Here is a 57,671-nt window from a genome sequence, read left to right as displayed (position 1 = left end):
GTCGCGGTGGATCACGCCATGTTGGTGCAAACGCCCCAGCGCCCGCACCACAACGGACACTGCATCGACCACTTCTCGCACCGTGAACTGCCGCTGATCTTCGAGCATGTCTCGGAGCGTGGCACCGTCGTGCCAGTCAAACAGTGCATAAAACCGGCTGGCAGCCCCTCGCTCGTGCACGCGTACCAGCCCCCGGGGGTCCCGCTCCGTGACGCGCGCGCCCAACCAGGCCTCATGCGCCAGCATGGCCAGCTCCTCCGGGTCACTGGCCCGCGCTTCGTGCAAGGTCTTCAAGGCCAGCCATTGCCCGGTTTGCACATCTTGCACCTTATAGAGTCGATGGATGCCATTGGCAAAGACGCATCGCTCGACACGGAGTCCGTCCAGCACATCCCCCGCATTCAGCCTGGGTGGAACCGGCAGCGTTCGGCCCCGTCTCTCGGCATCTTGAAGTCGGCTGCCCGCCAGGCCCTGTATGCGGAGCACGACAGCGGTGGCATTGTCTTTCCCTCCGGCCTGCAAGGCTTTTGCAACCAGCGCCTCCGCGACATCTTGCGCCGCCCCCCCAGCCACCAGCTCCAGCATGACCTTGGGCTTCACAACGCCATGCACGCCATCGCTGGTGAGCACAAAGACGTCGCCAATCTGCAGGTCACCTGTCTGGTATTCGACGCGGATGCCGTCGTCCAGCCCAATGGCGCGTGTCAATCCATTCTGAAACGGCAGTGAGCCCAGTGTGTGATCTTGGGTGAGTTGTACGCACTCGCCACCCCTCACCAAAAACGCACGACTATCGCCGACGTGAGCCAGCGTGTAGCCGTGCCCCTGCAAAACCAGCGCGGTCAGGGTCGTCATCCCGGTGATGCGATCTGACTCATCGCTGATGTTCTGACGCCGCCGGTTGTGATCGACGAGCCAGGTGTTTTGTGCAGAAATGAGGCGCTCAAGCGCCACCGTGGTGTCCCAGGTGGCTGGCGTGCAGTAGTAATCGGACAGCAACGCATGCACGGTACTCCGCGCAGCTTCGCGCCCTCCTCCGCCGGTTGACACGCCATCGGCCAGCGCAGCCAACACCCCAAGGTGCTCGTCTGCGGACACTGGCGAGGCAACTTGGGCGTAGTCCTCTAACTCGGGACGCGGGCCAATTCGGCTGCACACCCCCACCTCAACATCAAAGCTCATTGTTATCTTTCCTCTGACCGTCCTCAGCGGCGTGTGCACGCCCTGCGCGCCACGCTTTTATGCCTGAGCACGGGAGCAATTTCCAAGCCCAGCGTCAACCCAAGGAACTGGCCCGATTTCTGCTTGGTGATCGGCATAACGATTCTGATATTCGCTGACGGAGCATTCCCATGACCAAGATGAAACTGGTGATGGTGGGCAATGGCATGGCTGGTGTTCGCACGCTTGAGGAACTGCTCAAGCTGGCGCCGGACATGTATGACATCACAGTCTTTGGGGCTGAGCCACACCCGAACTACAACCGCATCCTGCTGTCTCCGGTGCTGGCCGGGGAGCAAACACTGGATGAAATTGTTCTTAACCCGCTGGAATGGTATGCCGAGCATGGCATCACCCTTCACCTCGGCAAGCGGGTAGTGAGCATCGATCGCAAACGAAGGATCGTCACGGCAGACGATGGCACCCAGGCAGAGTACGACCGGCTCTTGCTGGCAACCGGCTCGAATCCCTTCAAACCACCCGTTGAGGGCGGCGACCTGGAAGGTGTCATTGCCTACCGCGACATCGCCGACACCAACTACATGATCGATGCGGCGCGCACCAAGCGCCACGCCATCGTGATTGGCGGAGGCTTGCTCGGCTTGGAAGCCGCCAATGGCTTGATGTTGCGAGGCATGGATGTCACGGTGGTGCACATTTCCCGCACCTTGCTGGAGCGTCAACTCGATCACGTCGCTGCGGGCTTGCTTCAAGAGGCTCTGGAGCTGCGGGGTCTCAAGTTCCGCATGGGCGTACAGACCAAGGAGATGCTCGGCGACACCTCTGGCCATGTGCGCAGCATCCGCTTCACCGATGGCGGGTCGCTCCCTGCTGATCTGGTGGTAATTGCTGCGGGGGTCCGACCCAACACGACTTTGGCCGAGCAGTCCGGCATCCACTGCAACCGCGGCATTGTGGTGACGGACACCATGCAGACCGTGACGGACCCGCGCGTTTACGCCGTGGGCGAGTGTGCTGCGCACCGTGGTGTGGCCTACGGGCTGGTCGCGCCACTGTTTGAACAAGGCAAGGTGTGCGCCAACCATCTGGCCATGTTCGGCATTGGGCGGTATGTGGGCTCGCAGACATCCACCAAGCTCAAAGTGACTGGCATCGACCTGTTTTCGGCGGGTGACTTTGTCGGCGGAGAAGGCACTGAGTCCATCGTTCTATCGGACCCCTTCGCCAAGGTGTACAAAAAACTGGTGCTCAAGGACGGAAAACTGGTCGGCGCCTGCATGTATGGCGACACGACGGATGGCAGCTATTACTTCAGATTGATCAAGGATGGCAGCAACATTGCATCCATTCGATCTCAATTGATGTTTGGCGAGTCCGTTCAACACCAACCAGTTCAAGGACAGACGTCCGTGCTGAATCAATCATCGCCATGCGCTGCCACGCAGCCTGCTGAGAAGGAAGGCGTCCAAGAGGGCGTGCTTACCTGACAGCTTCGTCCGACACCATTACAGCTTCTATCCATCATGACAAATCAACTTTTCGAGCGTCGTGCGCTCCTCAAGGTTGGCGCAGCCCTGCCCTTCGCCATGCTGCTGCCTCACGCTGCCTCCGCGCAAGTGGTCAACATGAACGATGCCATCAACAAGGCTGGTCGTCAGCGCATGCTGTCACAACGGATGGCCAAAGCGTGGCTGGCCGTCGGGCAGGGCATTGAAGCCCGGAAGGCGGACAAGATCTTGTCTGACTCGATGGCTCTCTTTGACCGGCAACTGACTGAGCTCAAGGCCTACGCCCCCAGTCCTGACATCAAGACGACGTACAGCACCCTTGACTCGGTCTGGAGCGACTACAAGTCTGCGCTGGTGGGCAAAGCACCTGACCGAGGCACAGCTCAGCAGGTCTTGGCGCTGGAAAGCCGTGTGTTGAAGTTGGCCCATCAGGGTACGGTTCAGCTGGAACAGATGTCTGGTCGGTCCGTCGGCAAGCTCGTCAACATGGCCGGGCGTCAGCGGATGCTGTCACAGCGTTCTGCCAAGTGCTATCTCAGTAAGGCATGGGGCGTTGCAACACCTGATCAGCTCAAGGAACTCGACGTCGCGAGAAAAGAGTTCGTGGACGCCTTGCAGACGCTGAAGAGCGCACCAGAAACCACTGCGGCCATCAAGGGGCAGCTGGAGATGGCTCAGCAGCAGTGGATTTTCTTTGACAACGCACTGTCGCGCGCGGGTGATACGGCCAATGCCTCGCTGCATTCCAGCGAGGTGTTCGCCAGCAGCGAGAACATTTTGCAAGTCATGGACTTGGTGACAGGCTTGTACAGCAAGCTGACCTGATCGCAAGACACCGAGGCGGTCAGCACGGCATGACCGCCCATCCCGCTGAGAGAACTCAAGAGAGAAGCGTCATGACCGAAGCAAAGCCCTGTGTGACCCGTGCAACCTGTCCGTATTGCGGTACGGGGTGCGGCGTACTGATTGAGTCCAAGGAGGGTCGAATCACCCATGTGCAAGGTGACCCGGCGCATCCTGCCAATCGTGGCCGGCTTTGCACAAAGGGCAGCACGCTTCACCTGACCGCCGCACACAGCCTTCAGCAACAAGTGCGGCTGCTGACACCCATGCGCAGAGCGCAGCGCGATGGAGAGGCTGCCCCGCTGTCGTGGGACAACGCACTGGAAGAGGCGGCTGACAAGTTCGCCGCCATCATCCGGCAACACGGCCCAAACGCTGTGGCGTTTTACGGGTCAGGTCAGCTATTGACCGAGGACTACTATGTTCTCAACAAACTGGTGAAGGGTTTGATTGGCACCAACAACCTCGACACCAACTCCAGGCTGTGCATGAGCAGTGCAGTCACTGGGTACAAAGCCACCCTGGGCAGCGATGCGCCACCTGCGTGCTATGAGGATTTCCAGTTCGCACAGACGCTATTCATCACCGGCTCCAACACGGCTTACGCGCATCCCATTCTGTTCCGCCAAATTGAAGATGCGCGACAGGCCAACCCGGACATGAAGTTGATTGTGGTCGACCCTCGTCGCACGGAAACGGCCGAGATGGCCGACCTGCACTTGGCGATTCGGCCGGGAACCGATGTGGCGCTGTATCACGGCATGCTGCACATTCTGCTGAAGGAGGGGTTGACGAATGCCGCCTACATTGACGCGCACACCAACGGTTTCGAAGCCCTGAAGACGCAGGTGGCGTCCTTCACGCCAGGTCATACCGCTGCGGTATGCGGCGTACCGGCCGAGGACATCATTCAGGCAGCGCGATGGTTTGGCGCACACACGCCCACCCTGTCCCTGTATTGCCAGGGACTGAACCAAAGCAGTCGGGGCACCGACAAAAATGCAGCACTGATCAACCTTCATCTGGCGACAGGACAAATTGGACTGCCGGGGGCTGGGCCGTTTTCGCTGACCGGTCAACCAAATGCCATGGGTGGGCGCGAGGTGGGCGGCATGTCCACGCTACTCAGTGCGCACCGTGATCTTGGCAAGCCCGAAGATCGTGCTGAGGTGGCATCCCTGTGGGGTGTGAAAGATGTGCCGGCCACACCCGGCTTCACCGCCGTGGAAATGTTTGAAGCCGCTGCCAGGGGCGACCTCAAGGCCATCTGGATTGCGTGCACCAACCCCGCTCAATCGTTGCCGGATCAGACCCTTGTTCGCGAAGGTTTGAGTCGCTGCGAATATGTCGTGGTGCAAGAAGCGTTTGCCAGCACGGCCACTTGTGCCTTTGGTGACTTGCTGCTTCCCGCGACCACCTGGGGAGAGAAGGACGGCACAGTCACCAACAGCGAGCGCCGCATCAGCCGCGTTCGTGCAGCCATCGACCCCATGGGAGAAGCCCGACACGACTGGGACATCTTCTCCGAGTTTGGCCGTCGACTGGAGCGGCGACTGGCGCCACAGGCCGACCGCTATTTGCCCGGCACCACCACACTGTTTCCGTACGACACACCCGAGTCTGTTTGGAATGAGCACCGTGAATCGACCCGTGGGCGTGATCTGGACATCACGGGCATGAGCTATGCACTGCTGGAGCAGACAGGGCCCCAACAATGGCCCATGCCTGAAGGCGCCCATCAAGGAGTATCTCGCCTCTACACCGATGGCAAGTTTCCGACGCCAGACGGGCGTGCGAAGTTTGCGCCGGTGCGGTATGAGACTGTGGCCGAGCCCACAAACGGCGCCTACCCTTTTGCCTTGAACACGGGACGTCTGCGGGATCAATGGCATGGCATGAGTCGAACAGGCAACCTCGGACGATTGTTTGGCCATGTGGCCGAACCCGCGCTGGAGATGCACGCCGACGACATGCGTGCGTTGGGCCTGTCCAACGGTGATTTGGTTTGCATGGCGTCGCGTCGTGGCGAACTCGTCGCACCGGTTCAGGCCAGCGAAGCCATGGCGCAACGCCAAGTCTTCATGGCCATGCATTGGGGCGAAGAATTCCTCAGTGGGCACGACCGTCACAACAAGCCCATTTCCGGCGTCAATGCGGTCACAACGGGGGCGTTCTGCCCAACGTCGAAGCAACCTGAGCTGAAACACGCGGCCGTGCAACTCACCCCCGTCAGCCTGCCCTGGCGCTTGCTGGCCGTGGCGTGGTTGCCCGAGTCGGAGGCCATGCACGTACGCACAGCATTGAAGCCATTGATGCGCAGTTTTGCCTTTGCGAGCTGTGTCCCATTCGGGCGTGAGCCGCATGCGGAGGGCAAGGTCGGCATCTTGTTCCGTACTGCACACACCGCGCCCATCACAGAAACCGTCATCCTGCAGATCAAGGAACTGCTGGGCATTGGCGACGTCGATGTCATGACCTATGCAGACCCGCACGCGCATCAAGAGCGGACCATGCACATTGAACGCACTGCCGGGGGCTTGCGCCTGCGCGCCGTCATCATGACGGGTGACATCCGCTCCGAAGCGTGGTTGCGCCCCCTGCTTCAAGACGAACAGATCATCGACAGCTATGGGCAGCGACTGCTGACGCCGGGCCCCGTTGCGCCAGTCGAAACGGCTGCAAAGGGTGCGCAGATCTGTACCTGCTTCAATGTGAGCGAGCCACAAATCGTCACGGTGCTAAGGTCTACAGAGGGCCAGCCAGATGTACGACTGACATTGCTGCAGCAGGCACTGAAGTGCGGCACCAACTGCGGTTCGTGCATTCCCACGCTCAAAAAGCTGGTCAAGCAAACGCCTGTCGGTGAACACACAGAATCAGCGGCACTGGCATAGAACGTCATAATCGGTGCGCCCCTAATTGAGACCCTCCTATGAGCATCGCACCCTACATCAAGGAAATTGGCCGAGGCAAAGACGGCGCACGACCATTGACCTCAGATCAGGCTGAGGATCTGATGGGGCAGATTCTGGATGGGAAAGTCACAGATCTGGAAATCGGCGCCTTTTGTCTTGCCATGCGGATCAAGGGCGAAACGGCCGAGGAACTCAAAGGCTTTGTGAAAGCCACCATCGAGCGCTGCCTGACACTCACGGACTGCGAGCAGGCAGCCAAGGCCGGTATCGTTGTGCTTCCCTCTTACAACGGCGCGCGCAAGCTGCCGAATCTGACCGCATTGTTGGCCCAAACATTGGCACGTCAGGGCGTGGGCGTGTTGGTGCATGGGCCCATGCAAGACCCCACGCGGGTAACGACGGCACAGGTTTTTCAAGCGGCCGACATGCCAATTGCGACCTCATCGGAAGAGGTTCAGCGAGCATGGGAACGCGGGCAACCCGCTTTCATGGCAACCGAGGTTTTGTGCCCGCCCTTGGCCAAGTTGTTGGCCGTCCGCTGGACGATTGGCTTGCGCAACCCTGGGCACACCATCGCCAAGTTGCTGGACCCGTTCACCTTGGGCCATGCCCCCAGCATGCGGGTCGTCAATCACACGCACCCGGAGTACGCGCACTCATTGACTGATTATCTGGCGCTCACGCAAGCCAATGCTCTGCTCATGCGTGGCACCGAAGGTGAGCCAGTGGCCGACGCACGCCGACAGCCTAAATTCGACGTGTTCATTGCCGGGCAGCGACAAGCCCAACTCAGCCGCGCTACACAAGACGGGGTTCTGACCAGCCTACCGCACCTCCCAGAGACCTCATCACCGGATGACACAGCCCGCTACATTGCCGGCATCGCGTCCGGGCAGACCGCGCTACCGGAATCGATTGGCGCCCAGGCCTCATGCCTCGTGGCGGCCTTACAGGCCATTTCCAGCTGATTCAAGGCTGACGCACGACAGCGATGATCGGAGCCACATCGACGATCACCACCCAGCGTCCAGACCATGGTGTGGGGCGTCGCTCTGTCAGCCAGAACCAAGGGTGTTGGCCAGTCTCGACGTGCCACTGCTCAAAAGCACCATCCAGGACCCCGTACTCATCGAGGAATCGATTGAGCCCCGCATCAATGCGGATGCAGCCCTTTGATGCGGGACGTCCAAGCCGCGCTTCCAGCACCGGATCCGTCGCGTGAATCTGCAACCGGATGATATTCAGCCCCCCTGGCCCCCACGCTTTCGCGGCCTGCACCCACCCGAGGTCAAATATCCGCATGCCCTTCAAGCCATAGCCACGGATGTGGTTGCTGTTGAAAGTCCCCTCCGCACGAAAGCTCCCAACATTGGGGCCGTGCTCGTACAAGCCGGTTGGCGTGAAGTAGTGATCAAACTCACCCGGCCGGCCTGTGCTCACTTTGGCAGCACCAACCACCAGCCATCCACCATCGGCTTGGGCCAAAGCGACGACCAGCAATTGCACCTTGGGATGCCGGTCAACGACCACCAACAACTGTCCGACGGGCCACCCCCGCCCTTCGCGCTCGAAGGTGGACTGCGCAGCAGATTGCAATGCGGCCAGCATCATCGGATCAGCTGACACGGCGTGCGTGACGAGGCGCCGAAAGCCCAACATCATCCGCGCCACTTCGCCGTCGGGCGCAGCAGGCGACACATCGGATGCGAGCTCCAAGCGCTGCGCATACCCCGACACAGCCGACAGCGAGCAGACCACGAGGCACAGCACGCGCAGCGCCACCAACAGCCTTGCGGCAAAGCGGTGATGCGATATCGACGGGCGCACAGCGTGCACAAGACGGTGGCGGATGTTCATGGTGACATTGTGCGCTTGCCCCCTCAGGCAAGGGGCCTCACACGGTAATGATCCCTATGAGGACCGCACAAGGTGGCTCCTACACTGCAGCGCATCTGTACCACCGTTGCTGAACATGCGCCGTCTGAATTCGTTTTTATGGGCCGCGGCCCTTGGTTTGACCATGACCAGCGTTGGGGCACAAACCAGTGCGGCATCGGCACCTGCAGCCAAGCCGGCCCGCATCGTTGACATCGATGATGCCGATCCGTTGATGAAACAGGCATTCATTCGGGCTCGCGCGTCGCTCAACGGCTTTCTGAAAACGGCCGAGTCGGGCAACCCTGCCATCACGAACGCGGCACTGCGTGTGGTCATCCGCGAAGGCGATGTTCAGGAGTACATCTGGATCTTGCCCTTCAAGCGAACCGGCAACAACTTCTCGGGCACGGTGAACGCTGTGCCACGCCTTCTCAAGAAGGTAACCGTTGCCCAAACCGTGACTTTCACCCGAGCTGATATCGCCGACTGGATGTATGTCGACACATCCAAGAAGGCCATGTACGGGAACTACACCACCTGCGCCATGGCCTTTAAAGAGGCGCCTGGTGACATTCCCGAACTGAAGAAACGTTTCGGTCTGGACTGCCGTCGTTAAGCGGACGTTTCAGGTCGCACGATCTGGATGGGCTGTGCCTTGCTGTGGCGGGCGAGCTTTTCGCGCGCACGAAGTTGGCCGCAGCCCCCATCCACATCCTGCCCTGCTGACTGCCGCAGCTTGGTCAGAATGCCGCGTTGGTGAAGGGTGCGTGCAATGGCTGCTGCTTTCTCCCAGGCGGGACGCTGATAGGGCAGCTCGGGCACAGCGTTGTACGGAATCATGTTCATCAAGGCGTACTTGCCCTTGAGCAAACGCACGATGCCATCCAGCTCCTCTGGCGTATCGTTCAGACCCTCAATCAGGGTCCACTGATACTGAATGGGGTAGCCCGTGGCGCGGGCATAGCGTTCCCCCGCCTCCACCAGTTCTTCTGGCGTCATCCGGGGGGCGCGTGGCAACAGTTGCTCACGCAGTTGCGCACGGGTCGTGTGCAATGAGAGCGCCAACGCCGGCTTCACCCGTCCCTGCGGCAATCGCTCAAAGGCCCGATGGTCGCCAACAGTGGAAAACACGAGGTTTTTGTGACCGATGTTGCCCACCGTTCCGAGCAAGTCAATGGCTTCCAACACGTTGTCAAGGTTATGGGCGGGCTCCCCCATCCCCATGAACACGACTTTCTTGACCGGTCTCAGTTGCCGGGCCAATGCCACTTGCGCAACGATTTCAGCACTGCCCAGCTGGCGGATCAACCCCTCCTTGCCGGTCATGCAAAACACGCACCCCACGGCGCATCCGATTTGAGTGGAGACGCACAAACCGTCGCGAGGCAATAGTACGCTTTCTGCCGTCTGGCCATCTTGGAGCCTGACCAGCAATCGGGCCGATCCGTCCTCGCCAGGATGCTGCGACACCAGGCAGGTCAAGCCTTTCAGCTCAGACTCGATCTGTGGCAAGCCTTCGCGGACCTCTTGGGGCAGAAAATCCTCCACGCGACGTCGACCGCTGTCTTGCGGCAAGGCTTGCGCCCACAGACGCAACACACGTTGCTCGTGGATCGGTTTGGCGCCTAAATCACGCAGGCGCTGGCGGATGGTCTCAATGCGCATGGGTCAGCAAAAATGAGGCGACAGTGTAGGGGCATTCACGCCTCAAGACTGCGCCCGCAATGCACGCCACGCTTCCAGCGCTTTCTTGACACTGTCGGCACGCACCACGCCGTAGCCACGGATCATGTCCGGCACCGCCGCCATCTGGCATGCCCAAGCCACATTACCCTTGTTCAACACACTCAGCACATGCTCAATTTGGTTCAGGTAGTGGGCCAACAGGGCACGGTTGTCTCGATGCTCTTGGGTCCAGCGCAGTGGGTCCAGCCACGTGCCACGCACATGGCGCATGTACGCCATGGCCTTGAGTAGCCACACCGACGCCTGCCCCCATTCGTGCTTATGCGGACGCGCCCCCTCCGGCGTGAGAAACGGTGGCGCCAGATGGAAGGTCAAGCGCCAGTTGCCTTCAAACATGGCGTCCACTTGCGACATGAACTCAGGGCTCGTCAACAGGCGAGCAACCTCATATTCATCCTTCACAGCCATCAGCCTGAACAGGCTCCTGGCCACCGCCAGCGACAGCTTGTTCGAACCCAGTGGCTGCTCAGCCTGCCGCACGCGTGACAAGACGTCACGATAGCGTTGCGCCCAAGCTGGCCCTTGGTAGCGTTTCAACCAAGACTCATGTTGCGCCATCAAGGCATCCAGATCTTCAGGGTGCCATGGGCTACGAGCCCCGTGCCATGTCACCTTCTTTTCCGGCGTGGTCCACCGTGCAACCGATATGGGATCGTGCGCCGCACGGCGCCCCCACTCGAATGCCTGCTTGTTTCGATCCACTTGCACACCATTCAATTCGATGGCACGCATCAGCGTTGCAAGTGCCAGCGGAATCCAACCGGCTTGCCAAGCAAAGCCAAGCATCAAGGGGTTGGCGTAGATGGCATCGCCCAGCACACGCTCAGCCAAGGCGACACTGTCAATTCGCTTCACCCGCGCCGCACCCACAGCTGCCTCCAGTGCGGCATGGCATTCCGCTGACGGAAACTGCCAATCCGGTTGTTGCATGAGCGCCGCCGTCGGGCTGGCATGCACATTCAAGGCCACATGGGTACGCCCCTCTCGCATGAGCGACACGGTCGCATCTTGGGCAGCCACGATCGGATCACAGGCGAGCACCAGATCCGCCTCCGCCATTGCCACGCGGGTGGTGAAAATGGCGCGTTGATGGGCTGCAATCTGGATATGACTCCAGGTTGCGCCGCCTTTTTGTGCCAGCCCTGCCGCATCTTGAACCATGATGCCCTTGTCTTCGAGATGCGCGGCCATGCCCAGCAACTGCCCGATGGTGATGACGCCCGTACCGCCAATGCCTGCGACCACAATGCCAAAGGCTTGCTCGCAAGACGGCAGATCAGGCTCTGGGATAGGGGGCAAATTGGCCAACGCAGGCATGCCCGGAGCGGGTTCGGGCTTGCGCAAGCGTCCCCCGTCGACGGTGACCAGACTGGGACACAGTCCATTCAGACAAGAGAAGTCCTGATTGCAGCTGCTTTGATTGATGCGCCGCTTGCGTCCAAGTGGGGTCTCGACCGGCTCCACGCTCAGGCAATTCGACTGCACTGCGCAGTCGCCGCATCCTTCGCACACTGCCTCGTTGATCAAGACACGACGCGTGAGCACCGGTAGCTTGCCACGCTTGCGACGACGACGCTTTTCTGTGGCGCAGGTCTGGTCATAGATCAACACTGTGCAGCCGACAGTGTCTCGAAGTTGGCGCTGCACTTCATCCAGTTGATCCCGATGACGCACGAGCACGCCTGGCGCCAGATCTGTCATCAACTGATACTTCTCGGGCTCATCGGATACCACAACGATCTGCCGCACCCCCTCGGCCTGCAACTCTCGTGTCATGGCACTGACGGAGAGCGTTCCGTCAACGGGCTGCCCACCGGTCATGGCGACCGCGTCGTTGTACAGAATCTTGTAGGTGATGCTCACCTTGGCCGCCAAGGCCTGACGAATGGCCAGCACGCCCGAGTGAAAGTAGGTGCCGTCGCCCAGGTTAGCGAACACGTGCCCCTCGTCCGTGAAGGGTGCTTGCCCCACCCACGCGACGCCCTCTCCGCCCATTTGGGAAAACATGCTGGTTTGTCGATTCATCCACATGGCCATGTAATGGCAACCAATGCCAGCCATGGCTCGCGAGCCATCAGGCAAGCGGGTAGACGTGTTGTGTGGGCAGCCACTGCAAAACCATGGGGGGCGCTCCACGGCAGTGGCGGCACCGCTTTGCAATGCCCGCTCCTTGGCTTCAATGACGTGAAGACGTTCGGCGATCCGTTGGCGCAATGCGGGCTCGGCGTCTCGCAACAAGTTGAGCTTGTCGATGCGTTGCGCCACGGCTCGGGCAATCAGGGCCGGATTCAAGTCAGCCTTGGCCCGCAGCAACCAGCGCGTCGCAGGATTGGGCATGGCCCATTCACCGCCCGTGATATCGCCCTCGGGCTCGGCAAACTTGCCCAGTACGTTGGGACGCACGTCCTCGCGCCAGTTGTACAACTCTTCCTTGAGTTGGTACTCGATGACCTGGCGCTTCTCTTCGATCACCAGGATCTCTTGCAGTCCTGTTGCGAACTCCCGTGTGATGCTGGCCTCCAGTGGCCACACCACCGCCACCTTGTGTACCCGCAGGCCAATGCGTCGGCAGGCCTCATCATCCAGCCCAAGGTCGTGCAGCGCCTGGCGAAGGTCGTTGTAGGCCTTACCGCTGGCGATCAGGCCCAAGCGCGCATGGTGGCTGTCCAGAACAGTTCGATTCAAACGATTGGCTCTGACATAAGCCAGCGCGGCATACCACTTGTAATCCATCAGACGGGCCTCTTGCGCCAGCGGCGTGTCGGGCCAACGAATGTGAAGGCCGTCGGGAGGCATGTCGAAATCCTCGGGCAAGACGATGTTGACCCGATCAGGATCCACCGACACCGTGCAGGAAGACTCCACCACCTCCTGAATGGTCTTGAATCCACACCACAAACCGGCATAGCGACTCATGGCAAGGGCATGCAGCCCCAGATCCAGGATTTCCTGCACGCTACTGGGAAAGAAGACCGGCAACCCACATGCCTTGAAAATGTGGTCACTCTGATGTGCCACAGACGAGCTGCGGGCGACGTGGTCATCCCCGGCCACGGCCAACACCCCACCAAGACGGGCGGTGCCGGCCATGTTGGCATGTTTGAGCACATCGGCGCTGCGATCCACGCCAGGGCCCTTGCCATACCACAGGCCAAACACGCCATCAAAGCGGTGAGGCCCAGGCGTCAAACCAAGTTGTTGAGAGCCCCAGACAGCCGTCGCGGCCAGTTCTTCATTGACGCCGGGTTGGAAAACGATGTGGTGCGCCGCCAGATGTGACTTGGCTTGCCACAAGGCCTGGTCGTAGCCACCCAACGGTGAACCGCGATAGCCACTCACGAAACCCGCCGTACGATGACCCGCCATGTGGTCTCTCGTCTGCTGCAGGATGGGCAGCCGCACCAAGGCCTGAATGCCGCTCATGAAAGCGCGGCCGCGCTCCAGTGCGTACTTATCGTCCAGCGACAAGGATGTCAGGGCCTGAAGAACCTCTGCAGGGATGGGCGCATTCATATCGACCTCCGCCGGTATGCCGCTTCGCTGCATGGGGCCTTGTGAGTCCGGGCAGTCTGGCGACAACGAACCTGAGCCACTTTCAGTTTAGGTCGCCGCTTTGTGTACAGTGCGCTGGTTTCTACCGAGTCAGCTTCGCCACGTGTGAACCTTCATGCGCTTATGTCATGAGGCACGGCAAATAACGAGCTTGAACTGCATGAGCGACTGCGCTTAAGCTGCTGACTTTCTTACACAACACCTGCACCAGGAGACTCGCATGAGTGATTCCAACTGGAAGTTTGAGACCCTGTCGGTTCATGCCGGCTACAGCCCTGATCCCACCACCAAGTCGGTGGCAGTGCCCATCTACCAAACCGTCGCCTACGCTTTCGACAGCGCCCAGCACGGTGCGGACCTGTTTGACCTGAAGGTGCCAGGCAACATCTACACCCGCATCATGAACCCCACGCAAAGCGTGCTGGAAGCCCGTGTGGCCGCCCTGGAAGGCGGTATCGGAGCGCTGGCGCTGGCATCGGGTCAAGCGGCCATCACGTACGCCATTCAGACGATTGCCGAAGCTGGTGACAACATCGTGTCGTCGACCGCCCTGTACGGCGGCACCTTCAACCTGCTGGCTCACACGCTGCCTCAGTACGGCATCACCACCCGGTTTGCCGATCACCGCAGCCCCGAGAGCTTCGAGGCGCTGATCGACGAGCGCACCAAGGCCATCTATGTCGAGTCGCTGGGCAACCCAGCCGGCAACGTGACCGACATCGCCAAGATCGCTGAAATTGCGCACCGCAACGGCGTACCACTGATCGTGGACAACACCGTGCCGTCACCTTACCTGTGCCGCCCCATCGAACACGGTGCGGACATCGTGGTGCAGTCGCTGACCAAGTACATGGGCGGTCACGGCAACAGCCTGGGTGGCGCCATCATCGACTCGGGCAAGTTCCCGTGGGCCGAGCACAAAGCACGCTTCAAGCGCCTGAACGAGCCTGATCCTTCGTACCACGGCGTGGTGTACACCGAAGCGCTGGGCGCCGCGGCCTACATCGGTCGTGCCCGCGTGGTACCCCTGCGTAACACGGGTGCCGCCATTTCGCCCTTCAACTCCTTCCTGATCCTGCAAGGCATCGAAACGCTGGGCCTGCGCATGGACCGCATCAGCAGCAACACGCTGAAGGTGGCCGAGTTCCTGAAGGCCCACCCCAACGTGAAGTGGGTGAACTACGCTGGCCTGCCAGACCATCCTGACCACGCACTGGTGCAAAAGTACCTGTCAGGCCAGGCCTCGGGCTTGCTGACCTTCGGTGTACCCGGCGGCCGTGAAGGCGGTGCCCGCTTCCTCGACGCACTCAAGCTCTTCACCCGTCTGGTCAACATCGGCGACGTGCGCTCGCTGGCCACCCACCCAGCATCCACCACGCACCGTCAGCTGTCGCCCGAAGAACTGGCCAAGGCCGGTGTGACGGAAGACACCGTCCGTCTGTGCGTGGGCATCGAACACATCGATGACCTGTTGGCTGATCTGAGCCAGGCACTGGACGCGGCCAAGTAAGCAAACGTACTGGGGTGTCTCGCCCACAGTCCAAGCCCGGCTCTGCGAGTCGGGCTTTTTTGTTGCAAGATGGGCCCATCAGAGCCTCACTGGTTCGCTGGGTCGGCGCCTCGGTGACACAATGAGCGCCCCTTTCGACCCGCTCCCTAAAAAGGTGACTTGTGATTGTTCGCCCCCGCCCCAACTGGCTCTTCATGCTCTTTGTGTGGCGCGGCTCCATCATTCACAAGATCGTGCCGCAGTTGCTGGTCACCACCCTGATCTCCATCCTGGTGGTGATCTTTCACGGTGAATTGCTGCACTGGAAAGTCACCCTCACCGCCGTGCCATTTTCTTTGGTGGGCGTGGCGCTGGCCATCTTTTTGGGCTTTCGCAACAGTGCCAGTTATGACCGCTACTGGGAAGCGCGCAAGCTATGGGGCAAGCTGCTGACCGACAGCCGCAATGCGTGTCGGCAGTACATCACGTTCGGTGGCAACGAACCGCGCACCTTCGTCTTGGGGCTGGCCGCATTTGTACACGCCACACGTCACCAACTGCGCAACACTGATGCCCGAGCGGACATGGCACGATTGCTGCCCGACGCCGTGGTGGCCGATCTGGCGCACCGTCGCAATCCACCGCTGCGGATTCTGATGTGGTTGTCCGACCTGGTTCGGCAAGAGCGGGATGCCGGCCGCATTTCGTCCATGCTGGCCACACAACTGGACAACTCGCTGAACGGCTTGAACGACGCTTACGGTGGCTGCGAGCGCATTGCTTACACGCCCCTGCCCTTCACCTACTCGGTGATCCTGCACCGCACGGTGTACATGTACTGCCTGATGCTGCCCTTCGGCCTGCTGGATTCCATCGGCATCATGACGCCCCTGATGGTGGCCTTCGTGGCCTACACCTTCTTCGCCATCGAGGCACTCAGTGACGAAATCGAAGAGCCCTTCGGCACCATGCCCAACGACCTGGCCCTAGGGGCCATGGCCATCGGCATTGAAAGCGCGGTGCTGGAGATGCTGGGAGACCGCGATCTGCCCACCCTGCCCCAGCCGGTCGATCACATTCTGAATTGACGCTCAAGGGGGCATGCTGGTGCTCGCATCCAGCATGGTGATCAAGCCGCTGGCACGACGCGTGGGGCGTTGAATCGCATCAGCCCAGGTTTCGGTGTTGGCCGACACGAGCGTGAACGCGGTTTTCGCCCGCGTGATGCCGGTGTAAATCAATTCGCGCTGCAACATGCCTTGCCCATAGGGTGGCAGCACCAGCACGGTGTGTGCGAACTCGGAGCCCTGGCTCTTGTGGACCGTCATGGCAAACGCCGTCTCCACATGGGCCATGCGACTGACACTGACCGAGCGCAGCTCCGGTCCATCCATGAAGTAAGCACGCAGCGTGCCCCCACGATGTGCCGGGCGCAAGGCAATGCCGATGTCACCATTGAACACGCCCAGCACCGGATCGTTGCGGGTGACCATGACCGGGCGCCCCTCAAACCACTCGCCCGACACCCTCAGCAAGCCAGCCTGAACCAGCGCGGTCTGCACCGCACGGTTCAAGCCTGCCACACCCCACTCGCCTTCGCGCACCGCACACAACAGGCGGAAACGATCGAAGGCTGTCAGCACGCGCCGCACCCACAGCGCATGAGCGTCGACATCGCCCTCGGCGGGGCGCTCGGCCATCGCTTGCAGATACTCGGCGTAGCCGCCGGGCGCTCCGTCACGCCCCGACAAGGCCAGGTCAACGATCGCATCCGGGCTATCCGACTTGATTTTGTAGACGGCCCGGGTGGCATCCCTGTCCAGCACGCGGGTGGCGTCGGCCACATGACCATCGTTCACGGTCTTGGCCAACTGACCAATCGGTCCACCAAAACGACGGCTCTTGCGCAACATCACCGTCTGCTGCGCCAACAGTGGCGCCTCACCGCTGTGGTCCTGGTAGATCAGTTCCAGCTCTTGGCCGGCCACACGGCGGGCATAGGCCAGCGTTTCGGGGCTGTAGCGACCATCGCGCGCATCCCGGCACAAATCCCCCAGCACCGCGCCGGCTTCCACCGAGGCCAACTGGTCCTTGTCCCCCAGAAAGACGATGCGCGCCTGCTGTGGCAAGGCATCCAGCAAGGCTGCCATCATTTCCAGGTGAATCATCGAGGCCTCGTCCACGATCAGCACATCCACATCCAGCGGATGCGAGGCATCGTGACGAAAGCGCCGGGTATCGGGTCGAGCCCCCAGCAAGGCGTGCAGGGTTCGGGCTGCGCCCATACGCTGAATGAGGATGTCCAGTTCAATCTGGTCTCCCAAGGCGCGCTGCAGGTCTTCCAGCGAAGCATCAATCGACTGCTTGAGGCGAGCCGCCGCCTTGCCAGTGGGAGCCGCCAAGGCCACACGCAGTGGCCCCGCTTCAGATCCCATGGCAAACAACAAGGCCAACAGACGCGCAGCCGTGTACGTCTTGCCCGTACCAGGCCCCCCGGTGATCACGGTCAATTGTGCGCGCAGAGCCACGGCACACGCCAGTTTCTGCCAATCCGTTTCGGCCTCCTCGGCAGGCGCGGCGTCGCCATGCGGGAACAAAAGGTCCAGCAGGGACTGGGCCTTGGCTTCGTCAACCGGCAAGCGCTCGCCCACCCGTTGGCGGAGTTGGGCCGCCACACGCCGCTCATACAACCAGTAGCGGCGCAAATAGAGCAAGGGATCGTCCTCAGTACCGCCCAACACCAAGGGCTGTCCGGCATCGACCTGATCGGCCTCGCGCACGATCGTGGATGACGTGAGTGCCGTCAACCACGCGTCGAGGCTGGCTGGCAAGGTGGGCCACAGTTGAGACAACTCGGCCGCAAAGTCGTCTGGGGCCATGAGCAGGGCATGAGGTGCCGCCACCAACTGCTTCAAAGGCAGACAGGTGTGGCCGCGCCCTTCCATTTGCGACAGCACGGCCGACGCCATGAGCAGCGCCGGGGTGGCCTGCGGGCACAGGGTCAGGCAGAAGCGGGCCAGGGCCGCATCCAGACGACGAATCCAGCACTTGTCAGCCCACTGGTCCAGGGTGTCACACAACGTGCTCATGCTTGTTCCTCTTCCATGCTGAGCAAATCATCTAGCGCGTCCAGCAAGGGCCAGACCGGCGGCATCACATAGCTGCCACGCTCTGGCCCGTCAATGCCGCGCAAAAACACGTACACGGCGCCGCCCAAGTGCTGCGTGGGCTCGTAAGCATCGCCCAACCGCACGCGCAGCAGGCGATGCAGAGCCAGCAGGTAGATGGCCGCTTGCACGTCGTATCGGTGCACGGCCATGGCCTCTTCCATTGCGGCATGGGTGTAGGCTGCACCGCTGTCCCCCAGATGGTTGGACTTGTAGTCGAGCACCCAATAACGCCCCTCGTGCTCGAACACCAGGTCAGCAAAGCCCATCAACATGCCATGCAATTCGCGCTCGGGCAGATCGGGACGCGCCCGACCATGCAAGAGGTGCGCTTGGCACAAGCCGTCAATCTCCTGCGCACTCAAACGCTGGGCGGGCAGCCAGAACTCCATCTCTGGCAACACATGGCTGAGCGACTGTAGGCTGGCACCCACGCCACCGAGAGGCGTGCTCACCACCTGCTGCAACCAGCACCGCACGTCGTCAAACTGTTCCAGGCGACCGGCACGCTCACATTGCTTGCGCAAACGCTCCTGTGTGTCTGGGCGCGCCAAATCAAAACGCTCGGCTGACAGCCACTCCAGTTGGTCGTGCAGGAAATTGCCAGCCACTGCCCCCTTGGTGAAACGGTGCCAGGCAGGCGGCGCTCCCCCCTCGACGACCGACGCAGCACGCTCAGGGCTGGCTACGCCCTCGTCGCCCGCTTCTGCGGGCCACTCGTCATCCGCAGGGCGCACTGTGCCCACAGTTGCTGGCGACACCTGCAGTTGCCCCAAGGCACGCACCAGCGCCGAAAAACTGGCAATGGTCCAGCGGCGATCAAATGCCGCGTCGTACGCGCAGGGCGCCCCCAGCGGCAACGGCTCGTTCTCCCGCAAGAGCAGCGTCTGCCCCACCTCGTCCGGCAGGGCTTGCAATGCCATCTCCGCGTGTTCTTGGGTCAGGGCTTGCAGATTCGCCAACAAGGCTGCAGGCGACACCTGCTCCGCGCCAGCCAAGAGATAGCCCGAGGCACTCAAATGATTGCTGCACACCTCCGAACCAGACTTGCCCAAGGCAGGCAGGCCCAGCCACATGTGGTGACGGGCACGGGTCAGCGCCACGTAGAACAGGCGCAAATCTTCCCGCAAGCGATCTCGATCTGCCAGCTCTCTTACAACCGGATCCGACAGGTCCAGCACCAGTCGGCGGATGCCCTGCTCATCCAGCAAGTTCACAAACGTGGTACGTGCCGGATCAATCTGCTTGAAGCTGGCGGCAAAGGGCAAGCAGACGACGGGGTACTCCAGCCCCTTGCTCTTGTGCACGGTCACCACCTTGACCAGATCGGCATCACTTTCCAGGCGCACCACCTGCTCTTCGCCGCTGGCGCCCCCCTCTTCCATCTGGGCCACCAGCCACCGCACCAGCGCTTGCTCTCCATCCAACTGCGTGCTGGCGTTTTGCAGCAACTCGGCCAGGTGCAGATAGTTGGTCAGCTTGCGCTCGCCGCCGGTCTCAGCCAGCCAGCGCGCGGGCAAGTCCAGCTTGTGAAGGGTGTGGCGCAGCATGGTCAACACGCCCTGGTTTTGCCAGACCGCGTGCAACTCACGCAAAGTCTCGCTGCGGGCATCAAAGGCCTCGTCGTTGGCCGCCAGCCAGCCCAATTCATCCAGACTCAAGCCCACCATGCGCGTGGCCAAGGCCGCACGGGCCAGCCGAACGTCCATCGGAGACGCCACCGCACGAAGCCAGAACAGCAAGTCCCGCGCCTCGTCACTCCAGAACACCGAGTCCTTGTCAGAGAGGTAAACCGAAGCCACACCCCGACGGGTCAGTTGCCGGCGCACGGCCTCCGCCTCGTTGCGATCACGCACCAGCACCGCAATGTCAGCTGGCCGCAAACGGCGCTGCATCACGCCCTGCTCGACAAAGCCAAAGGCTTCATCGTTCAACCATTGCACGATTTGCTCGGCACACATGGCTGCATAGGGACGCAACCACGACTTGGCCGATTGCACGGTATGCAGGCCATGCACCACGGTGATGGCGGGCATTGCCGTCTCGCCATGGGCCAAGACCTCGGCGCGCCCCTTGGCCTTCACCGACTCAAACGGCAACACGCTACTGGCCTGCCCAGGCTCGCGGAACAAAAAGGCCCCACGGCCTTCACGCTGCTCGGCCTGCACGAACCAGGCATTCACGGCGGCTACCAGGGAATTCGTTGAGCGAAAGTTCGTGTCCAGCACATAGTGCCGACCTTCTGTCGCCTGCCGAGCAGCCATGTAGCTGTGAATGTCGGCCCCGCGAAACCCATAGATGGACTGCTTGGGGTCCCCAATCAAAAGCAACGCACTCGCGGCATCGTTCGTTTCGGTGCGATAGATCTGATCGAAGATGCGGTACTGCAGCGGTGAGGTGTCCTGAAACTCGTCCAGCAGTGCCACCGGGTATTGCGCCAGCACACGGTCCCGCAAGCGATGTCCATGTGGACCTGACAAGGCCGCATCCAGTCGGTGCAGCATGTCGGCAAAACCAAAGGTGCCCGCCTGCTGCTTGAGTTGCGCCAGTCGGCGCCCCACACATGCGGCCGCATGCAGTCGCACGGGCACACTGATCTTGGGCAAGGTGTCCAGGTCGGCCAGCAGGCGTTCAAACGCGTCAAAGTCTTCAGGCAGACGCAGGCTGCCGAGGTCGCCCTTGAACGCCTCCATCAGGCCTTCCGGAGTCAGGCGATGGCAAGCCGCCTCCGTCAGATCCAGCACCTCCAGATCCGCTTGCTCGGCCCATGCACGCAAGGTGGCCAACCAGCCCCGATAGTTGGCGCTGGACAGCTTGCGACGATCCCAATCGCAGACCTTGGGCGCCGTTTGCTCATCCAGCCACAGCAGCATGGCGTCGGCTCGCGCCACCCAACCAGCCTTCACATCGGCAAGATGCCGAGCGCGCAACGCCTGTTGGGTGGCGACCACGTCACTCAACGGCCCGCCGCCAATGTCCTCGCCCACCACCTGTTCGTGCAGGCGCGACACATCGCTCACCAGCTCATCCACCCCCGACCAGATTTTCAGCACCTCGGTCAGTTGCGCCTCGCTCAAGGGGTAGCAATGCTGACGCCAATAATCCTGCGCGGCCTCGACCAACAGGGTTTGCGCATCGGGCTCCAGCGTTTCTTCAAACAGGCACCCGCTGTCAAAGGCGTGCTCACGCAGCATGCGCTGGCACCAGGCGTCAATGGTGTGAACCGACGCTTCGTCCATGCCCTCGGCCGCCAACGACAAGCGCCAAGCAGCCTGACTACGTTGCGACTCATCCGGATAGGCCGCCAGCAAGGCCTGCAACATGGAGTCATAGCCACCCACTTGCGGCTCACCACGGAAACATCGGGCCGCCTCAATCAGCCGCGCACGAATGCGGTCCGACAACTCTCGGGTAGCAGCACGGGTGAAGGTCATCACCAAGATGTCTGCCGGCAACAGCGGGCGACTAAAACCATCCGAACCACCATGCCCCAGCACCAGGCGCACATACAAGGCGGCAATGGTCCAGGTCTTGCCCGTGCCCGCACTGGCTTCAATCAGTCGGCTGCCCCACAAGGGAAAGCTCAAAGGATGCAGGGGCTGGCTCATGCGGCCTCCTCATGCAAGATCACAGTCACATGTTCCTTGGCCCAAGCATCCACACGTCCCCACAGGTCGTTCGCCAGGGTCTCAAAGCGACCATCGACGCCCAGCGCTTCAAAGTCAGGAAAGACACGGGACCAGCAAGGGTCAGCAACGTCGGCTTGCATCCTGAACCCACCTTCATACGTCGCTTCGGCATCTTCGTTGAGCACACAAGCCACCCCGGTGCGCATCGGCAGGGGCAAGGGGGCATTCATGCCCTCGCGCCACAAACGCAAGATCACATCCAGCGCTTCACGTGCATGCTCGACAGACATGGCCTCGCACACCAGCGTGGCGTCATTGCCCACCAGAATGCCGCTTACTGGCACCTGGCAGTTCACTGCCGCGACCATGCGCAGCCACGCCAGTCGCAACTTGTCCAGACGAGGTGACGGCGGACCCTTCTTGGTCGCCTTGCCCTTAGTGAGCTTGCTGGCCGACAACTCCAGCCACACCGCAACGGCGTCGCCCTCGTCGGCACAGCGCAATTGATCCAGCCAGTCCTGCACCACCAGACCGTAGCCCGCCAGTTGCACCAGTCGTCGCTGCGTGCGGTGCGGGTACGCGGCCAATTGCTGGCGCCAGGCACGCAGGAGCGGCAACACGGTCTGCGCCAGCGCTTGCCGGGTCCACACACCCAACGCCCCCATGGGCAAACGCCCAGCTCGTCCCAGGCGCGCCAATCGCGCGTCCAGTTGTGTCACGAGGTCTTCTGTGGCGTCGGCATCGTTCAGATCGGACAGCACCTCGTCCATCAACTGCGCGACCAACTGGTGCTCCTCCAAACCGGCCAGCCCAAACGACTCTTCGTCTTCCGGCTCAGCGTCGGGTGCATCAAACACCACATTGAGCCGCTGCCGGAAAAACACCTGCACCGGATGCCGCATGAACTGCGCCAACTGTCCCAGCGTCAACGGCACGTGTGGATCAGGCTCATACGGGGGCAAGGCAGGCGCCGCCGTCGCAGCCACGCCCATCTCATCGCTGCCATGCGCCGCACGCCACTCACGGGCATGCGTGATCAGTGGCGACCCCTGCTCGAAATAGCGGCGACTGAATGGCTGCAATGGGTGCTCGGTCGTGCGCGCAGCCACCACGGTCGCGCCCCAGCCTGAAGCCAGATAGTCCCGCAACTGAGACACCAGCACCGAGGGGGGCTGCTCGCTGTTGTCGCGCACACTGCGGCCCGTCCAGCTCACATACAGCCCCCGTCGAGCCGACAACAAGGCCTCCAGCATCAACTGACGGTCATCGTCTCGCCGCGAGCGGTCTCCCGGTCGATTGGTACCGGGCTGCATCATCAAATCAAAGTCCGCGCGGGTGGCACGGCGAGGGTAATCGCCATCGTTCATGCCCAGCAGGCACACCACCTCAAACGGAATCGCCCGCATCGGCATCAAGGTGCAGAAGGTCACGCCCCCCGCCTTGAAACGCTTGTTGACCGTGGGCTCATTCAGCGCCGACAGCCATGCCTCCCGGGCCACAGGCAAGGGCACCGGCTCGTCAAACCCTGCCTGTCCGCACGCATCCAGCCACCCCCGCAGGGCATCATCCAGTGCGGACAGAATCAAGCGATCGGCATCGTCCTGCGGGGACACCATGTCCGCCAGCAAGGCTCGGCCCCGCTCGGCCCAGACCGTGGGCGTGGCCGGCTCCGACAGCACCTCATTCCAACGTGACAAGCGGCTCAACAAGCTGGCCAGCGATCCGACCAGTTCGGCTTCCAGTCCACCAATCTCGTCGTACGCCTCCATGCCCTCAAACTGCCCCTCCCCTGCGGCATAGCCCAGGAGCATGCGGTGCAGGCCAAACCAGCTGGTGTTTTGGTCCCCGCACGCGTCCAACCCCAGGTGAGCTCGGTGTGTTTCGTCCAGCCCCCAGCGAATGCCCGCCCCCGCCATCCAATGGGTCAAGCGAGGCAACGCATCGGCGCTGATGCCAAAGTGCGCGGCGATGGCCGGCACGTCCAGCAGATCGCGCAACTCACTAAAACGACACCGCTGCATGGGCAGGCGCAACAGCCACTCCAATGCCACCACCAGGGGGCTGCTGGTGCGTGCGCTCAAATCGGCAATGTCAAACGGGATGAACCGGGGATCGTGCCGCCCATATTGACCGAACACCGCCCGGATCGCCGGCGCAGCCTGATCAATGTCAGGCACCATGACCACCACATCCCGAGGCTGCACCGCCCCCCCACGGCCCGCCGTGTCCGCAAACAACTGCAACAGCTGGTCGTGCAACACCTCCACCTCGCGCAGCAGACTGTGCGCCACATGGAACACGATGGAGCGATCGTCATCCGGCACGCGCACCGACGCATGCTCGTTCATCGGCACCAGATCGCGAATGCGTTGCTGCACCTGCGTCAGCAGCGGCCCATCGTCTTGTTCACCCTCGTCAAACAGGTCCACACGCGGCAAGGCAAACCGGGTTTGAGCGGCCCGTACATCGTCAAACTCATCGAGTTGACGCACAAAATCTCGGCTCTGACGCCCCCACGATGCGAGCAAGGGGTTCGCATGGGCATGCATGTGATCCAGCGGCAAGGCGGACAGGTTCACTCCGTTTTTCCAGCCATGCCGGCGTCGTGCAATGCCGCGCAACAGTTCCCGCCCATCCATGATGTCGGCCCAGTGATGGCGACAAGGATTGGGCACGGCCATCAGCACCTGGCTGCGCTCGCCCAAAGCCGCCAGCAATTGCAAGGTGGTCAGGGGAATGCTGGTCATGCCAAACACCACCACGCGCCGTGCCACCGGCGACACCGTGACAGCCCCGGAACTCAAGGCCTGCAACACCTGTTGATGCACTTTGGGGCGGATGCTCGCCACCTCTTGCGGTGCCAAGGTAGCCACAATGGCCCGCCACAACATGGGTTGCCAGCGTTGATCGGCCGACAGGGGCGCCGAGGGACGCCCCGGGTTGAGCAAGACATCGTCCCCCTGCGCCCACGCGTCCAGCCAATCCGGCCGATACACCTGGTACTGATCAAACAAGTCAGCCAGTCGGGATGCCAACTGAAACAGGCGATCGGGTTCATCGCCGACCAGAAAGCCCGCCACAGGCTCAAAGCCTTCTTGCTGGATCAGACTCGGCAACAAGCTCATGAGACGCCAAGTCATCGGCGCCTTGTCGGTAGCGCACTGCGATGGCACCGCATCACGCCCCAACACCTGCCGATACGTGCGCCACAGAAAACGAGCAGGCAACTCCACCCGCATGGCGGCACACACGCCCCCAGCTTGCGCCAGCGTCATCTTGAGCCACTCAGCCATGCCGGCGCTTTGCACCAGGATGACCTCTTCTTCCAGTGGAGCCAAAGGATGACGCTGCAGCCACGCCAGAACGGCGTCGGCCAATTGCTCTGATCGATTCCCGTGGATGGCGAGCAAGCCTGGCTGAATCTCAGTACGCATGGATATGTGCATAGATGACGTCAACGGCATCATCGCCGACCAAGGGCTCATGGGATGAGCCGATCAAAAGACAGAACCTCAAGCGGCTAAGTCGTATGGTCAGCACAACACATCACGCACTGGCCACAGTGGATCGCACAAAGCAAAACGCCGACAGGTGCAGGACCTGTCGGCGTTTACTTAAGCGGTGGGGTGGCTGATGGGACTCGAACCCACGACAACCAGAATCACAATCTGGGACTCTACCAACTGAGCTACAGCCACCGCAGAACAGAAATAAATTATAGCGTGCTTTTCAGCGTTTTACTGGTTCGCCGAAGATTTTGTTGTTTCTTTCGACTTGTCCATCAACTTCTTACCTTCGTTGAGGAACTGAACCTTGTACTCACGCTTGAGTGCACGGTAATAAGCATCGGCTTCCGCCCTTGCCCAGTACCCGCCGAATTGTGCCTCAGTTTCCTGCAGTTCCTGAGGACTGATCTGCAATGGCACGATCTTGTTCACTTTGACCAACGCCGCACCTTCAGCCCCCAGGTCAACCACCGTCCACGCTGGCAATTGCTTTTCAGGCACGCGCAAGACCGCATCCAGCACGGCAGGCGGTTGTGCCATCACCGTGCGGCGAGACATCTGAACTGCTGCAGGCATTTGCGCAGATTCAGGAGACTTCTTCCAAGTTGCCATTTTCTGCTCAGCATCAGCACGAGCAGCCTTCAAAGCTTCAGCCTTGACCCAGTTATCACGCAACACGCTGCGCGCTTGATCAAAGGGCATCACGGCTGCAGGGTTGTACTTCACGATGCGAGCCGACACCAAACGGTTGGGTGCAATTTCAACAGCCTCGGTATTACGGCCCTTGCTGCGGTTGTTCTCATCAAACAACGCATTCAACAGACGAACATTCGACAAAGCACCTTGATCCTTGGCGCCAGGCTGATGCAGCACATCGTTCATCGACTGAACGGTGAGCTTCAGTTCATCCGCCACGGGCTTCAAGCTGTCAGATTGTTCATACACCGCATTGGTGAACTTTTCTGCCGCTTCGGCATATTGGCGCTGTGCCAACTGCTTGCGTGCATCCTCTTCAAGCTGCGCACGCACCGCTTCAAAAGGTTGGGCCAAGCCACCGCGAACCGCAGTCAGTTGAATGATGTGGAAGCCAAACTCACTCTCCACCAAGTCACTGATCTGACCGGTCTTCATCGAGAAAGCAGCATCCTCAAATGACTTGACCATGGCGCCACGGCCGAAGAAATCCAGATCGCCACCGCTTGCAGCGGAACCGGGGTCATCCGAGTTCTTTCGTGCCAGCTCGGCAAAAGCCGCTGGATTCTTCTTCAGTTGCACCAACAGTTGCTCGGCCTTGGCACGTGCAGCCTTCTTCTCGTCAGCCGTCGCACTCTTCTCGGCCTTGATCAAGATATGGCTGGCGCGGCGCTCTTCAGGCGTAGTGAAGCGAGTCTTGTTCTCTTCATACGAGCGGCGAAGATCGTCTTCCGACACGGAAACACGCTGTTTGAGCGCCTCAATGTCCAACACAACGTACTGCACGTCGGCCTTTTCAGGCGTCTTCAGCCAAGCCTGATTGGCCGGGTCCTTGTAGTAGGCCTGCAGCTGCTCTGCGGTAGGTTCCAGCTTGGCTGCGTAAGTTTTGGGCTCGAACTTCATCCACTGAACATCACGCACCTGAAACAGCGCATCCACGGCCTGACGGTTCGCCAGGCTCGACGATTGGGCACTCACCAGAACGCCGTTGAGCACTTGGTTCACGGTGATTTCTTCACGCAACATCGATTCGAGCTGGACAGGCGTCATACCGCGAGCCTCGATCAATGCTTTGTTCAGCGAGCCGTCCGGGTTGCGCAACGCCGCGTATTTGGGATCAGAAACGAAAAAGCGCTGAACGCGTGCCGTTGGGGCTGCCAAATGCTGATCGCGAGAGGCTGCCGTCAACACGTATTCACGAACCAAGGCATCCAGCGACTGCAGCTTCAACTCAGGCTTGTCCAGCAGGCTGATGTCCAAGTCAGGCTGCTGCGCGCGAGCGCGCTCCACCACATTGCGATGAGCGGCATCCCACTCCTGCTGCGTCACCTTCTGCTTGCCAACCTTGGCAACCGTACCCGTGTCATCACCGAACTTTGAATAGCCCTGAATGCCGAACACGACGAATGACGGCAAGATCAGCAAGATCAGGATGAGCTGGAGAATGCGAGTGTGTTTGCGAACGAAATCAAACATGACTGTTGGCCGGCTGGAAACCGACCTGCTTGGCATTGATCAGTCGCGACGCCCGTGCCTTCTGTGTAGACAACACAAAGGCGAACCGAAGTTCGCCTTGCATGACTACCCGAGGAACGCCAGCTATCGCGACAAATATGGATCACCAATGTTAATGCATGGATGGGGTCATCCTCCCTGCAACAAACACGGAGTATTCGGCGCGCCATGCAGGAACTCAGCCCGATGAAAGCCAGCACGCGCAAACAAAAAAAGCACCACGGAAACCGAGGTGCTTTCAATGAAAAGGATTGATGGTGGTGGGTGCTGAGGGGCTCGAACCCCCGACCTACGCCTTGTAAGGGCGCCGCTCTACCAACTGAGCTAAGCACCCATCAATCAAGAAGCGGGAGTATATCAGTTCACCGCATCCTTCAGTGCCTTGCCTGGGCGGAACTTAGGCACCTTGGCCTTCTTGATCTTGATTTCCTCGCCTGTGCGTGGGTTGCGCCCAACACGCGCAGGACGCGTGCTCACCGCAAAGGTACCAAACCCCAGCAAAGACACGCTTTCACCCTTCTTGAGCGAAGCTGTCACGCCACCCACCACGGCTTCCAGCGCACGAGCAGCGGCGGCTTTGGAAATATCTGCTTGCTGAGCAATGTGCTCAATCAACTCGGACTTGTTCACTACGACTCCCCTCAGAGGCGAATGCCCGCATCACTGAGCGACAAACGCCAAGCAACAACACCCCACCCCACCGTCTGTGGAATGGCGCCTTGAATTCTAGGGGGAATATCCGCGGGGGCTTCTGATTCAGGTCAGCGGAGATCCGCGCCTTGACAGCCATCAAAACAGATCACCCCGTCACGCAACCTTAGCGTGCCTTGGCTCGGATATCTGGCAGTGACTTCTTCAGGTAGTAGGCCATAGACCAGATGGTCAACGCGCAGGCTACGTAGATCAGCCATGTCCCCAACATGTGACAGTCGATCACACCCCAAAGCTTGCCATCAAACAGCAGCAAAACAATTGCAGCCATTTGAGCAGCCGTCTTCAACTTGCCAAGCATGTGGACCGCCACGCTGCGCGACGCGCCGATTTGCGCCATCCACTCACGCAAAGCAGAGATGGCAATTTCACGCCCGATGATGATGAGCGCAATCAGCGCCGTCACCCGCCCCAACTCCAGCAGCACCAACAGCGAAGCGCTCACCAGAAACTTGTCAGCGACCGGATCGAGGAAGGCGCCAAACGACGACGTTTGATTGAGACGACGAGCCAACCAGCCATCCAGCCAATCGGTCAACGCGACCACAATGAACAACACGCTGGCGGTCAGATTGACTTCAGCAATGGGCCAGGGCAGATAGAAGACACCCACGATCAGCGGAATCGCAACGATCCGCGCCCAGGTGAGCAATGTGGGCAAAGTTAGAAACATGCCGCCATTGTGCCGTGAAGTTGTGCCACGTTAACGCTTGTCCAGCGTCATGGGCTTGAACTTTCTGTCATCGTTGAACAAGAAAGTCTCGTTGAACTTCCAAGGCTTCGGCAGATGTGAGACGTTACCGAAGGGCGCTGCGCGCCGGATGGCCTGAATGGCCAGGTTCACGGTGTCCCGCGCCTGGCTGGGATAGCGCATGACCGAGATGTCCCGGATGCTCCCGTCACCATTGAGCTCGATGGTCATGACCGGGATCGCCAACAAGATGTCCGGCGTTTTCGACATGTAAGTCATGTCGGGGTTGGCGGCAAGCATGCGGCGAGCTGCCTGCTGTCGCGCATCTGCCCACGTTCTGGGCGTCTCGGGTGGCGGCAACTTCACGCCACCAGCACCACCCGCCTTGCCGGACGAGGTGGCCGGCGCAGGCGCCGACTTGCCCGCCGGAGCACCTTTGTCGTCAGACTTCTCAATGCCGGGCAGGACACCGCACCCGGACAGAAACAACGCGACGCTCGTGGCGGCACCCAGCAGCCAGGCAGGAATATTGGCTTTACGTGTCATGCGCCTATTGTTATCGCAAGGCACGGTAAATTTCTTCGGCCAGATCATGGGAGATGCCCTCAACACTGGCCAACTCGTCCACGCTGGCCTGCGCCACGCCCCTGACCCCACCAAAGCGTTGCAGCAGCTTGGCACGCCGCTTGGGGCCGACACCGGGAATGTCTTCCAGACGGCTACCACTCGTGCGCACGCTGGCCCGCTTGGCACGCATGCCCGTGATGGCAAAGCGGTGCGCTTCGTCCCGAATTTGCGCCACCAGCATCAGTGCCGCCGAGCTTGGGGGCAATTGCATCTTGGGGCGGCCATCGGCAAACACCAACTCCTCCAGCCCCACCTTGCGACCTTCGCCTTTTTCCACCCCCACGATGCTGGACAAGGGCAAGCCCTGCGCCATAAACACCTCGCGGGCCATGGCCACCTGCCCCTTGCCGCCATCAATCAGCACGATATCTGGCAAACGCGCGGCTTTCAGTCCTGTCGCGCTGTAACGCCGCTCCAAGGCCTGCTTCATGGCCGCATAGTCATCACCCGGCGTGATGCTGTTGATGTTGTAGCGACGGTATTGCGAGGGCTGCATCTTGTGCCCCTCGTACACCACGCACGATGCCTGGGTCGCCTCCCCTGCGGTGTGGCTGATGTCAAAGCACTCGATGCGCAAACCCGCCAATGGATCGTGGCAAACGGTTGGCGCCTTATTGGCTGCCCCCACGACGACCTCTGCCGCATCACTGCTTTCGCCATCAGACGACGCATTGGACTCCAGCCCCGCCTCACGCGCATCCAGGTCCAGATCGAGTTCCAAGGCATCGACCAAGGCACGCGTTCTGGCCTGTTGAGACCCTTCCTCGCTCAGCAAACGAGCGAGCGACAAATCGGCACCCTTGATGGCCATTTCCAACCAGACCCGGCGCTGCTCACGCGGCTGATGCACCACGGTAATCTTGCGCCCTGCCTGATCCCCCAGCGCCTGAATCAACTCCGGGCTTACCGCGTGACTCAGGAGCAACAACGCCGGCACGCTGCCACCCAGGTAATGTTGGGCCAGGAACGCCTCCAGCACGCGCACTTCGGTCGACTGAGTCATCTCTTCGGCGCTCAAGGGCACGGGCGGCTGAGCCGTTTCGGGCGGCTCGGCATCATCCGGCGCCAAAACATGGTCCTGCACATGGACCGGGAAATGAGCCCTGTCGCCCAAGTGGCGACCACCCCGCACCATGGCCAAGTTGACACACGCCCGCCCGCCATTCACCTTCACAGCCAGCACGTCCACGTCCTTGTCCATCACGGTGTCCACCGACTGCTGATGCAGTACTGTGGACAAGGCCGAGATCTGATTACGAATCTCGGCCGCCTTCTCGTACTCCAGCCGCTCGGCATAGTCCATCATGCGCGACTGCAAGTCGGCCATCACGGCCTCAGGTTCGCCCAGCAAAAAGCGCTCGGCCTGCGCTACGTCACCTCGGTACGCTTCTTCGCTGATCAACCCCACGCAAGGGCCGCTGCACCGCTTGATCTGGAACAGCAGACAGGGTCGCGTGCGGTGGTTGTAGACCGAATCCTCACAGGTGCGGATCTGGAAAACCTTCTGCAGCAACTGAATGGTTTCCTTGACGGCCCAGGCATTCGGGAACGGTCCGAAGTAGCGGTGCTTGCGATCCACCGCCCCACGGTAATACGCCATGCGAGGGAACGCATGCGACGCGATTTTCAAATACGGGTAGCTCTTGTCATCGCGAAACAAGATGTTGAATCGCGGGTTGAGCGTCTTGATCAGGTTGTTTTCCAGTAGCAAGGCTTCGGCCTCACTGCGCACCACCGTCGTTTCCATGCGGTGAATCTTGGTCACCATGTGACCAATGCGCGTGCCACCATGATTGCGATGGAAGTAGCTGGACACCCGCCGCTTCAGGTCGCGCGCCTTACCCACGTAAAGCACCTGCCCCTGCGCATCAAAGTACCGATAGACCCCCGGCAAGGCGGGCAGACTGGCCACTTCTTGCAGCAAGCGGGCCCAAACCGCCTCGCGATCGGGCAATGTGGGCGCGGTTTCAGGATCGTGATCTGGACAGGTCTCGCTCATGGGCTGAATTGTGAACCAGCGCCGACGGTGCTGCCCGCACCGCCATAATCAGCCTATGCTTTGGGACGTGTTCTGTCGAGTCATCGACAACTTTGGAGATGTGGGTGTCTGCTGGCGCCTGGCATGCAACCTCGTGCAACGCGGGCATCGGGTACGTCTGTGGATGGACGACGCCAGCGCACTGACATGGATGGCCCCGGCCTTGCGCTGGGAGTGCCACCCCACCTGGGGCGTCCAGACCGGGCGCATGCCCGGCATCGAGGTCGTGCGCTGGGATGACTGCGACACCGTGCTGGCTCGTGATCCCGACTTTGCCTCTGGCGAGGTCGTTGTGGAAGCCTTTGGCTGCAACCCGCCAGAAGCCTTTGTGGCCCGGATGCAGCGTGCGACACCGCCCGCATGGATCAATCTGGAATATCTGAGTGCCGAAGACTACGTCGAGCGCAGCCATAAGCTGATGTCCCCCGTATGGTCGGGCCCTGGCGCCGGCTTGCACAAGCACTTCTTCTATCCTGGCTTCACACCATCAACGGGCGGGTTGCTGCGTGAATCGGACCTGCCTGCCGCAAAAGCGGCGTTTGATGCCACGGCCCGAAGTGCGTGGCTCGCCCGCTTCGGCATTCAGCCACAGCCCGATGCCTTGTTGGTGTCACTGTTCTGCTACCCCTCCGCCCCGGTCGACGCCTTGCTCGATCAGTTGTTGACACAGGCGGGCAGCACCATGCGCCCGGTTCACGTCTTGCTGACAGCCGGGCATGCCACACGCTTGGCTCACGCCTGGGCAGAGCGGCATCCGCAGGCCCTGCCCATGCTGCACCTGCACGCACTGCCCTTGCTCAGCCACGCCGACTTTGATCGCCTGCTGTGGTCATGCGACCTGAACCTCGTGCGTGGCGAAGACTCTGCCGTTCGCGCGTTGTGGGCAGGGCGACCCCATGTCTGGCAAATCTACGAACAGGACGATGGCGTGCATGCAGACAAGTTGCACGCCTTCATGGACCGGTGGATGGCCATGTGGCCCGATCAACTGCGACACGACGTTGCAGCATGGTGGATGGGCTGGAATGGCCTGGCGCCCTTGCCCGCGACGCTCCCCGAGTTCGCGTCCGGCACCGCGCCGTGGGGAACTTTCAGCGTCGCCAGCCACGAAACTCTGGCCGCACAAACCGATCTCGTGACGCAATTGATCGATTTCGTCACTTGCTCAGGGTAAAATGGTGAGCTTTGCTTCTGGCTGGATGCGCGGTATTGGCGCAGACATTCCCAAGGTGCCGGAAGAACAAATCCCAGTTTTTGCATAGGCCCGTATCGGGAATCCACCATGAAAATCGCTCAAGAAATCCGCGCTGGCAACGTGATCATGCAGGGTAAGGACCCGATGGTCGTCCTGAAGACCGAATACAGCCGTGGCGGTCGTGGCGCTGCCACCGTTCGCATGAAGATGAAGAACCTGCTGAACGGCTCTGGCGCCGAAGTGGTCTTCAAGGCTGACGACAAGATGGACCAGATCATTCTGGACAAGAAGGAGTGCACCTACTCCTATTTCGCCGATCCGATGTACGTCTTCATGGACACCGAATACAACCAGTTCGAAGTTGAAGCCGAAAACATGGGCGACGCCGTCAGCTACCTGCAAGACGGCATGGAAGTCGAAGTGGTGTTCTACGACGGCAAGGCCATCTCCGTTGAACTGCCCACCATCGTTGTTCGCGAAATCGAAACTGAGCCAGCCGTGAAGGGTGACACCTCCGGTAAGGTGATGAAGCCTGCTCGCCTGGTCGGTACCGGCTTCGAAATCTCCGTGCCCCTGTTCGTGGAAAACGGCGACAAGATCGAAATCGACACCCGTACCCACGAGTACAAGAAGCGCGTCTGATTTCTTCAGATCCCGCTCAGCGAAAAGCACCCCTCGGGGTGCTTTTTCTTTGCCTGTGGCGTGGAGCAGAAAGGTCAAGCCGACACAGAGTCATCCCTGCGTGGCGGACGCTCGTGCGCGATCTTCATCACATCCGACGGCAACATGTCCTTGAGCTTGTGATCCGACCACACCTGCCGCCAGCGACGCGCCCCAGGCAAACCGCTGTACAGCCCCAAGATGTGGCGAATGACCTGAGGCCAACGCACCTCGCCATGGGCCCAACCGGCTGTGCGCTGCATTTGGTACTCGGTGTAGGCCACCATGGCCTCTTCCACGGCTTCGCGGGTCAAAGGCACCTCGCGAGCAGGCAGACCAAACAACAACTCATCCCACTCCGACAACATCCAGGGTGTGTGGTACGCGGCACGCCCCACCATCACACCATCCAGCGCCACGCCGGGCAATACTGCGCCAGGCGCCAGCTGTGTCACGCACGATGCGTTGTCTGCCAAGCCGCCGTTGAGCACAATCGTCAGGTGCGGAAAGTCGCGTTTGAGTTGGTGAACAAACTCGTAGCGCAGGGGCGGAATCTCGCGGTTTTCCTTCGGACTCAAGCCCTTGAGCCAGGCGTTGCGGGCGTGCACGATGAACACTTCGCAGCCTGCTTGCGCAATCGTGCCCACAAAGTCGCGCACGAAGTCGTAGCTTTCGATCTGGTCAATGCCAATGCGGTGCTTGACGGTGATGGGCACATTGGGGTCGCCGCCAACCGCGTCGATCATGGCCTTCACACAATCGGCCACCAGTGTGGCCTCGTTCATCAGACACGCACCAAAGGCCCCACGCTGTACACGCTCGCTCGGGCAGCCGCAATTGAGGTTGACCTCGTCATAGCCCCACTTCTGGGCCAGCTTGGCGCAATGCGCCAGATCGGATGGCTCACTGCCCCCCAGTTGCAAGGCCACAGGATGCTCTTCCTGGTTGTAGTCCAGAAAGCGGGTCATGTTGCCATGCACCAGCGCACCGGTGGTCAACATCTCGGTATAGAGGCGCGCATGGGGGCTCAACAGCCGATGAAAGAATCGGCAGTGGGGGTCAGTCCAGTCCAACATGGGAGCCACGCAGGCGCGCCATGGACTCAATTGGGTATCCATCGGTGTCACACAACAAAAATGATTGGGCTCGCCTTGGCGAGGCCGCTACTTTAATCGACCAAGTCTCTCAGCGGGTGGGCGTAGGTGGGCCAAACCTGATCAAAAAAGGCCTCGACCATTTCAGGCGTCACAACCTCGATCATGGGCGGCTGCCACTTTGGCTCATGGTCCTTGTCGACCACCAGGGCCCGCACGCCTTCCACCGTTTCACTGGCTGCGCCGGTACGCAACTGAAAGCAATGCCGCACCATCGTGCGCTCCATCCTGAACACCTCCGCCAAGGGCATGCAGCGGGCGCGACGGATTTGCTCCAGTGTCACGCTCATCATCAGCGGCGAATGCCCCGACATCTGCGCGCGCACCTGCGCTGCCCAAGTTGAATCGTCGGCCAACAAGGATCGCCAAATGTCTGGCAGTGTATGGTGGCTGAAATGCCGGTTGATCTGATCGAGGTGTGAGGTCACTGTTGCGTCCGGTAACGACGCCAAGGCACAGACATCCAGGTGCGCACGAACACGGGCGATCAATGCCTCCGCGGTATGCGCGGGCTGCTGCCTCAAAGCATCCAGCATGGTTGGCAAAGCATCGCTGTGCGCATGTGTGTCGGCCAAGCCCAAGGTCAAGGCATCGGTTACATGCAGGTGCGGGCCCACGATGCCAAGGTATTCGCCGACCGAACCTGTGCAGCGCGACAAGAAATAGCCGCCGCCCACATCCGGGAACAAGCCAATACGTGTCTCTGGCATGGCCATTCGCAAGGACTCGGTGGCCACGCGCAGTTGGCAACCCTGAGCCAACCCCATGCCTCCGCCCATGGTCACGCCTTCCATCCACGCCATGGTTGGCTTGGGGTAGACGTGGATGAGGTGGTCCAACGCATATTCTTCTGTGAAAAAATCTTCCACCGCAGGGTCGCCCCGCATACCAGCGTCGTACATGAAGCGGATGTCTCCGCCCGCGCAGAAATGCGTCGACGGGTGCTTGCCGGCCTCCGCAGGCCGCGCCGCTCCATGAATGAGCACACCCAGGACCCGGCTGTCTTGTGCCCACCCCCGCAAGACCACGGTCAACTCGCGAACCATCTCGAGCGACAAGGCATTCAGGGCCTTGGGCCGATTGAGGGTGATCACACCCAGTCCTCCGATGATCTCGGTCAGGATCACACCTTGCATCATGTCCCTCACAACAAAAAAGGCCGCGTTGTCACACGCGGCCTTTTTACATCAATCCATCACTGTGGATCAGGATTCGCGCGCAGCGCGCTTGCGATCGTGTTCCTTCAGGTAGCGCTTGCGCACACGGATCGACTTGGGCGTGATTTCGACCAGCTCATCATCATCGATGAAGTCCACACCATATTCGAGCGTCAACTCGATAGGCGGTGTGATCTTGACTGCGTCTTCCTTGCCGGACACACGGAAGTTGGTCAGCTGCTTCGTACGAGTGGCGTTCACAACGAGGTCGTTTTCACGGCTGTGGATACCCACGATCATGCCTTCGTACACGGGGTCGTTCGGCTTGACGAACATGCGACCACGGTCGTCCAGCTTACCCAAAGCGTAGGTGAAGATTTCGCCGTCGTCCATGGAGATCAGCACACCGTTCTTGCGGCCGCCGATGTCGCCCTTGTGTGGCTCGTAGCCGTCGAAGATCGACGAGATCAGGCCCGAACCACGGGTCAGGTTCATGAATTCGTTGCTGAAACCGATCAGGCCGCGAGCTGGAATGCGGTATTCCAGGCGCACACGACCATGGCCGTCCAGCTCCATGTTGATCATGTCGCCCTTGCGCAAGCCCAGGGCTTGCATCACGCCGCCTTGGTGCTCTTCTTCCACGTCAGCGGTCACCAGCTCCATGGGTTCGCACTTCACGCCATCGATGTCTCGGAACATCACGCGCGGCTTCGAAACGGCCAGCTCGTAACCTTCGCGGCGCATTTCTTCCAGCAAGATGGTCAAGTGCAATTCGCCACGGCCGCACACTTCGAAAACACCGTCTTCATCGGTTTCCTTGACGCGCAGGGCCACGTTGGAACGCAGCTCTTTCTGCAGGCGATCCCAAATTTGGCGGCTGGTCACAAACTTGCCTTCACGACCTGCCAACGGCGAGGTGTTCACGCAGAAGTTCATGGTCAAGGTAGGCTCGTCAATCTTCAGCATCGGCAGAGGCTGAGGATTGGCGGGGTCGGTCACGGTTTCACCAATACCAATGTTTTCGATACCGCTGATCAACACGATTTCGGAAGGACCGGCTTCGGTGGCTTGCACACGGTCCAGGCCTTGGAAGGTGTGAACCTGGTTGATCTTGCCTGTGTAGGCCTTGCCATCAGGACCCGCCATCACGGCCACTTGCTGACCGGGCTTCAAGGTACCTTGGGTGATGCGGCCCACGCCGATACGACCCACGAAGGTGGAGTAGTCCAGCGCCGAGATTTGCAATTGCAGCGGCGCAGTTGCATCACCCTTGACCGCAGGCACGTGCTCCAGAATGGTGTCGAACAGGGCCGACATGTCTTCGCCCCACTTGCCGCCAGGCTCGCCCTCGACCTTCGAAGACCAGCCATTGATGCCCGAGGCATACACCACAGGGAAGTCCAACTGTTCGTCGGTCGCACCCAACTTGTCGAACAGGTCAAACGCTGCGTTCACCACCTTGTCAGGGTTCGCACCAGGCTTGTCCACCTTGTTGACCACCACGATGGGCTTCAAGCCCAGGGCCAGCGCCTTCTTGGTCACAAAACGCGTTTGAGGCATCGGGCCTTCTTGCGCGTCGATCAGCAGCACCACGCCGTCAACCATGGACAGCGCGCGCTCCACTTCACCACCGAAGTCCGCGTGACCTGGTGTGTCGAGGATGTTGATGTGGGTGTCTTTCCAGGACACGGCACAGTTCTTGGCCAAAATGGTGATGCCGCGCTCACGTTCGATGGCGTGGTTGTCCATCACGGTGTCGACCACCTTTTCGTGTTCGGCGAAGGTGCCGGACTGGCGCAGCAATTGGTCCACCATGGTCGTTTTGCCATGGTCAACGTGGGCAATGATCGCGATATTGCGAATTTGGGTGCTCATAGAAAAGCTCTCTGGTCCTGAATCATCAAATCTGTACAGCGGGCTCGGCGGTGACCTTCGGGAGTGACTGCATCAGCACTCCCTCGATCTCGGCCGGACTCAGCAGGCGCGTAGGAATCAACTCACCGGCCTTGACATGGGCACTGCCCAGCAACACACGGCGTTCCGGGAGACTGCCCGGGCCAGGTAAGGGCCCATACACACGCACCTGGGGCGCATCGGCCATGGAAACTTTGCGACGCATGCCGGTCAGGAACCGCCCTGCGTCTGACTCGGACAGCACCACGTCGGGCCAATCGCTGAGCAGCACATCGGGTGGCAACAGCCACGCATCGCGCTCGCCCTCGGACAGCACCTGTAACGCCTCCAGCGTCACGGCCTTGTCCAGGGTGACACCGCCCGTACCGGTGCGACGCAAACCAATCAGGTGCGCGCCACAACCCAGCCACTCGCCGATATCCTGCGCGAGTGTACGGATATACGTGCCCTTGGTGCAACGCACATCCAGGGTGAGGACGTCACCTTGCCAGTCGAGGATGTCAATACCGTGAATGATCACACGACGCGCAGCGCGCTCGATCTCAATCCCCTCACGGGCATATTCGTACAGGGCGCGGCCCTGGTGCTTCAACGCCGAATACATCGGCGGCACTTGGTCGATCTCGCCCGTGAACTGTTGGCAAGCCTGCGCAATGCGTGTCGCGCTCACGTTCTCGCCGTTGACCTCGCATGTGTTCAGCACTTCACCTTCGGCATCGCCGGTGGTCGTGGTCTGCCCCAACTTCACGGTGGCCGTGTAGCGCTTGTCTGCGTCCAGCGACACCTGCGAAAACTTCGTCGCAGCGCCAAAACACAACGGCAGCAAACCGGTGGCCAGCGGATCCAGCGTGCCGGTGTGACCGGCCTTCTCGGCTCGGAACAACCGCTTCACTTTCTGCAATGCGTCATTGCTCGACAGTCCGAGCGGCTTGTCGAGCAAGATCACGCCGTGCAAGGCACGACGAGGTTGACGCACGGGCTTGTTCACGCTTGACCGCCCTCTTCGTCCGCATCCTTGGCCTTGTCAGCCACGGCACGGTTGATCAGGGCATTGATTTCGGCCGCGCGCTCCGTGGTGCGGTCAAAATGGAAATGCAGAGTCGGAACGGTGTGAATCTGCAGGCGTTTGAACAGGCTGTTGCGCAGGAAACCTGCGGACTCATTCAGCCCTTCTTCACTGGCCTTGGGGTCACCGATCAGCAAAGAAAAGTACACCTTTGCATGGGCGTAGTCAGGCGTCACCTCAACACTGTTGATGGTGACCATGCCGATGCGCGGATCTTTAAGATCGCGGATCAGCTCAGCCACGTCGCGCTGAATCTGGTCAGCGACGCGGTTGCTGCGATTGGGGGTTGAGCGTTTATGGCGCATGGTGATCTCCTGCCGATCAACTCAGTTGGCTCTCTCAAATACAAACCCCGCCTAAGACTAGGCGGGGTTGCGGGGGAAGGCCTCCTGTACGGCGTATTACAGCGTACGAGCCACTTCCTTGATTTCGAACAGCTCGAGGATATCGCCTTCCTTGATGTCGTTGTAGCCCTTGATGCTGAGGCCACACTCGAAGCCCTCGCGGACCTCCTTGACATCGTCCTTGAAGCGCTTGAGGCCTTCGAGTTCGCCGGTATAGATGACGATGTTCTCACGCAGCAAGCGCAGCTTGCAGTTGCGACGAACGATACCGTCGGTGACCATACAGCCAGCGATCGTGCCGATCTTGGACGCCACGAACACCTGACGAATCTCGGCCGTACCGATGACTTCTTCACGTTGTTCGGGAGCCAGCATGCCACCCATCGCTGCCTTCACATCATCCACGGCGTCGTAAATGATGTTGTAGTAACGCAGGTCAACGCCATTGTGCTCGGCCACCTTGCGGGCATTCGCGTCCGCACGGGTGTTGAAGCCAATGATGACGGCCTTGGAGGCGATCGCCAGGTTGACGTCGGACTCGGAGATGCCACCCACGGCGGCGTGCACGACCTGCACACGCACTTCCTCGGTCGACAGCTTGAGCAAGGACGTTGCCAGAGCTTCTTGCGAACCTTGCACGTCGGCCTTGATGATAAGGGGCAGCGTTTGCACTTCTGCGCCCGACCCCATCTGTTCGAACATGCTTTCCAGCTTGGCGGCTTGTTGCTTGGCCAGCTTGACATCGCGGTACTTGCCCTGACGGAAAGTCGCGATTTCGCGTGCACGGCGCTCGTCGCCCAGCACCATGAATTCGTCGCCAGCCGATGGCACTTCGGTCAGGCCTTGAATTTCGACTGGAATGGACGGGCCTGCCTCGGTGGCATTCTTGCCGTCTTCGTCCAGCATGGCGCGAACACGGCCATACGAGGCACCGGCCAGCACGACATCGCCGCGCTTGAGGGTACCGGACTGAACCAGCACGGTGGCCACAGGACCACGTCCCTTGTCCAGACGCGCTTCGATCACCAGGCCCTTGGCCATGGAATCCTTCGGCGCAGTCAGCTCCAGCACTTCAGCTTGCAGCAGTACGTTTTCCAGCAGGTCTTCGATGCCTTGGCCGGTCTTGGCCGACACCGGCACGAACGGAGAATCACCACCGTAGGCTTCTGGAACGACTTGTTCAGCCACCAGTTCCTGCGTCACGCGGTCGGTGTTGGCGCCCGGCTTGTCGATCTTGTTGATCGCCACGACGATGGGCACACCCGCAGCCTTGGCGTGGTGGATGGCTTCCTTGGTTTGAGGCATGACGCCGTCATCGGCCGCAACGACCAGAATGACGATGTCGGTGGCCTTGGCACCGCGAGCACGCATGGCCGTGAAGGCCTCGTGACCCGGGGTATCCAGGAAGGTGATCATGCCGCGAGGCGTGTCCACGTGGTACGCACCGATGTGCTGCGTGATGCCGCCAGCTTCGCCAGCAGCCACGCGGCTGCGACGGATAAAGTCCAGCAGCGAGGTCTTACCGTGGTCAACGTGACCCATGACGGTCACCACTGGCGCACGTGGGAAGGCCTCGGCAGCCTGATCGGCGTGTTCTTCTTCCAGGAAGGCATCCGGGTCATCCAACTTGGCCGCAAACGCCTTGTGGCCCATTTCTTCCACCACGATCATGGCGGTTTCCTGGTCCAGTTGCTGGTTGATGGTGACCATCTGGCCGAGCTTCATCATTTGCTTGATGACCTCGGAGGCCTTCACGGACATCTTGTGAGCCAGATCGGCCACAGAGATGGTCTCGGGAATGTGAACCTCTTGGATTTGCGGTTCGGTCGGCGCCACGAAGGTCGACTGACCTTCACGCTCACCACCACGGCGACCACCCTTGCCACCCGGGGCCTTCCAGCCATTGCGGCCACTGCCACCAACGGGATCGGGACTACGGCCCTTGCCATTGCCAGCACCGCGCTTTTTGGCATCATCAGCCCAGCTCGACGACAGCTTCTCGGACTTGACCGACTTCTTGTCGCCTGCCTTGGCGGCACCACCAGCCGGCGCGCCTGCAGCAGGCGTCGCGCCTGGAGCGCCCTTGGGCTTGTGAATGGTGCCCTTGATGGCTTCAGCAGGCTTCGGCTCTTCAGGCTTCTTGGCTGTCAGCACCTTCTTGGGGGCGCTCATCATGGCGCGGATGGCCGCTGCTTCGGCTTCAGCAGCCTTGCGACGACGCTCCAGATCGGCCAGACGTTGCTTCTCTTCGGCTTCTACGTCGGCTGCCTTCACCACTCGCACCGGGCCCTTGCCAGCTGCGGCAGGCGCAGCGGCCTCTGCAGGCGCAGCGGCGACGGGTGCAGCAGGAGCAGGCGTCACAGCAACGGGGGCAGCGACAGGAGCTTCAGCAGGCTTCTCAACAACCTTTTCGGCAGGCTTCTCGCTGGCAGCCTTCAATGTGCCCCCCTTGGCGGCGCGTTGTGCAGCGGCGGTCAGTGCAGCAGCTTCAGCACGCGCAGCAGCCTGAGCCGCAGCACGACGGGCAGCAGCGGCCTCACGCTCAGCTGCTTCCTGCTCTGGCGTCTTGATACCGGCTTTGGCGGCAGCCGCAGCGGCTTCTTGCTCGGCCAATTCTCGAGCAGCACGCTCAGCAGCAGCTGCGGCGCGCGCTTCAGCCTCTTCGCGCTCGCGACGCTCTTGCTCTTCGCGTTGACGACGGGCTTCAGCCAGTTGTTCTTCCTGAATGCGCAGTGCTTCAGCCTGGGCACGAGCCTCTTCCTCACGGCGAGCCAGTTCGGCCTCTTCCTGTGCGGCTTGAGCTGCGTCGTCACCCGTGGCGTCGTCACGCTTGACGAACACGCGCTTTTTCTTGACTTCGACCTGAATGGTGCGGGCTTTGCCAGAGGCATCAGCCTGCTTGATTTCGGTGGTCGATTTGCGGGTCAGCGTGATCTTCTTGCGATCGCCGCCGGCGGAGCCGTGAGCGTTGCGCAGATGTTCCAGCAGACGCTCCTTATCGGCCTCCGTGAGCACGTCTGCGGGAGATGCCTTGGGCACCCCTGCAGACTGCAGCTGTTCCAGCAGTGTCGCAGCCGGGCGATTGAGCTCCGCGGCGAATTGTGCGACGGTGGTCACGGCCATGTGTTAATCCTTGCGATGAGCTTGCTTAAAAGTGTCGATGTGATGAACCAGAGGCAGCGAATCAAGCGAACCAGTGTTCGCGCGCCTTCAGGATCAGGGCACGTGCCTGATCGCCGGAAACACCCGTGATCTCGGTGAGTTCGTCCACGGCCAGATCGGCCAGGTCGTCACGTGTGTGGATTCCAGCTTCAGCCAGCTTGGCGATCAGCTCAGGGGTCAAGCCTTCCAGACCCTTGAGATTCTCAGACAAAGCTTCGACTTCTTCTTCCTTGGCGATTTCCATGGTCAGCAAAGCATCTTTCGCGCGGGTACGCAGCTCATTGACCGTGTCTTCGTCAAACGATTCGATTTCCAGCATTTCCTGAAGCGGCACGTAAGCCACTTCTTCCAGGCTGGTAAACCCTTCGGCAATCAGGATGTCTGCCACTTCCTCGTCCACGTCGAGCTTGTCGACGAAGAGCTTGCGGACGTTGTCAGACTCTGCTGCCTGCTTCTGGGCCGATTCTTCGGCCGTCATGATGTTGATGCGCCAGCCTGTCAGGTCGGACGCAAGGCGCACGTTCTGACCACCACGACCGATGGCGATGGCGAGGTTTTCCTCGTCTACCACCACGTCCATGGCGTGCTGTTCTTCATCAACAAAAATGGATTGCACGTTGGCAGGGGCCAGCGCACCAATCACGAATTGCGCTGGATCTTCCGACCACAGCACGATGTCCACCCGTTCGCCAGCCAGTTCGTTGGTCACGGCTGTGACGCGCGAACCACGGACACCCACGCAGGTACCAATGGGGTCCACACGCTTGTCGTGCGACAGCACGGCGATCTTGGCGCGAGAGCCAGCGTCACGGGCGCAGCTCTTGATCTCCAGCAGGCCTTGCTCGATCTCGGGCACTTCCTGACGGAACAGTTCGACCATGAAGTCAGGCGCACTGCGCGACAGCATGATTTGCGGACCACGGGCCAAGCTGTCCACACCCAGCATGTAGGCGCGAACGCGGTCACCGGTACGCAGGTTTTCCTTGGGGATCATCTCGCCGCGCTTGAGGCGGCCTTCGACGCGACCGGATTCGACGATGATGTCGCCCTTATCCAAACGCTTGACGGTACCCACGAAGATTTTTTCGCCGCGCGACAGGAAATCGCTCAGCAGTTGCTCACGCTCAGCGTCACGAATCTTTTGCAAGATGACTTGCTTGGCGGCTTGCGCACCGATACGGCCAATGGGCACCGACTCGATGGACTCTTCGATGTGGTCGCCCACCTCGATGTCAGCGATGCGATCTTGCGCATCGGACAGGATTTCTTCGGCTTCGGGATTCTGCAGACCGGCTTCGTCAGGCACAACCAGCCAACGACGGAAGGTCTCGTATTCACCGCTTTCGCGATCGATCGCGACACGGATATCTACTTCGCCCTGATACAGCTTCTTGGTGGCGGAGGCCAGCGCAGACTCAACTGCACCAAACACCACTTCACGGTCAACGCTCTTCTCACGAGAAATGGCGTCCACCAACATCAGCAATTCACGATTCATTTTTTCTGACCTCCGAGTTCTTGCGCCTCATCTCCGGCAACGGTACTGCCCGCCGGGCTTGCGTCCCGACGGCTACGCCCTTTGAAACTCACCTCAGGCACCAGACGCGCCTCGCGAATTTCATCCAACGTGAAACCTAAAACCTGATCGGTGGGCTGCTGTGCATCAGCACCAGACTTGGCTTGTTCTTTTGCAAGCTTCTTGGCGGCAGTCTTGGAGAGAGGCTTGTCCGCATCAGCAGACTTGAGCAGCAATCCCCACGCCAGACCAGCCTCAATCGCCTGCGCATCGCCATCAGGCGACGCACACAGCACACCGCTGTACTTCTTGCGCCCCTGGAAAGGCACCTTCAAGCTGATCTCGACGTTTTCGCCCACAAAGCGAGCAAAGTGCGCAGGCGTCTTCAGCGGACGATCCACACCAGGCGACGAAACCTCCAGGCGGCTGTAATCAGCATCGATGGTCTCGAGCGCGTACTGCAACTGACGGGTGACCTTCTCGCAGTCGTCCACCGTAACGAGATCGCCCGGCAAATCGTAGGCCTGATCAGGCAGGCGATCGATGTACACGCGCAGCAATCCATGCGAACTGCGTTCGCAGTCCACAAGTTCGTAACCGAGACCGGTCACAGTGGTTTCAACAACTTTGAGCCAGGACATCCAATGAAAAACAGTCGAGCAAAAAAAATGGGCTGGAAAGATCCGCCCATTCGTGACAAACACGAGACCGATCTGCTTTTGACCCGCATCCACAATTGCTTTCGCACATCGTAAATAGCAAAGCCAAGCAGCCAATCGCTTATTTTACCCTGAGGAATGAGCTGCAGCAAGGCATTCCCTCTAAATTCGTCCTTTCGCGCTGTCCGTGCCAAAATCCGGGCCTCGTTAAGCACTCTCTAATGGAGACCTCATGGGATTTCTCGCTGGCAAACGCCTGCTGATCACCGGCCTGTTGTCCAACCGCTCGATCGCCTACGGCATCGCCAAGGCCTGCAAACGTGAAGGTGCCGAACTCGCTTTCAGCTACGTGGGCGAGCGCTTCAAGGATCGCATCACCGAGTTCGCCAAAGAATTCGACTCCGAACTGGTGTTCGATTGCGACGTGAGCAGCGATGAGCAAATCGATGCCATGTTCGCCGATCTGTCCAAGACTTGGCCGAAGATCGATGGGTTTGTGCACGCAATTGGTTTTGCGCCCCGCGAGGCCATTGCTGGCGACTTCCTCGACGGGCTGTCGCGTGAAAGCTTCCGAGTCGCACACGACATTTCGGCCTACAGCTTCCCTGCAATGGCCAAGGCTTCGCTGCCTTACCTGAATGAGGGCGCGTCGCTGCTGACGCTGTCCTACCTGGGGGCAGAGCGCATTGTGCCGGCATACAACACCATGGGCTTGGCCAAGGCCTCACTCGAAGCCAGCGTGCGTTACACCGCTGGCAGCCTGGGCCCCAAGGGCATCCGCGTCAACGGCATTTCAGCCGGCCCGATCAAGACCTTGGCCGCTTCCGGCATCAAGGGTTTCAGCAAGATCCTGAGCGTGGTGGAAGACAACGCGCCACTGCGCCGTAACGTCACGATTGAAGACGTGGGCAACGTGGCGGCATTCATGCTGTCGGATCTGGCCGCTGGCGTGACCGCCGAGATCACCTACGTGGACGGTGGTTTCAGCAAAGTGATGGCGGGCGCTGACGCTGCCTGATCCAGATCAGTTGCGCGCAAAAAGGGGGCTTTCAGCCCCCTTTGTTGTTTGATGAGTCCGCTAGTCGTCGCACAATCAATGCATATCACGAAAGGATGGTTCATGAATACACAGCAAGTGTCGTCGCTGCTCAAGAAGCTTCAAACTGAGTTGGAGTCTGGCAAACCGATTGATGACTCCCTGCGTGACTCACTCCAACAACTGGATCGCGATATCCAGCAAGTCCTGAGCAAGCCTGCACCGCAAGCCGAATCCGACACCAGTTCCATCGAGTCACGCGCACAAGCGCTGGAGGCTCGTTTTGAGTCCGAGCACCCCTATTTGGCGAGCATGGTTCGCGACGTCATGGATGCCCTGGGCAAGATGGGTATCTAAACCCCAGCCAGCGCCGGAGTTCGCTCAGACTGGTCGTTTTGGCACGGCGGCCAGCAAGGTCCGGGTATAAGTGTGCGCGGGCTGGGACAACACCTGCTCGCAACTACCCTCTTCCACGATCCGGCCTTGCTGCATCACCGCCACGCGATCGGCAAGGTAGCCGACAACACCCATGTTATGGGTGATGAACAACAAGCCCAAGCCAAGCGCTGACTGCAACTCACGCAGCAAATTCAGAATTTGTGCCTGCACGGAGACATCCAGTGCTGAGGTTGGCTCATCACACACGAGAACCTGAGGTTCCACAGCCAAGGCTCTTGCAATGGCCAAACGTTGACGCTGCCCGCCAGAAAACTCGTGGGGGAATCGAGACAGCGCATCGGATCTGAGGCCAACCTGCTCAACCAGCGAGCGAACCTTTGCCAGGCGCTCCTCACCGTTCCATTCCGGCCTGAGGGTCAGCATGCCCTCCTGCAAGACATCGATGACGCGCATGCGCGGGTTCAATGACGCAAATGGATCTTGAAAAACCATTTGAATCGCACGTCTGGCCAAACGCAATTTTTCGCCTTGAAGTGCGAACAGATCTTCACGGACGCCACCGTGACAAAGCCAGGCTTGGCCACTGACCTGGATGTGCGACTGACCTCTCAGAAGCTGGACGATGGCGCGCCCCGACGTTGTCTTGCCGCAACCTGATTCGCCCACCAGCGCAAGTGTTTCACCGCGTCGCACCTGAAAGGACACGCCAGATACAGCCTGAACGACTTTTGGCGCAGCAAACAAGCCGGCGCCTTTGGAAAAGCTGACACCCAATTGCTGCACATCCAGCACCAACTCTGACGCAACGGGCAACGCCACCTGCACAGGCTGATCCGACGACAAGACCGCCCCCCCAGGCGGCACGTTCGAATCTGCCGCATCAGGATCAATGGGATGCAAGCAGCGCACCTTTTGCCCGCCCTGCTCCGCTAACGGGATGTCGGCAATGCGGCAGGTGGTCTGCGCCCGATCACAGCGTGGGGCAAAACGACATCCTTCAAACTTTTGCCAGAGCGGAGGGACGGTGCCCGAGATGGAAACGAGGGGCTTGCCCCTGCGCTCGGTATCAGGCAAGGCTTGAAGCAACATCCGTGCATAAGGGTGACGAGGCGCCTTGAAGAACACGTCGGCATCCGCCTCTTCAACGATCTGCCCCGCGTACATGAGCGCCACACGATGCGCCATGTCCGCCACGACAGCCAGGTCATGTGTGATCAACAACAGACCGAGTTGTCGCTCTTGTTGCAGCGCTTTGAGCAAGTCCAGTACTTGTTTCTGAATGGTCACATCCAACGCTGTGGTTGGCTCGTCTGCAATCAGATAGTCTGGCTCTGCGGCCAGCGTCATGGCGATCATGACGCGCTGCTTCTGCCCACCGCTCATCTCGAAGGGGTAGCTGTCAATGCGACGCTCCGGCTCAGGGATGCCCACGCGACGAAGCCAGTCAATGGCCTTGTTGCGCGCTGCCCCACCCCTGAGCGAGGTGTGCGCTTCAATGGCCTCAACGATCTGATCGCCCACACGCATGACAGGATTCAGACTGGTGGCAGGCTCTTGAAAAATGATGCCAATGTGCCCACCACGCACCCTGCGCATGTCGACCTCTGGCAGTCGCAGCAACTCTGTCGGCTTGGCGTCAGGTACCTCGGCACCCAGATCAATTCGACCCGCCAGCACGCGCCCGTTATCGGGCAGCAATCGCATCAAGGCCAATGCGGTCATGCTCTTGCCGCATCCAGATTCACCGACCAGCGCAAACGTCTCACCACGCTGCAGTGACAGGCTCAGGCCGTCCAGTGCGCGCACCAAGCCGGCCTCTGCGTCCAGCGCTACATGCAAGTCATCCAAGTTCAGCATGTTGTTCCTCAGGCAGCAGTAGGACGCTTCAGGCGCACGGGGCGAGCCACACGGGCACGAGGGTCAAACGCGTCTCGCACCGCATCCGCAAAGATATTGGCCGACAACACAATGCTCACCATGAACACAAATGCGGCGGCAAACGACCACCAGACGATGGGCTCACGAGACATCTCAACGCGCGCCTGATTGATCATCCCCCCAAAGCTGTTCATGGAGGGATCAACCCCCACCCCGACATAGGACAAAACGGCTTCGTACAAGATCAGCCCCGAAAACTCGAGCACGGTGGTGATGAGCACCAGATGCATCACATTCGGGAGGATGTGCCACCGCATGATGCGCCAGTGGCTGGCGCCAAAAGCCGTTGCGGCCTGAACGTACTCCAACTCTCTCAGCTTGAGTGTTTCGGCTCGAAGCAGGCGACACAGGCCAGCCCACCCCGTTACCCCCAGGATCACGCAAAGCAAGAAGATCTTGAGATCGGCTCGCTCCAACCCCGTTTCGAAGAGATCCATGTGCTGATCCATGAAGACCTGCACCATCAGCACGCAAGCTGCAATCAGCAAGATATTGGGAACCGACGAGAGCACGGTGTAGATGTACTGGATGACATCGTCCACCCAGCCTTTGAAGTACCCCGCAGCAATGCCAAAGGCCAGCGCCAAAGGCAGGGTCGCCACCGTTGCCAAACTACCGATCACGAACGCTGTTCGAATGCTCTTGATCGTCATGTACAAAACGTCATTGCCGGTTCGATCGGTGCCCAGTACGTGATAGCCCTGACCCCAACTGAGGGCGATCGCCACACTCAGCATGGCCATCATGACGGAGCATGCCACCCAGGCGGCATGCCACGCCGGGCCATCTGTGCGCTCACGGGGCAAGATGCGTCGCAAGACCAACGTCCCGAACAACGCAGCCAACGCGCCTAAACCAACACGGCAGGCGATGTCTGTCGACCAGTCCTGACTCGGGTCTGCCAGTCCTGCACCACCATGCTTCAGTCGCGGGTATGCACGAGGCGGCAATTTGGGCACACCGTGTTCATCGAGTTCCGGCAAGGCTCCCGGCGATGGCGGAACCGTTTGCTTGCTGAATCCATGCGTCGCCCAAGGGCGTGAGTAGCTGTCCTCTCGACTCGCCACCAGCTTGGCCAAGGCCACGTCCAGCAAAGAATCCGTTCGCGTGTCATACGCCTGCACGCCACCGCGAACATCCGGCAGCGCCCGGCGAAAGTGAACGCTATCGAACAAGGTGATGGCAAGCATCGTGGTCAACACGGCCGCAGCAGCCATGGCAGCCGGCACCACAAACACACGGCGCCAGGTGGCCTGCAATGTCTCATCTCGGCGTACCACCCGCACATATGCAAACAGCCCGACCAACATAGCCCACAGCACCACGTCAGTCCACAACACAACCAATTTAAAAGGCAAATTCATGGTCTAACGTCCTCACTGCATCCGCACACGCGGATCAGCCAAGGTGTAGGTGATGTCGATCAGGATGTTGGAGATGATGTAGAGAACCGCCCCCAAAAACACCATGGCCCGCACGATTGCAAAGTCCTGGCTGGCGATCGCATCGACCGTGTAAGAACCAAGCCCGGGGATGCCGAAAAAGCTCTCTGTCAGCAAACCGCCCATGAACAATCCGGGCAACGCGCTGCCTGCGGTGGTGATGATGGGCAGCATGGCGTTACGCAACACATGCCGACCCATGACCACTGTCTCCGACAAACCCTTCGCTCGTGCTGTACGCACGTAGTCTTTGCCCGCTTCCTCCAGAAACAGGGTTCGGAAAAAACGCGCCTGACCGGCCAGACTTGCCACCAGCATCAGTGCGATGGGCAGCAGTAAAAAGCGCACCGCCTCCAGCCCTGGCGCATACCCCGAGATCGGCGCCAACTTGGCCACCCGCGAAAACAGGTACTGTCCAACGATGATGTAGAACAGGCTGGAAATGGACATCATCACCACACAAAGGACAACGCCCCAGAAGTCCATGGGCGTGCCCCGAAACATCACCAGCCACAAGGAAAAGATGACGCTCGCCAGCAAGCCCAGAACGAAAATGGGCACCGTCAACTGCAGGCTCACCCCCATGCGCTGTCGAATCTGATAGCCGATGTCACCGCCACTGGCGTTGTCGGCCCGGCCAAATTTGAACGCAAACAGGGACACCGACCGATCCCAAAAAACCGTGTTGGTGAGCATTTCAACCCCGTCAGCTTTGGCGTTCAAAAGCATGGGCTTGTCGTACCCGCGCTCCACCTTCCACTTCTCGATTTGCTCCGGTGTGACCCGCTTGCCCCCGATGTTGAGACGCGCCATGTCGTCGGGCGTGTTCACGGTGAAGAACAGCAGAAACGTGATCAGATTGACGCCAATCAGAATCACCAGCCCGTACCCCAGGCGCCGCAAGATGTAATTCAGCATCAATGCTCCCTGAATGTGTTGGATGACCTGGCCGGCAGTGCGGTTGCCCGCTCGCGTGAGCGCAAAATTTTCGCTGCGCCCCAGACCATGCCGAACACCAGCAAGGCCACCGCGGCTAATGGCCAGTACTGCGGCCTGTTCCACTCGCGCAGACTGCGTGCACGCTCCGTCACATCCAGCTTGTAATACTGCGCTTGGTCACGCACCATGATGCTGGGCTTACCGTTACGAACCCACTTGTGATAAGCGCCAGAAGAGTAAGGGAAGTAACCCCATGACCATGGCGCATCCTCCTGAAGAATTTTGACCATGCGGTCAATCACGGACTGCTTGGCCGGACCGTCGTCCATGAACCGAAGTTGGCTGTAGAGACGGTCGTACTCTTCATTCTGGTAATTCGAAGCGTTTTCACCATCGTGCACCGACTTGGCATTCGGTCCGTACAGCAGGAACAAGAAGTTCTCAGCATCCGGATAGTCTGCCAGCCAGCCCCAAGTGAAAATCTGATGTTTGCCTCGCCGCACTTTGTCTTGGAACTGGTTGTAGTCCGTTGCACGGATTTCCAACTGGATGCCCAGTTTGGCAAACTGCTTGGCCGTCCAATCCAAGTTGGCCTTTGAATCAGGCGTTGCCGCCGCACCAACATCGTAGTTGAGCACCAAGGGCTTGCCTGTGCGCGCATCTCGTCCGTCTGGATAGCCGGCCTCCGTCAGCAGCCGCTTGGCCTCGTCCAAAGAACGGCGAACAATTTGACCGCTGACCACTTTGTGGGTCACGGGATTAAAGCCCCCGTTCGTGCCGTGACGCGACCCAAAAACGCCGCCCGGCAACGGCCCATGTGCCACCTCACCTGCAGCCTTGGGAAAGATACGGTTGTACTCGTCCCAGTCCATGGCAATCGACAGCGCCTGGCGCAACTTGCGGTTACGCAGCCGCTGCTCAGGCGTATCACCCTGCCCCACCACAGGATCCAACCAATTAAAGCCCATGTAACGACTGGAGAGGTCAACCGTTCTGGACAGCACAATGCCCTTCTGGGTGAACTCCTGATTAAACGCTTCCGAATCCTCCATCTGGATCTTGTAAGCGTTGCCATAGCTCATCTGGTCGAACTCTGGCACATCCAGGTAGCCCTGACGGAACTTGGCGTCCTGCGGAACGGCTTCCTTTTCAATGTTGAAGACCAGTGTGTCCACGAACGGTGTTCTTTGACCGCAATCGTTCAAACGCCCTTCGGCCTTGTCCTGCGCGGAGCCATCACATGGATAGGGCTCTCCGCGGTAATTGGGATTGCGCTTCAACACGTGACGGCGGTCCTGCACATACTCAGCCATCATGTAAGGGCCCGTGCCAACCGGCCACGTATTCAGTGACAAGCCATTGGCAGCCATGCCAGGCTGCGCGTAAAAGGCATCCGCCTCCCAAGGAACAGGAGCCAGGAAGGTCATCGCCATCCAGTACTTCCACTGAGGATATTTGCCAATGATGCGAATGCGCAGGGTGTGCGAATCCAGCGCCTGTGCGCCCGCCAAGGGCCAGCGACGGAAGTCCAGAAATGGCTTGTCTTTGGCCGTCGGAGGCAAACTTGCCCGCAACTTCTTGTCCTCAGCCTTGATCAACTTGCCGTAATCCGCCAAGCCCACCACATACTCAGAGAAGATGCCGAACACTGGCGCAGCAGTGCGTGTAGTGGCGTGGCGCTTGAGCGCGTAGACGAAGTCCTCCGCCGTTAACTCTCTTGTGCCAACCTGAGGAAAGTCCCAAGGCGATCGCTTGTCGCCTAACTGGGATGGTGTCAGGCGGTGGTACAGGTAGGCCCCACTCGCATCCTTCGCAAAGGCGGGGTGTGGTGCATACAAAACGCCATGCTTGATGGGGATGTCGTAGACGCTCTCGGCAATTTGATCTGCGGGCGCATCCTCTGGCAGTGACTTGCCGTTCTTGTCGACATACTTCGGCTGCACCACCGATGCCGCGGCCTTAGGCGTCAAGACATAAGGTCTTTTGAGGTAGTGATAGCCGTACAGCGGCTCATAGATTTGATAGGTGTACGGCGTCTCGTTACTGCTGTAGGACGACGTCGGGTCCAAGTACCGAGGTGAACGCTCATTGAAGGCCGTGTAAAGCGTGTTGCTCTCTGCCGAGCCCTTGGCGTAGGGGCTGTTGTCACACCCCGCTAGCCCTAAGCCGATCAGACACGCCAAAGCAGCCGGGCAGACCCCTGCACGAATCCAGTCTACGGCCTCAACAAGGCCTCCCTGCAACGATTGCAACCACTTTGTCATGCAGCTATTGTGGCCTCATGCGTGGCTCCGTCACCTAGGTGGCTTCACCACATCACAAAGGCGTCGCGTCCCTGCACCACCAAACCGACCTTGCGCCCCAATGGCAAACACAACTTGGTTGGCACGTGACCAAATGGCAGCCCAGTCAGGATGGGCGTTTTGGTAAGGGTTCGCAAATAAGTGATGACCGTCTTGAGGTTGTAGCCTCGGTCCAGCGGCGACTTTCGATATTCTGTGAAGGCGCCGAGGACGATGGCCTTTTGCTGATCGAGCACGCCCGACTGGTGCAATTGCAGCAGGGCTCGTTCAATCCGGTACGGATGCTCATTCACATCCTCCAGGAACAAAATGCCGTTGCGGATTTTTGGGAAATGCGGGGTTCCCAGCAGCGCTTGGGTCACGGCCAAGTTGCCCCCCCACAGACGGCCGGAAACCTCCAGCCCGTCAAAGCCTTGGTCCGTGCGAAACCCGACCGCCTCCAACTCACCGGTCATGGCTTCCACAAAGCAGTCCTGGGTAACGTCGTCACCGCCCTCCGGGCTGTCGGAGCGTCCAAAGTCATCACACGCCATCGGCCCAGCCCAAAAACCGGCCGTCACACCCTCTTCGACCTGATGCGGTCCGGTCGCCTTGTGAGCGAGGGCGGCCAATTGCAATGCGGTCACATCGCTGTAGCCCACCCAAGCCGTGCCGCGTTCCACGCTGCGGGAAATCACAGACCAATCAATGCGATCGAGCAATCGAGTCAATCCATAGCCACCGCGCGTGGCCAACGCAACCCGAGGAGCAGCCGTGGCAACACGATGAATCGCAGCCAATCGCACATCATCGTCACCCGCGAAACGCTGATGCTTGGTCAAGGCAGACTCATCCACTGCTGCATCAAAACCTAGCGCCGTCAAACGCTTGACTGCTTTGCGAACTGGCGCCACTGCGGGCACGATGCCTGCAGGGCTGTAAACGATCAGAGAGGGTCGGGCGTTAGTCATCCTGACATTCTCACTCAATCAGCCACGGGAGCACACATGACCCAATCCAATCGCGCACGGCGTCCACTCGCTTGCTCGGCCTTGTTGCTGGCAGCCTTCAGCCTGATGGCGTCACAGACGACCCATGCAGGTCCGTTGCGTGATTGGCTCGCCTCTCGACACGCCCAAGGAGCATCCACCCCCACCGACGACAACGTGCCCGAGGATGATGATCAACCTGCACGCATCGACCAGCTTCCCGCCAACAGTCGCGTGATCAAAGACATTGCATATGGGAGCGACCCCAAGCAGCGCTATGACGTGTACTTGCCTGCCAAACCCAACAACGCTCCTGTGGTCTTCATGGTTCACGGGGGCGCTTGGGCGATTGGCGACAAGCGCCACAGCAAGGTCATCGAAAACAAGATCCGGCACTGGGTCACGCAAGGCACGGTACTGGTGTCTGTGAACTATCGCCTGGTGCCAGACGCCGCGCCACTGGAGCAGGCTCAAGATGTCGCTCGTGCGCTCGCCTCTGCGCAGCAGAAAGCGAAGGAATGGGGAGCCAACCCTCAACGATTTGTTTTAATGGGCCACTCGGCAGGCGCCCATCTGGTCGGGCTCATTTCGTCTCAGCCTGATCTGGCAAAACAAAAAGGCGCACTACCATGGTTGGGCAGCGTGATGCTGGACTCTGCCGCGATGGATGTCGTCAGCATCATGGAGAGCAAGCATCACCACCGCTTCTACGACAAGGCATTTGGTAACGACCCGGCTTACTGGCGACAAACCTCGCCCTTGCACGTGCTGCAACCCAACACCGCCCCCATGTTGCTGGTTTGCAGCAGCAAGCGTGACGACTCATGCCCCCAAGCCGAAGCTTTTGCCAAGGCTGTTACCAACAATCGGGCCATCGCCAGCGTGTTGCCTGAAAACCTCAGTCACTCCGACATCAACGGAGAATTGGGCTTAACCAATGGTTACACCAAAGATGTCGACCAATTTCTGGCGTCTTTGCCAGGTTTCAGGCGCCCGTGACCTGCCCGCGGCCCGTGAAGCACCGGGCCCGCAGCAAGGCAACACACTCCGCCAGGCCGACCAGTATGGCCACCCCTAAGGCAAAGAGCTGAAAGGCATGACGTGAGAGTTTTTTAGTCTGCATGATCGCGATCTGATTGGCGTAACTGAGGCTACCCAGCCCCGATGACAAGGGCATGACACACCGTTGTCGCCACCCTGACATGTATCGCTGACAGCATTGATTGATTCCATCCACGATGCCCAGTCGATCGCCACATGCCATCAGATCTTCCCGAGCTGGATGCGCTCCTGCGCATCATTGAACTGGGGCGGCCATATCTCGACACAGAGGTGGCGTGCACCACTCAGGTTGGAAGACATCAACTGGAGGTACTGACCATCGCACTGGGCAACCCCTCCCCCAACGTTCCCGCCATCGGATTCTTCGGCGGGGTCCATGGTCTCGAGCGCATTGGGGCCGAGGTGGTCATGACCCATCTGGCCAGCCTGGTGCAGCGACTCAGATGGGACAGCCTGCTGCATCACCAACTCGAATCGGTTCGCATGGTGTTCATGCCATTGGTGAATCCCGGGGGCCTGTGGCAAGGCACCCGCGCCAACCCAAACGGGATTGATCTGATGCGAAATGCCCCCGTCAACGCCACAGAGCCAGTCCCCTTTCTGATCGGAGGACAGCGCCTCAGCGCCGCCCTACCCTGGTACCGAGGTGCAGCCAACACCCCCATGGAGGCGGAAAGCCACGCGCTATGCAACGTTGTGCAAAAGGAACTGCTCCCTCGCCCGTTTTCCATCGCTGTGGACTGCCACTCAGGCTTCGGCACCCAGGACCGAATCTGGTTTCCGTTTGCTCACACACGCAAACCGATTCATCACCTGCCTGAAGTCCACGCTTTGCATCGAATCTTCGACCAAGCTCACGCGCACCATCGGTATATCTTTGAGCCGCAGAGTGTTCAGTACCTGACGCATGGCGACCTCTGGGATCACCTGTACCTGCAAAGCAGGCAGACCCAGCCCGATCACGTTTTCTTGCCCCTGACCTTGGAGATGGGCTCATGGATGTGGGTCAAAAAAAATCCCCGACAACTTTTCAGTCGCCACGGCATCTTCAATCCACTGATCGAGCACCGACAACAGCGGGTGCTTCGCCGGCACATGGCGCTACTCGACTTCATGGGGCGCGCAAGCTGCAGCCACGATCGCTGGCTCCCAGATCCTGACGCTCGCGCACTGCATCACCGGCAAGCTCTCGCCCGCTGGTATCCCGATCAACCACGCCCACGGTTCACGCACGAATGACGACTTGGATACTGCTCCGAGGCCTGACCAGGGGGAGCGGCCATTGGGGCCAATTTCCCGACATATTGCGAGCGCATCTGCCGGCAGGGGATCTCATTCTCACGCCTGATCTGCCGGGCAACGGCAGCTTGCACCATCTTCGCAGCGCAAGTCGCGTTAAGGACATGGTGGCGCAATTGCGGCAAGCCACCGCCTTAGATACTGCTTCAGCGCAGGTGCGTCTGATCGCCATGTCGCTGGGCGCCATGATCGCCACCGAGTGGGCGCACACGCACCCAGAGGAGATTCAGGCCTGTGTCCTCATCAATACCAGCATGAGGCCTTTCAGCCCCTTCTGGCGCAGGCTGCGCCCCCAACACTATGGACGCATCGCATCCCTGCTGACGCGCCAAGCATCGGCTGACGAGTGGGAACAAGCCATCCTCGACATGACCTCAAGGCACCCCGCCGCCCTACACTCAACCCTCCAAACCTGGCGCCAACTGAGAGTGAATCAGCCGGTCCAGACGGGTAACGCAATGCGCCAACTTTGGGCCGCAGCCAAGTATCGAGCGCCGCAAACAGCACCTCAAATGCCGGTCTTGATTCTCAATGGCCAAGGAGACCGCCTGGTACACCCATCTTGCTCAGCGCAAGTGGCAAAAGCCTGGCAGACCCCCATCATCACGCATCCCACGGCGGGGCATGATCTGCCGCTGGATGCTGGGCCTTGGGTTGCTCAGCAGATTGCGGCGTGGGCGCTGCACCTCCCATCACCTGCTCCCCGCCAAGCGCATCAAGAAGATCAGGAATCAGCTGACTCAATTCACCGGTCGTGATGGCCACGTCCGCATCGAACGTCTCGCCTTTGTCCACAGCCACAGCCCCCTCGAACACCACATCCTGGAAGGACACCTTCTTGAGTTGCAATGACTCGGTGAGGATGAACGAAACCCGATCGCGCCAAGTCATCCCGACGCGCGTCGGCACCTTGCCGCTCACGATGTGCTGCTTGACTTCATCGGTGTCGAGCGGATGGCGCGCATACCGCACAACTGACTTCATCTCGTCCTGAGACTTGAGCTCACACTCGCGGTCAATCGAGAACGCGTATGGTGCCTCGCCTGTCCCCAACCAATGCGTCATGGCTGCTGCCGGTGACATGTCGGTTTGCAGCAAGGACAACGCCAGGCCATCGAACGACTTGATCAACAAAGTCACGACTTCGTCGGCTTTGGACTGACTGCCCGTGTCCAGCACCAACAATTGGTCCTTGGGCGAAATCCACACTCGCGTCACAGACTGCTTCGTGAACGCCATGGGCAAGAGCTCATGCAGCGCCTGCTCTTTCAGATCCTTGATCTGCTTCTTACCCGGCTTACGGCCAGTCTGCTCTTCAATCTGTGCCGCAATTTCCTCGGTGCGCTTCTTGATGACAGAGCCTGGCACCACGCGCTGCTCAGTCATCAACTTCAGCAACAACTGACCATCGACCATCTCCACCAGCGGCGCATGAGCCTCGCCACGCGGCTCCACCCATCCGGAGGACTTTTGCTGCGTGGCTCCGCATTCCACGAATCGCGCCTTGTCGAGCTCCGCCTCGATCTCCGAGACAGTGGCAGCCCAACCTTGCCCGATACGATAAATCGTCAGATTCTTGAACATGCTGATTTCTCCACAGCGCGCCTGAGACGCACTCAAGGGTTGCGCACAAAAGAAAACGCCCCTGACGAATCAGGGGCGTTCTTGTCTTGGCGGAGTCGGAGGGATTCGAACCCTCGATGCAGTTCATCACCGCATACTCCCTTAGCAGGGGAGCACCTTCGGCCTCTCGGTCACGACTCCAGCA

At 60.1% G+C, this 57,671-nt stretch carries 38 protein-coding genes, 3 tRNA genes and 2 pseudogenes (1 of these 43 running past the window's edge); 14 read left to right on the top strand and 29 right to left on the bottom strand.

Features of this window, described 5'->3' with window-relative positions:
* On the bottom strand, positions 1-1,182 hold the 5' portion of the coding sequence (locus ACOYNB_RS09535; protein WP_422838852.1) for a protein kinase domain-containing protein. The gene continues 552 nt to the left of window position 1, outside the view; the window shows 1,182 of its 1,734 coding nt (coding positions 1-1,182); it begins with the start codon at positions 1,180-1,182; its stop codon lies beyond the left edge, outside the window.
* 170 nt (positions 1,183-1,352) lie between these two features.
* Between ACOYNB_RS09535 and ACOYNB_RS09530 the strand changes: the two are divergent.
* The 4 genes and pseudogenes from ACOYNB_RS09530 to ybiB form a co-directional block, all read left to right on the top strand.
* Positions 1,353-2,558 (top strand): annotated as a pseudogene (locus ACOYNB_RS09530) (NAD(P)/FAD-dependent oxidoreductase); the annotation flags it as partial.
* 147 nt (positions 2,559-2,705) lie between these two features.
* Entirely contained in the window at positions 2,706-3,515 is an 810-nt protein-coding gene (locus tag ACOYNB_RS09525) for a type IV pili methyl-accepting chemotaxis transducer N-terminal domain-containing protein (RefSeq protein ID WP_422838851.1), read from the top strand.
* A gap of 71 nt (positions 3,516-3,586) precedes the next feature.
* Positions 3,587-6,427 (top strand): molybdopterin-dependent oxidoreductase, encoded by a 2,841-nt coding sequence (locus ACOYNB_RS09520; protein ID WP_422838850.1) that lies wholly within the window; start codon positions 3,587-3,589, stop codon positions 6,425-6,427.
* 38 nt (positions 6,428-6,465) lie between these two features.
* Complete coding sequence (ybiB, locus tag ACOYNB_RS09515) at positions 6,466-7,416, top strand: DNA-binding protein YbiB (RefSeq protein WP_422838849.1); 951 nt, start codon at positions 6,466-6,468, stop codon at positions 7,414-7,416.
* A gap of 1 nt (position 7,417) precedes the next feature.
* Here the strand turns inward: ybiB and ACOYNB_RS09510 are convergent, their stop codons facing one another.
* Positions 7,418-8,305, bottom strand: a complete 888-nt coding sequence (locus ACOYNB_RS09510; protein WP_422838848.1) for a L,D-transpeptidase — start codon at positions 8,303-8,305, stop codon at positions 7,418-7,420.
* 163 nt (positions 8,306-8,468) lie between these two features.
* On the opposite strand from ACOYNB_RS09510, the gene ACOYNB_RS09505 reads away from it, so the two are divergent.
* Entirely contained in the window at positions 8,469-8,942 is a 474-nt protein-coding gene (locus ACOYNB_RS09505) for a DUF2314 domain-containing protein (protein WP_422838847.1), read from the top strand.
* Here ACOYNB_RS09505 and ACOYNB_RS09500 read toward each other — a convergent pair.
* Together ACOYNB_RS09500 and ACOYNB_RS09495 are read right to left on the bottom strand one after the other, a co-directional pair.
* Positions 8,939-9,991: an RNA methyltransferase gene (locus tag ACOYNB_RS09500; RefSeq protein WP_422838846.1), complete on the bottom strand. Its 1,053-nt coding sequence runs from the start codon at positions 9,989-9,991 to the stop codon at positions 8,939-8,941. The genes ACOYNB_RS09505 and ACOYNB_RS09500 overlap by 4 nt on opposite strands.
* 42 nt (positions 9,992-10,033) lie before the next feature.
* Positions 10,034-13,585: an indolepyruvate ferredoxin oxidoreductase family protein gene (locus tag ACOYNB_RS09495; RefSeq protein ID WP_422838845.1), complete on the bottom strand. Its 3,552-nt coding sequence runs from the start codon at positions 13,583-13,585 to the stop codon at positions 10,034-10,036.
* Positions 13,586-13,844: 259 nt separating this feature from the next.
* Between ACOYNB_RS09495 and ACOYNB_RS09490 the strand changes: the two genes are divergently transcribed.
* Together ACOYNB_RS09490 and ACOYNB_RS09485 are read left to right on the top strand one after the other, a co-directional pair.
* Entirely contained in the window at positions 13,845-15,134 is a 1,290-nt protein-coding gene (locus ACOYNB_RS09490; protein ID WP_422838844.1) for an O-acetylhomoserine aminocarboxypropyltransferase/cysteine synthase family protein, read from the top strand.
* A gap of 161 nt (positions 15,135-15,295) precedes the next feature.
* On the top strand, positions 15,296-16,201 hold the full coding sequence (locus tag ACOYNB_RS09485) for a bestrophin family protein (protein WP_422838843.1): 906 nt from the start codon (positions 15,296-15,298) through the stop codon (positions 16,199-16,201).
* Between the two features lie 3 nt (positions 16,202-16,204).
* Here the strand turns inward: ACOYNB_RS09485 and recD are convergent, their stop codons facing one another.
* From recD to uvrC, 10 genes are all read right to left on the bottom strand, one after another.
* A complete protein-coding gene (recD, locus tag ACOYNB_RS09480; RefSeq protein WP_422838842.1) occupies positions 16,205-18,202 on the bottom strand; it encodes an exodeoxyribonuclease V subunit alpha in 1,998 nt (665 codons plus the stop codon).
* A complete protein-coding gene (gene recB / locus ACOYNB_RS09475) occupies positions 18,199-21,888 on the bottom strand; it encodes an exodeoxyribonuclease V subunit beta (protein WP_422838841.1) in 3,690 nt (1,229 codons plus the stop codon). Before recB ends, recD begins: the two co-directional genes overlap by 4 nt.
* Complete coding sequence (gene recC / locus ACOYNB_RS09470; protein ID WP_422838840.1) at positions 21,885-25,343, bottom strand: exodeoxyribonuclease V subunit gamma; 3,459 nt, start codon at positions 25,341-25,343, stop codon at positions 21,885-21,887. The genes recB and recC overlap by 4 nt, the downstream gene beginning before the upstream one ends.
* 188 nt (positions 25,344-25,531) lie before the next feature.
* Positions 25,532-25,607 (bottom strand) — tRNA-His (locus ACOYNB_RS09465).
* A 39-nt stretch (positions 25,608-25,646) separates the two neighbouring features.
* Positions 25,647-27,584 carry a peptidylprolyl isomerase gene (locus ACOYNB_RS09460; protein ID WP_422838839.1) on the bottom strand — a complete coding sequence of 646 codons (1,938 nt, stop codon included), beginning with the start codon at positions 27,582-27,584 and terminating at the stop codon, positions 25,647-25,649.
* A gap of 297 nt (positions 27,585-27,881) precedes the next feature.
* Positions 27,882-27,957: transfer RNA gene (locus ACOYNB_RS09455), tRNA-Val, on the bottom strand.
* A gap of 23 nt (positions 27,958-27,980) precedes the next feature.
* Positions 27,981-28,253, bottom strand: coding sequence for an HU family DNA-binding protein (locus ACOYNB_RS09450; RefSeq protein ID WP_422838838.1), 273 nt, complete (start codon positions 28,251-28,253; stop codon positions 27,981-27,983).
* Positions 28,254-28,440: 187 nt separating this feature from the next.
* Complete coding sequence (gene pgsA / locus ACOYNB_RS09445) at positions 28,441-29,007, bottom strand: CDP-diacylglycerol--glycerol-3-phosphate 3-phosphatidyltransferase (RefSeq protein WP_422838837.1); 567 nt, start codon at positions 29,005-29,007, stop codon at positions 28,441-28,443.
* Positions 29,008-29,037: 30 nt separating this feature from the next.
* Complete coding sequence (locus tag ACOYNB_RS09440) at positions 29,038-29,571, bottom strand: hypothetical protein (protein ID WP_422838836.1); 534 nt, start codon at positions 29,569-29,571, stop codon at positions 29,038-29,040.
* 10 nt (positions 29,572-29,581) lie between these two features.
* Entirely contained in the window at positions 29,582-31,651 is a 2,070-nt protein-coding gene (uvrC, locus tag ACOYNB_RS09435; RefSeq protein ID WP_422838835.1) for an excinuclease ABC subunit UvrC, read from the bottom strand.
* Between the two features lie 55 nt (positions 31,652-31,706).
* Between uvrC and earP the strand changes: the two genes are divergently transcribed.
* Positions 31,707-32,864 carry an elongation factor P maturation arginine rhamnosyltransferase EarP gene (gene earP / locus ACOYNB_RS09430; protein WP_422838834.1) on the top strand — a complete coding sequence of 386 codons (1,158 nt, stop codon included), beginning with the start codon at positions 31,707-31,709 and terminating at the stop codon, positions 32,862-32,864.
* Between the two features lie 108 nt (positions 32,865-32,972).
* The gene (gene efp / locus ACOYNB_RS09425; protein ID WP_374258466.1) at positions 32,973-33,527 is read left to right on the top strand and encodes an elongation factor P; all 555 of its coding nucleotides are present in this window, start codon (positions 32,973-32,975) and stop codon (positions 33,525-33,527) included.
* Positions 33,528-33,601: 74 nt separating this feature from the next.
* Here efp and dusA read toward each other — a convergent pair whose 3' ends face one another.
* From dusA to rimP, 8 genes are all read right to left on the bottom strand, one after another.
* On the bottom strand, positions 33,602-34,663 hold the full coding sequence (gene dusA, locus ACOYNB_RS09420) for a tRNA dihydrouridine(20/20a) synthase DusA (protein ID WP_422838833.1): 1,062 nt from the start codon (positions 34,661-34,663) through the stop codon (positions 33,602-33,604).
* Between the two features lie 50 nt (positions 34,664-34,713).
* Positions 34,714-35,838 carry an enoyl-CoA hydratase/isomerase family protein gene (locus tag ACOYNB_RS09415; protein WP_422838832.1) on the bottom strand — a complete coding sequence of 375 codons (1,125 nt, stop codon included), beginning with the start codon at positions 35,836-35,838 and terminating at the stop codon, positions 34,714-34,716.
* A 66-nt stretch (positions 35,839-35,904) separates the two neighbouring features.
* Positions 35,905-37,731, bottom strand: a complete 1,827-nt coding sequence (gene typA, locus ACOYNB_RS09410; RefSeq protein ID WP_422838831.1) for a translational GTPase TypA — start codon at positions 37,729-37,731, stop codon at positions 35,905-35,907.
* 25 nt (positions 37,732-37,756) lie between these two features.
* Entirely contained in the window at positions 37,757-38,758 is a 1,002-nt protein-coding gene (gene truB, locus ACOYNB_RS09405) for a tRNA pseudouridine(55) synthase TruB (protein ID WP_422838830.1), read from the bottom strand.
* On the bottom strand, positions 38,755-39,141 hold the full coding sequence (rbfA, locus tag ACOYNB_RS09400) for a 30S ribosome-binding factor RbfA (RefSeq protein ID WP_422838829.1): 387 nt from the start codon (positions 39,139-39,141) through the stop codon (positions 38,755-38,757). Before rbfA ends, truB begins: the two co-directional genes overlap by 4 nt.
* Positions 39,142-39,237: 96 nt before the next feature.
* Positions 39,238-42,303: a translation initiation factor IF-2 gene (gene infB, locus ACOYNB_RS09395; protein ID WP_422838828.1), complete on the bottom strand. Its 3,066-nt coding sequence runs from the start codon at positions 42,301-42,303 to the stop codon at positions 39,238-39,240.
* A 61-nt stretch (positions 42,304-42,364) separates the two neighbouring features.
* Complete coding sequence (gene nusA, locus ACOYNB_RS09390) at positions 42,365-43,840, bottom strand: transcription termination factor NusA (protein ID WP_422838827.1); 1,476 nt, start codon at positions 43,838-43,840, stop codon at positions 42,365-42,367.
* Entirely contained in the window at positions 43,837-44,499 is a 663-nt protein-coding gene (rimP, locus tag ACOYNB_RS09385; protein WP_422838878.1) for a ribosome maturation factor RimP, read from the bottom strand. The genes nusA and rimP overlap by 4 nt, the downstream gene beginning before the upstream one ends.
* Positions 44,500-44,749: 250 nt before the next feature.
* Between rimP and fabI the strand changes: the two genes are divergently transcribed.
* Together fabI and ACOYNB_RS09375 are read left to right on the top strand one after the other, a co-directional pair.
* Complete coding sequence (gene fabI / locus ACOYNB_RS09380) at positions 44,750-45,535, top strand: enoyl-ACP reductase FabI (protein ID WP_422838826.1); 786 nt, start codon at positions 44,750-44,752, stop codon at positions 45,533-45,535.
* 102 nt (positions 45,536-45,637) lie between these two features.
* On the top strand, positions 45,638-45,910 hold the full coding sequence (locus ACOYNB_RS09375) for a DUF4404 family protein (protein WP_422838825.1): 273 nt from the start codon (positions 45,638-45,640) through the stop codon (positions 45,908-45,910).
* A 24-nt stretch (positions 45,911-45,934) separates the two neighbouring features.
* Here ACOYNB_RS09375 and ACOYNB_RS09370 read toward each other — a convergent pair whose 3' ends face one another.
* The 5 genes from ACOYNB_RS09370 to ACOYNB_RS09350 are packed head-to-tail and all read right to left on the bottom strand — an operon-like array spanning position 45,935 to position 53,524.
* Complete coding sequence (locus ACOYNB_RS09370) at positions 45,935-47,809, bottom strand: ABC transporter ATP-binding protein (RefSeq protein WP_422838824.1); 1,875 nt, start codon at positions 47,807-47,809, stop codon at positions 45,935-45,937.
* An 8-nt stretch (positions 47,810-47,817) separates the two neighbouring features.
* Complete coding sequence (locus ACOYNB_RS09365; RefSeq protein WP_422838877.1) at positions 47,818-49,248, bottom strand: ABC transporter permease subunit; 1,431 nt, start codon at positions 49,246-49,248, stop codon at positions 47,818-47,820.
* A gap of 18 nt (positions 49,249-49,266) precedes the next feature.
* Positions 49,267-50,250 carry an ABC transporter permease gene (locus ACOYNB_RS09360; RefSeq protein WP_422838823.1) on the bottom strand — a complete coding sequence of 328 codons (984 nt, stop codon included), beginning with the start codon at positions 50,248-50,250 and terminating at the stop codon, positions 49,267-49,269.
* Complete coding sequence (locus ACOYNB_RS09355) at positions 50,250-52,535, bottom strand: ABC transporter substrate-binding protein (RefSeq protein WP_422838822.1); 2,286 nt, start codon at positions 52,533-52,535, stop codon at positions 50,250-50,252. The genes ACOYNB_RS09360 and ACOYNB_RS09355 overlap by 1 nt, the downstream gene beginning before the upstream one ends.
* A gap of 44 nt (positions 52,536-52,579) precedes the next feature.
* On the bottom strand, positions 52,580-53,524 hold the full coding sequence (locus tag ACOYNB_RS09350) for an LD-carboxypeptidase (protein WP_422838821.1): 945 nt from the start codon (positions 53,522-53,524) through the stop codon (positions 52,580-52,582).
* Positions 53,525-53,560: 36 nt separating this feature from the next.
* Here ACOYNB_RS09350 and ACOYNB_RS09345 point away from each other — a divergent pair, with 36 nt between their 5' ends.
* The 3 genes and pseudogenes from ACOYNB_RS09345 to ACOYNB_RS09335 all read left to right on the top strand — a co-directional run.
* Positions 53,561-54,541: an alpha/beta hydrolase gene (locus ACOYNB_RS09345; RefSeq protein ID WP_422838820.1), complete on the top strand. Its 981-nt coding sequence runs from the start codon at positions 53,561-53,563 to the stop codon at positions 54,539-54,541.
* Positions 54,542-54,799: 258 nt separating this feature from the next.
* The gene (locus tag ACOYNB_RS09340) at positions 54,800-55,843 is read left to right on the top strand and encodes a M14 family zinc carboxypeptidase (RefSeq protein WP_422838819.1); all 1,044 of its coding nucleotides are present in this window, start codon (positions 54,800-54,802) and stop codon (positions 55,841-55,843) included.
* Positions 55,840-56,502: pseudogene (locus ACOYNB_RS09335) on the top strand (alpha/beta fold hydrolase); the annotation flags it as partial. The gene ACOYNB_RS09340 and the pseudogene ACOYNB_RS09335, both read left to right, overlap by 4 nt.
* A gap of 4 nt (positions 56,503-56,506) precedes the next feature.
* Here the strand turns inward: ACOYNB_RS09335 and ACOYNB_RS09330 are convergent.
* Positions 56,507-57,487: a recombination-associated protein RdgC gene (locus tag ACOYNB_RS09330; RefSeq protein ID WP_422838818.1), complete on the bottom strand. Its 981-nt coding sequence runs from the start codon at positions 57,485-57,487 to the stop codon at positions 56,507-56,509.
* 87 nt (positions 57,488-57,574) lie between these two features.
* Positions 57,575-57,667: transfer RNA gene (locus ACOYNB_RS09325), tRNA-Ser, on the bottom strand.
* Positions 57,668-57,671 lie beyond the last annotated feature (4 nt).

It is taken from the genome of Aquabacterium sp. (genome assembly GCF_049317225.1).
GTDB lineage: Bacteria > Pseudomonadota > Gammaproteobacteria > Burkholderiales > Burkholderiaceae_C > Aquabacterium.
The sequence above is the reverse complement of the archived record's forward strand: the minus strand, read 5'-3'. Positions and strand labels throughout refer to the sequence as shown.

Coding starts and splice junctions, on each gene's coding strand:
- ACOYNB_RS09525 (WP_422838851.1), top strand. CDS start 2,706: ATGACAAATCAACTTTTCGAGCGTCGTGCGCTCCTCAAGGTTGGCGCA.
- ACOYNB_RS09520 (WP_422838850.1), top strand. CDS start 3,587: ATGACCGAAGCAAAGCCCTGTGTGACCCGTGCAACCTGTCCGTATTGC.
- ybiB (WP_422838849.1), top strand. CDS start 6,466: ATGAGCATCGCACCCTACATCAAGGAAATTGGCCGAGGCAAAGACGGC.
- ACOYNB_RS09510 (WP_422838848.1), bottom strand. CDS start 8,305: ATGAACATCCGCCACCGTCTTGTGCACGCTGTGCGCCCGTCGATATCG.
- ACOYNB_RS09505 (WP_422838847.1), top strand. CDS start 8,469: ATGACCAGCGTTGGGGCACAAACCAGTGCGGCATCGGCACCTGCAGCC.
- ACOYNB_RS09500 (WP_422838846.1), bottom strand. CDS start 9,991: ATGCGCATTGAGACCATCCGCCAGCGCCTGCGTGATTTAGGCGCCAAA.
- ACOYNB_RS09495 (WP_422838845.1), bottom strand. CDS start 13,585: ATGAATGCGCCCATCCCTGCAGAGGTTCTTCAGGCCCTGACATCCTTG.
- ACOYNB_RS09490 (WP_422838844.1), top strand. CDS start 13,845: ATGAGTGATTCCAACTGGAAGTTTGAGACCCTGTCGGTTCATGCCGGC.
- recD (WP_422838842.1), bottom strand. CDS start 18,202: ATGAGCACGTTGTGTGACACCCTGGACCAGTGGGCTGACAAGTGCTGG.
- recB (WP_422838841.1), bottom strand. CDS start 21,888: ATGAGCCAGCCCCTGCATCCTTTGAGCTTTCCCTTGTGGGGCAGCCGA.
- recC (WP_422838840.1), bottom strand. CDS start 25,343: ATGCGTACTGAGATTCAGCCAGGCTTGCTCGCCATCCACGGGAATCGA.
- ACOYNB_RS09460 (WP_422838839.1), bottom strand. CDS start 27,584: ATGTTTGATTTCGTTCGCAAACACACTCGCATTCTCCAGCTCATCCTG.
- pgsA (WP_422838837.1), bottom strand. CDS start 29,007: ATGTTTCTAACTTTGCCCACATTGCTCACCTGGGCGCGGATCGTTGCG.
- ACOYNB_RS09440 (WP_422838836.1), bottom strand. CDS start 29,571: ATGACACGTAAAGCCAATATTCCTGCCTGGCTGCTGGGTGCCGCCACG.
- uvrC (WP_422838835.1), bottom strand. CDS start 31,651: ATGAGCGAGACCTGTCCAGATCACGATCCTGAAACCGCGCCCACATTG.
- earP (WP_422838834.1), top strand. CDS start 31,707: ATGCTTTGGGACGTGTTCTGTCGAGTCATCGACAACTTTGGAGATGTG.
- efp (WP_374258466.1), top strand. CDS start 32,973: ATGAAAATCGCTCAAGAAATCCGCGCTGGCAACGTGATCATGCAGGGT.
- dusA (WP_422838833.1), bottom strand. CDS start 34,663: ATGGATACCCAATTGAGTCCATGGCGCGCCTGCGTGGCTCCCATGTTG.
- ACOYNB_RS09415 (WP_422838832.1), bottom strand. CDS start 35,838: ATGATGCAAGGTGTGATCCTGACCGAGATCATCGGAGGACTGGGTGTG.
- typA (WP_422838831.1), bottom strand. CDS start 37,731: ATGAGCACCCAAATTCGCAATATCGCGATCATTGCCCACGTTGACCAT.
- rbfA (WP_422838829.1), bottom strand. CDS start 39,141: ATGCGCCATAAACGCTCAACCCCCAATCGCAGCAACCGCGTCGCTGAC.
- infB (WP_422838828.1), bottom strand. CDS start 42,303: ATGGCCGTGACCACCGTCGCACAATTCGCCGCGGAGCTCAATCGCCCG.
- nusA (WP_422838827.1), bottom strand. CDS start 43,840: ATGAATCGTGAATTGCTGATGTTGGTGGACGCCATTTCTCGTGAGAAG.
- rimP (WP_422838878.1), bottom strand. CDS start 44,499: ATGTCCTGGCTCAAAGTTGTTGAAACCACTGTGACCGGTCTCGGTTAC.
- fabI (WP_422838826.1), top strand. CDS start 44,750: ATGGGATTTCTCGCTGGCAAACGCCTGCTGATCACCGGCCTGTTGTCC.
- ACOYNB_RS09375 (WP_422838825.1), top strand. CDS start 45,638: ATGAATACACAGCAAGTGTCGTCGCTGCTCAAGAAGCTTCAAACTGAG.
- ACOYNB_RS09370 (WP_422838824.1), bottom strand. CDS start 47,809: ATGCTGAACTTGGATGACTTGCATGTAGCGCTGGACGCAGAGGCCGGC.
- ACOYNB_RS09360 (WP_422838823.1), bottom strand. CDS start 50,250: ATGCTGAATTACATCTTGCGGCGCCTGGGGTACGGGCTGGTGATTCTG.
- ACOYNB_RS09355 (WP_422838822.1), bottom strand. CDS start 52,535: ATGACAAAGTGGTTGCAATCGTTGCAGGGAGGCCTTGTTGAGGCCGTA.
- ACOYNB_RS09350 (WP_422838821.1), bottom strand. CDS start 53,524: ATGACTAACGCCCGACCCTCTCTGATCGTTTACAGCCCTGCAGGCATC.
- ACOYNB_RS09345 (WP_422838820.1), top strand. CDS start 53,561: ATGACCCAATCCAATCGCGCACGGCGTCCACTCGCTTGCTCGGCCTTG.
- ACOYNB_RS09340 (WP_422838819.1), top strand. CDS start 54,800: ATGCCATCAGATCTTCCCGAGCTGGATGCGCTCCTGCGCATCATTGAA.
- ACOYNB_RS09330 (WP_422838818.1), bottom strand. CDS start 57,487: ATGTTCAAGAATCTGACGATTTATCGTATCGGGCAAGGTTGGGCTGCC.